The sequence below is a fragment of the Streptomyces jeddahensis genome (genome assembly GCF_001642995.1).
Taxonomy (GTDB): Bacteria; Actinomycetota; Actinomycetes; order Streptomycetales; family Streptomycetaceae; genus Streptomyces; species Streptomyces jeddahensis.
The window spans coordinates 113,842-171,512 of sequence record NZ_LOHS01000076.1; the positions used below are offsets into that span (position 1 = coordinate 113,842).

Below are 57,671 nucleotides of genomic sequence, written 5' to 3' on the forward strand. Positions count from 1 at the left end.
CCGTACCGAAGAGGTCCCGGTTGCCCGGGGCGTTCCGGACGTAGTCCATCTTGCAACCAGGGCTGAATAGCCGAGGCGCGGTCGCGCCCCGTACGCTGCTGCTCGGCGCGCAGATCATTCAAGCGTCAAGCGCAGTAATGGGATCACCCCACGGATTCCGGAAAGCACAGTCAGGGGCGGGGCGATGGAGCAGACGACACACACCTCCCACAACGGCACCGCGGCTGCCACGCCGGGCGCTCAGCGACGGGTGCTGGTGGTCGAGGACGACCCGACGATCGTCGACGCCATCTCCGCCCGGCTGCGAGCCGAGGGATTCCTCGTGCAAACAGCGGGCGACGGACCGGCCGCCGTCGACACGGCCGAGGCATGGCAACCCGATCTGCTGATCCTCGACGTCATGCTGCCCGGCTTCGACGGCCTCGAGGTGTGCCGCCGGGTACAGGCGCAGCGGCCCGTCCCGGTGCTGATGCTGACCGCGCGTGACGACGAGACCGACATGCTGGTCGGGCTCGGCGTCGGCGCGGACGACTACATGACCAAGCCGTTCTCGATGCGCGAGCTGGCCGCCCGGGTGCACGTCCTGCTGCGCCGCGTGGAGCGTGCCGCGCTCGCCGCGACGACCCCGCGCAGCGGCATACTCCGGCTCGGCGAGCTCGAGATCGACCACGCCCAGCGCCGGGTGCGGGTGCGCAGCGAGGACGTCCACCTGACGCCCACCGAATTCGACCTGCTGGTGTGCCTCGCGAACACACCGCGCGCCGTGCTCTCCCGCGAGCAGCTGCTGGCCGAGGTCTGGGACTGGGCGGACGCCTCCGGCACCCGGACCGTCGACAGCCACATCAAGGCGCTGCGGCGCAAGATCGGCGCCGAGCGGATCCGCACGGTGCACGGCGTCGGGTACGCGCTGGAGACGCCCACGCCATGAGCGCGTCGGCAGGGCCGGTGGAGACGGGCGGGGGCGGCGACGCGGGATCTCCGCGCCGGCAGCCCGCTGCGCCCGGCCGCCGGGGCGGGGCCCCCTGGGGTTCGCTGCGGCCGTTCTCCATCAAGACGAAGCTCGGCACCCTGGTCGTCGTGTCGGTGTTCATCACGACCGGCCTGCTGATGGTCGCGGTGCGCACGAAGACGGAGTTCCGCTTCATCACGGTCTTCTCGGTGATAGCGACCCTGCTGATCACCCAGTTCGTGGCGCACTCCCTCACGGCTCCGCTCGACGAGATGAACAGGGTGGCCCGCTCCATCTCGGACGGCGACTACACACGGCGGGTGCGCGGCGCCGACCGGCGCGACGAGCTCGGCGATCTGGCCTCGACGATCAACCGCATGGCCGACGACCTGGAGGCCCAGGACCAGCAACGCAAGGAGCTGGTCGCCAACGTCTCGCACGAGTTGCGCACTCCCATCGCGGCCCTGCGCGCGGTCCTGGAGAACGTCGTCGACGGCGTCTCGGCCGCCGACCCCGAGACGATGCGCACGGCCCTGAAGCAGACCGAGCGCCTGGGCCGCCTGGTCGAGACGCTTCTCGACCTGTCCCGCCTGGACAACGGCGTCGTACCGCTGAAGGCCCGCCGCTTCGAGGTGTGGCCGTACCTGTCGGGCGTGCTGAAGGAGGCCAACATGATCGCCTCGCAGCGCGCGGGCATCGCCTCCGGTTCCGGCAGCCACACGCGTACGGACGTCCATCTGCACCTGGACGTGTCGCCGCCGGAGCTGACGGCGCACGCGGACCCGGAGCGGATCCACCAGGTCGTGGCCAACCTGATCGACAACGCCGTCAAGCACAGCCCTCCGCACGGCCGGGTGACGCTGCGGGCCCGGCGCGGCCCGACACCCGAGTCGCTTGACCTGGAGGTCCTGGACGAGGGCCCGGGCATCCCGCGGTCGGAGTGGCACCGGGTCTTCGAGCGGTTCAACCGCGGCAGGTACTCCCACGCGGTCGCGCAGGGGCCGGGCAGCGACGGCGGCACGGGCCTCGGCCTGGCGATCGCGCGCTGGGCCGTGGACCTACACGGCGGCTCCATCGGCGTGGCCGAATCGCCTCGCGGCTGCCGGATCCAGGTCACACTTCCGGGCCTGCCGCATCCGCAAAGTTGACGTAAAGTTCGAGTAGGCGGGGTCCCAAGGGGTCGCGGCGCTGCGTCGGCGTACCCGCATACAGCGGAACCGCGCTTGTTTCCCGCCAATTCAAGCGCCGAAACGCGGTTTTCGATGTGACTTACACGACGGATCACCGGCCCGGCCTGCACCTCTCGGCGATGGAGGCGTAGCCTTTATTCCCGCTGTCCATCACCTTGTGAAGCGGAAGAGGGCGGTTGCCGCCGTGTCGCCACAGTCCCCCAGTAACTCGAGCATCTCCACCGAGACCGACCAAGCCGGGAAGAACCCGGCTGCCGCGTTCGGTGCCAACGAGTGGCTCGTCGACGAGATCTATCAGCAGTACCTCCAGGACCCGAACTCGGTAGACCGAGCCTGGTGGGACTTCTTCGCCGACTACAAGCCGGGCGGCGGCGCCGCCACCACGGCGAAGCCGGACGGTGCTGCTGTCGCGGGGGCCCCGGGCACCATCGCCGAGGCCTCTGCCGCGCCGAGCGCCCCGGCCACCGCGGCCCCGAGCGCCGCCGCGCCGGCCGCGCCAGCAGCGCCCGCGGCCCCGAAGCCCGCCGCAGCCCCGGCCCCCGCGGCGAAGCCCGCGGCCGCCGCTCCCGCCGCCGCAAAGCCGGCCGCGGCGAAGCCCGCCGCGAAGGCCGCGCCCGCCGAGGCGCCCGAGGGTCCCGAGTTCGTGACGCTGCGCGGCCCCTCCGCCGCCGTTGCGAAGAACATGAACGCGTCACTGGAGCTGCCGACGGCCACGTCCGTCCGCGCGGTCCCGGTCAAGCTGCTCTTCGACAACCGCATCGTCATCAACAACCACCTCAAGCGCGCCCGGGGCGGGAAGATCTCCTTCACGCACCTCATCGGGTACGCGATGGTGCAGGCCATCAAGGCCATGCCGTCGATGAACTGGTCGTTCGGCGAGAAGGACGGCAAGCCGACCCTGGTCAAGCCGCCGCACATCAACCTCGGCCTGGCCATCGACCTGGTGAAGCCCAACGGCGACCGCCAGCTGGTCGTCGCGGCGATCAAGAAGTCCGAGACGCTGAACTTCTTCGAGTTCTGGCAGGCCTACGAGGACATCGTCCGCCGCGCCCGCGACGGCAAGCTGACGATGGACGACTTCACCGGCGTCACGGTCTCCCTGACCAACCCCGGCGGCCTCGGCACCGTCCACTCGGTGCCGCGCCTGATGCCCGGCCAGTCGGTGATCATGGGCGTCGGCTCCATGGACTACCCGGCCGAGTTCCAGGGCACATCGCAGGACACCCTGAACAAGCTGGGCATCTCCAAGGTCATGACGCTGACCTCGACGTACGACCACCGCGTGATCCAGGGCGCGGCGTCCGGCGAGTTCCTGCGGATCGTCGCGAACCTCCTCCTCGGTGAGAACGGCTTCTACGACGAGATCTTCGAGGCCCTGCGCATCCCGTACGAGCCGGTCCGCTGGCTCAAGGACATCGACGCCTCGCACGACGACGACGTCACCAAGGCCGCCCGGGTCTTCGAGCTGATCCACTCCTACCGGGTCCGCGGCCACCTCATGGCCGACACCGACCCGCTGGAGTACCGCCAGCGCAAGCACCCCGACCTGGACATCACCGAGCACGGGCTCACGCTGTGGGACCTGGAGCGCGAGTTCGCCGTCGGCGGCTTCGCCGGCAAGTCGATGATGACGCTGCGCGACGTCCTCGGCGTCCTGCGCGACTCGTACTGCCGCACCACCGGCATCGAGTACATGCACATCCAGGACCCCAAGCAGCGCAAGTGGATCCAGGACCGCGTCGAGCGCCCGCACAGCAAGCCGGAGCGCGAGGAGCAGCTGCGCATCCTGCGCCGCCTGAACGCCGCCGAGGCGTTCGAGACGTTCCTGCAGACGAAGTACGTCGGCCAGAAGCGCTTCTCGCTCGAGGGCGGCGAGTCGGTCATCCCGCTGCTCGACGCGGTGATCGACAGCGCTGCGGAGTCCCGCCTGGACGAGGTCGTCATCGGCATGGCCCACCGCGGCCGCCTGAACGTCCTGGCGAACATCGTCGGCAAGTCGTACGCGCAGATCTTCCGCGAGTTCGAGGGCAACCTCGACCCGAAGTCGATGCACGGCTCCGGCGACGTGAAGTACCACCTGGGCGCCGAGGGCACCTTCACCGGCCTGGACGGCGAGCAGATCAAGGTCTCGCTGACCGCCAACCCCTCGCACCTCGAGGCGGTCGACCCGGTCCTCGAGGGTGTCGCGCGCGCCAAGCAGGACATCATCGGCAAGGGCGGCTCGGACTTCACGGTCCTGCCGGTCGCCCTGCACGGTGACGCGGCCTTCGCGGGCCAGGGCGTCGTGGCCGAGACCCTGAACATGTCGCAGCTGCGCGGCTACCGCACGGGCGGCACGGTCCACATCGTCATCAACAACCAGGTCGGCTTCACGGCCGCGCCGGAGTCCTCGCGCTCGTCGATGTACTCCACCGACGTGGCCCGCATGATCGAGGCGCCGATCTTCCACGTGAACGGCGACGATCCCGAGGCGGTCGTGCGTGTCGCGCGTCTGGCCTTCGAGTTCCGCCAGGCGTTCAACAAGGACGTCGTCATCGACCTCATCTGCTACCGCCGCCGCGGTCACAACGAGGCCGACAACCCGTCCTTCACGCAGCCGCTGATGTACGACCTGATCGACAAGAAGCGCTCGGTGCGCAAGCTGTACACCGAGTCCCTGATCGGTCGCGGCGACATCACGCTGGAAGAGGCCGAGCAGGCCCTGCAGGACTACCAGGGCCAGCTGGAGAAGGTCTTCACGGAGGTCCGCGAGGCCACCTCGCAGCCCGCCGAGGCCCAGGTCCCGGACGCGAAGGCCGAGTTCCCGGTGGCCGTCACCACCGCGATCTCCCAGGAGGTCGTGAAGCGGATCGCCGAGTCCCAGGTCAACATCCCCGAGCGGATCACCGTCCACCCGCGCCTGATGCCGCAGCTGCAGCGCCGCGCGACCATGGTCGAGGACGGCACGATCGACTGGGCGATGGGCGAGACCCTGGCGTTCGGCTCGCTGCTGCTCGAGGGCACCCCGGTCCGGCTGTCCGGCCAGGACTCCCGCCGCGGCACGTTCGGCCAGCGCCACGCGGTGCTGGTGGACCGCGAGACGGGCGAGGACTACACCCCGCTCCTGTACCTCGCGGACGACCAGGCCCGCTTCAACGTCTACGACTCGCTCCTCTCCGAGTACGCGGCGATGGGCTTCGAGTACGGCTACTCGCTGGCCCGCCCCGAGGCGCTGGTCCTCTGGGAGGCGCAGTTCGGCGACTTCGTCAACGGCGCGCAGACGGTCGTGGACGAGTTCATCTCGTCGGCGGAGCAGAAGTGGGGCCAGACGTCCGGCGTCACCCTCCTCCTGCCCCACGGCTACGAGGGCCAGGGCCCGGACCACTCCTCGGCCCGCCCGGAGCGCTTCCTGCAGCTCTGCGCCCAGAACAACATGACGGTCGCGATGCCGACTCTCCCGTCGAACTACTTCCACCTCCTGCGGTGGCAGGTGCACAACCCGCACCACAAGCCGCTGGTCGTCTTCACCCCGAAGTCGATGCTCCGCCTCAAGGCAGCCGCGTCGAAGACGGAGGAGTTCACCACGGGCGGCTTCCGTCCCGTCATCGGCGACACGACGGCCGACCCGGCCGCCGTCCGCAAGGTCGTCTTCACCTCCGGCAAGGTCTACTACGACCTGGAGGCGGAGCGCGTGAAGCGCGGCGTCACGGACACGGCGATCATCCGCCTCGAGCGCCTGTACCCGCTGCCGGGCACGGAACTCCAGCAGGAGATCGCCAAGTACCCGAACGCCGAGAAGTACCTGTGGGCCCAGGAGGAGCCGGCCAACCAGGGCGCCTGGCCGTTCATCGCCCTCAACCTGATCGACCACCTGGACCTGGCGGTCGGCGAGGACATCCCGGCCCGCGAACGCCTGCGCCGCATCTCGCGCCCGCACTCGTCGTCCCCGGCGGTGGGCTCGGCGAAGCGGCACCAGGCCGAGCAGGAGCAGTTGGTGCGGGAGGTCTTCGAGGCCTGAGCCTCGGAACCTTCTCCCAGGTGACTGACCGAAGGGCCCGGCCCCGAGTTCTTGGACTCGGGGGCGGGCCCTTCGGGGTTCCGGGCCCGTGGGAGACGATCTAGATGATCTGCGGCTCGAAGTCCCAGTAGGGACGGGTGCGGGAGCGGGCGGAGACGGTGTGGACGTGCCTCTCGCCCAGCGACTGGGCGAGTGCGTCCAGGGCTTCCCGCTCGATCTTGTCCGCCTGCCGGTTCTCGCCGGTGCCCCGCAGGTCGGCGGCGAGTGCGATGCGCGCGGTGAGGGTGAGGGGGTGCCGGTCCCCCAGCACCTCGGCCGCGGTCTCCGCAGTCCCCAGACTGAGCGTCGCGGCCGAAGCCGGATCTCCGGTCAGATTCCGGATGCCCGAGGCGTTGACCGCGCAGCCCAGTGTCCACGGATGCCGTTTGCCCACCGCCCTGCGCATCCCGCCGAGCGCGGCCTCGACAGTCTCCAGGGCCTGATCCCGCTCGCCGACACTGCGCAGGATCAGCGCGTTGTTGCAGCGCACTCCTTGCGCGAAGGGGTGGTCGGGTCCCAGCATCCGGGCGTAGTGGGCGGCAACGGACTCGCCCAGCCTGCGGGCCAGGTCCACGTCCCCGTGCTCCCGGGCGAAGAAGCTCTGGCTGGTGGCGAACATCAGGGTCAGCGGATGGTCGTCCCCCAGCACCCGCTCACTGCGCTCCAGTACCCCGGCCAGCATCTCACCGGCCTCCCGCCAGTCTCCGGAGCGGTAGTGGCACAGCGCCAGGTTGTGCTCCGCCTGGAGGGTCTGCGGGTTGTCGTCGCCCATGACCTGCCGGTGCACTCGGACGTTCTGGCCCTGGAGCGAGACGGCTTCCGCATAGCGGCCGAGCAGGCGCAGATCGGTGGCGTAGTGGACCTCGGCGTAGAGGGTCCAGTTGTGACGGGGGTTCAGGTACTGCCGGCGTTCCTCCATGGTCTGCCGGTGCAGGGCCAAGGCCTCCTCGTACCGGCCGAGCAGCCGCAGCGAGACGGCGAGGTTGTTGCGCGCGTTCTGGGTCCGCGAGTCGCCCTCGCCCAGCAGCCGTTCGTACGCATCGAGCACCCATGTGGAGATGGTGTACGCCTCGTCGTAGCGGCCGAGTCCGCGCAGGTCCGCCGCGAGACCGTCGGCGGCCTGGATGTGCTCCAGGTCGTCGGGGCCGCGCTGCTCCCGCAGGGTCTCCACGACCTTGCGTTCGATGGCCTCGGTGCGCGCGTAGTCGCCGACCGCGCGCAGAAGGTTCGCGTAGTGGTAGATCACGTCCCAGATGCGCGGGTGCTCCTCGCCGAGAAGGGAACGCCAGGTCTCCAGGGCCCGCTCGGCGAGCACGATGCCCGGCCGGTACTCGCCCGACAGGTACATGTACCGAAGACAGTTGAGAACCAGCCGCTGAACGTCCGGGTCGGTGCTGTGCAGGACATCGGCCGTCTTCAGGTGGGGCACGATCTCCGCGTACCGCGGCCACAGCCCCGGGTCCGTGGGGCGAAGCGGGTCGCTCGCGGCAAGAGCGCGGCGCGCTGCTTCCGTGAACTCGCGATGGTCCTGTTCAGGCATGTCTTGGTGCACGATCAAATGAACGAGCCGATGCATCGTCAGGTTTTCGACCAGTCCTGCCTGGTCACTCGGATCGCCGCCCGTGGGGTCGTCCAGGGCGGCGGCCCGGACGACCGCGTAGCGCTTGAGCTGCTCGACCGCCCGCGCCCAGCGAACCGGGCTCTCCACCAGTCCGACCAGCTTCTCCGGAAGCGCCTCGCGCGGCAACTCGCGCACCAGCCGGATGGGGATGGACGTAGGCCGGAAGAGTGTGCACATGCGCAGCAGGTCGACGGACTCGGGCAGGGTCTCGCGCAGATGGTTGAGGAGGATCGCCCAGGCGGTCCGGAAGGCCACCGGGAAGTCGGAGGAGACGGTCACCACGTCCTGCCCGGCTCCCTCTTCGAGGAGTTCGAGATACGCGTCGATGGTCATGTCCGACTCAGCGAGCCAGGCGGCGGTCTGGTCGAGCAGGAGCGGCAGATCCTCCAGCGCCTCCGCAAGCCGCTCCGCGTCCTGGTGGCTGAGACGGGGCGCCCGGCGCCGTACGAAGGCGATGGACTCGATGCGGTCGTACGGGCCGACCTCCACCAGTTGGCTGCTGTACCGGTTCCAGTCGCGGTTCCGACTGGTGATCAGCACATGGCCCCGTCCCTCGGGGACTAGATCCCACACCTGGTCGGGCTCGTCGGCGCCGTCCATGATGACCAGCCACCGGGAGTAGGGGTCGCCTCGGCGCAACGCGTGCCGGGCTGCGCGGAGCCGCTCGCCGTACTCCACACCGGTGGTGAGGCCGAGTTCGGGGGCCAGCTCGGCGAGGCGCTGGCGGCACGCGCCGCGCCGGTCCGCGGAGATCCACCACACCACGTCGTACTCGGAGCCGAACCGGTGGGCGTATTCGGCGGCGAGCTGGGTCTTGCCCACCCCGGGCGGACCGTGGAGGGCGGCCACGGCCGCTCCGCCGCTCGCTCCGTTGAGGGTGTCGTAGACACCGCCCAGAAGCGTCTCGCGGCCGGTGAAGCGGGGGTTGCGCCGCGGGACGTAGCCCCACACGTCAGGGGCCTCGGAGGGAAAACGGGGGCCACGCCGCCCGTCGACGGCCTGCGGCGGTCCGTCGGCGGGAATGCCGAGATGCCGCAGCAGGCGGGCTTCGGCCTCGTCGGCACCGATGTTGTTGAGCTGCGGGGCGCCGAACATCGCGGTCGCCGAGGGCACCCGGCTGTGGGTGACCGAGACGGCCGTGAAGTGGTCGCGGACGGGGAGCACGACCTCGCGCAGAGCGGAGTTCCACTCGGTGTCGGTACGCGGTCCGAGGCGGAAGTACCACTCGCTGAGCACCAGCAGGACGCGTCCCGGGGCGGTGGCGAGGTCCTGGAGGAGTTCGATCAGCGGCTGGTCCGCCGGCGATTCCCACAGCCGGTAGCTGACGGAGAAGCCGCGGCGTTCCAGCCGGTCACCGATCCAGGCGGCCCAGGCCCGGTTGAAGCCCGCGAAGCTGATTGTGATCTTCTCCACCGCGTCGCCCCGTCGCGCCTGCACCCTGCGTTCTGCCGGCATGGCCGCCGCCCCCCTGGCCTGTTTCGAGATCTCAAATACCCTACGGTTCAAGATAGTTGAGCTACAGCGGAGACGCCCCCGTCCCTGTGCTGTTCCGCTGCCGCCAGAGCAGGCGGGCGGTGGCGACATAGGCGCGGGCCCGCGCGAGATGCCCGGGGGGCGGCGGGCAGTCGGTGATCCGGCGGTACGTGGAGATCATCTCGTCGACCACCACCCGGCCTTCTGGTGTCAGCGCGTCAGAGCCGGCGAGGACCGGCAGTACCGCACCCACCTGCTCCCGACAGCGGGCGTGCTCGGCCCAGGCCGGGTCGCGGTGGGCCGCGCCGCGGGCGGCGAGCGCATAGCGCTGCCAGAAGTCGGCCAGCGCCAGATGTGAGTACGCGCCCTGGAGCAGTCCGTCGAAGGGCCGCGCGTCGGGGCGCCAGGGTGCCCAGTAGCGGCAGTCGTCGGTGGCGGTGTGCAAGGGGGTCAGTACACCAAGGGCGGAGAGTTTGGTGTGCTGGAGTTCGTGGACAAGGGTTGCGGCGAGAAAGGCAGCGGTGGGGGGTGTGCTGCTCAGGACCGCGCCGAACGCCTCGCGCCGGGTGCCGCTGCAGTGGGCGGGGCCGTCACCGGACCGGTCGGCGAGGGGCCGGGCCAGCGGTACCAGGCAGCGCAGCAGCAGGGCTGCCTCGTCCACCCGGTGCCGCCCGCCCAGGTGCAGCAGAGACTCGACCCCGTCCCACGTGGCGTGCCAGCGCTGCCGGTCCTCCTCGTCGAGTGACAGGGCCGCGGGACGGTCCGCACGTGGGCTGAGGTCGGCGCGGTAGGGGTCCACGTCGTCGAGCAGGACCGGCGATCGGCCTCCGGTGACGGCCGGCAGGGCCTGGACCGGTCGCCAGACCGGTCCGCCGGGTCCTGTCCCGTGCCCTGCGGCGCCGACCCGGCCGTCGGCGACCCGGACGGCGGTCATGGTTCCGGAGCCGGACGCCACGCGCAGTTCCCCCAGGGTGGGCAGCACGACACGTCCCCTTCGGGACTTCAGGCGGATGGAGAAGTCCAGGCCCGCGCGCACGCCGGCGGCCGTGGCCACCGCACCGAGATGGGTCAGGTCCGGACGGGGACGGGTGAGCGCCCCCGGGCCGGTGAGCGCACGGAGGCAGTCCAGCGCCCAGGGGCCGACCGTCGGATGGAGCAGCACCTCGCGGACGGCGTGCCGATCGGCCCGGTCGGCGGCCTCCAGGAGCGCCCAGTCGTCCCGCAGCCGGGCGCGGTCGGCCGGCCGGCAGCGGTCGTCGGGAGCGTCCAGCGCCGCGTCCAGCAGGGCCCGCAGCAGCACGAACCGCCGGGTGTCCTGGTCGCGGGCGAGAAGGCGGAGGGTCTCGGGTCCGCCCTCGGTGCGGCCCAGCTCGCGCAGCATCGGGGAGCTGATCCCGTTGCTCATGGGGTGCGGTCCTCCACAGCAGTGGCGGGTGGCCGCCGGCTCACCTCGGCCAGCCGCCGGTGGACGTGCCGGATGAAGCGCCGCAGGTCGGCGCAGTAGACGGACGGGTTGAGGAAGCCCCGGCCTGCGCGGTAGCGGTGGGCGTACTGGCCGCCTCCGCACACCGCGAGCACCGCACAGGACCGGCACTCGGCGGCCAGGGTGTCGGCACCGCGCTGCCGGTCGGCTATAGGCGGGTGGGCGAGGGCGTCCTCGAAGGAGTGGCGGAAGACGTCGAGGCCGGTGGCCGCCGCGCCGTGGTAGGCCGACTTGAGCGCGTCGGCCTGCTCGATCGCTCCGTCGGTCTCCACCACCACGGCGTCGAACGGGGCCAGGCCCAGGGCCTCGGTGGCGGCGGGCCGGCCGAGGAGCAGGGCGACGCACTCCTCGAAAAGCCGGATCCTCGTCTCCCGGCGGGGGGCGTGCCACCAGCGGTCGAAGACGGCTGCCAGCCAGTCCCCGTACGGGGTGGACTCCTCGCCCCCGGTGCGCATCCCGGGCGGCGGCGCGGACCAGTTGCCGTCAGGCAGCAGAAGGTCCAGGGCCGGCGGGTCCAGCGAGAGCAGTGACTCGTATGTCTCCACCGGGTCCTGACGGGTGTTCACCACGGCAAGGACACCCGCGTAGGCCTCCGGCCGGTGAGCGGCGAGGAGTCGTGCACCCCGTACGGCAGCCGGCCAGGCCGGGCGGCCGGCGTGGTCCACCCGGGCCGCGTTGTGCCTGGCGAGGCCGCCGTCCAGGCTGACACCGACGCGGATGCCCGCGTCCGCCAGGAGGTCGATCCGGCGGGCGGTGAGCAGGGTGCCGTTGGTCTGGACGACGGCGTGCACGGCGCAGTCCGGGGCCAGCCGCGCCCGCAGCCCGCGTGTGAGGTCCGCGAGCCGCTCGGCGCCGGCGAGCAGCGGTTCCCCGCCGTGCAGAACGAGGGAGACACGGGGCAGGCGGTGCGCCGCGGCGTGCTCGGCGATCCGGTCCACGGTGCGCGCGAGGACCGCTGGTGGCGTGGCTGCGGGCCTGTCCCGCCAGGTGTGGTCGGGGCCTGCGTAGACGTAGCAGTAGCTGCAGGCCAGGTTGCAGCGGCCGTGCACCTTCACGATGAACTGGCGGAACGGAACGGTCGGCCGGGAAGCCGCGTCTCGCTCCGGCGCGTGGCGCGACAAGGCTCGGGACATTCCGGCACCCCCCTGCGGTGCGCACTGCGACGGCGGTCCGGCTCGGTCCGGGTACCACCGCTGCTCAGCCGGTTCGGCCGGCGGTGTGCGGGCCGACGCGGTTCATCCCGTCACCGCGACCACGCCAAACACGAATCGATCTCTTTTGACTTGTTGCTTTTGCTTTAAGTCCTGATCGGTTCGCTCTGTGACGTCGATGTATGGCTTCGGAGGGCAGCGGCCGCCGGCCACCTGGTGCGGGACACCGGGCGCTCCGCCGTCGCGTGCCCGGGCGCCGCGGCGTCTCAGAACGCCCGGGTGAACCCCCAGAACATCTCGCCCGCCCCATCCCGCCCGTGGCGCAGGTCCGCCAGCAGGTCGACGAGGACCGGGTGGTCGAGCCTGCGGAGTTCCTCCAGATCGAGCGAGAGCAGGTCCGGCAGCTCCTCCCCCGTCGTCTGTCCGGGCGGCCCGGGCGTGGCCCCGACCGCGCCGTCCCCGCCGGGCGGCTCCTCGTACCGCTCCTCGTCCACCGGCTCCTCCGTCCGCTCCGCCATGATGCGCCTCCGTCTCCGTCCTCCCGTCGGCCCGTCCCGGTGCCGCGTCCGGCTCATGCCGCCGCCACCGCTTCCAGGCGCCGCGCGGTCCGGGCTGCGGCCTCCCGGTAGGTCTCCGGCAGCCGCGCCCACTCCTCAAGTGCTGCCCGGTATGCCTCGGCCGCAGCCCTCGGACGTCCGGCTCGTTCGTAGGCCAGCCCCATCCGGTCGTGCGCCCGCGCCGCCGTCACGGCCGCCTCCTCGCGGTTCCGGCCGTCCTCACCTGCCCGAGCTGCGGCCGCCGCGGCCGCCCGGAACGCCTCCGCCGCCTCGTCGAGCCCGGCCGACCGGTTCAGGCTGTCGGCCACTGAGAGGTGCGCCCGGCCCAGTTCGAACCAGCCCGCCGCCGCTGCCAGCGGGTCGGCCGCGCCCCGGGCGGACTTCCGGAAGAGGTGTTCGGCCTCGCGCAGGTCCACCGGATCGCCGTCGCGCTCATGCCGCCGCATCAGCGCCTGCCCCAGCAGCAGCCTCCGCTCGGCGAGTTCGGGCCCGTGCGACGGGGTCTCGGCCATGGCATCCCGCAGGACCCGTATGGCCTCGGCGAGGGCCCCGGCCGCAGCCGGCTGGCCGGCCGCGGCCAGCAGAGCCCGGGCCCGGCAGGTGAGGAGCTCGGCGTGCTCGGGCGTGTCGCGCCCGGTGGCCGCGATGGCCCGGGCGTACGCGTCGGCCGCGGCAAGAGGCCCTCCCCCGAGCTCTCGGCTTCGCTCGGGCAGGGGGGACCCCCCTGGCCCGCCGGGGGCATGCCGGGCCATCAGCACATGGCCGAGCCGGGTGTCGACCTCCGCGATCAGCCGGGCGTCCGTCAGGGCTTCCCGCACCCGCTCCAGTAGGGCCAGCGCCTCCGCGAGATCGTCCGGTTCACGGATCACCAGCAGCGCGTCCACCAGGTTCCTGACCGTCGGAAGATCGGCAGCGTCCAGAGGGGCGCCGTCCGGATCGTCCAGCACGGTGCGCAGCAGATCGGCGGCCTGTCGCGCGTACAGCACGGCGTGCTCGCGGTCCGCGCCGGCCTCGCAGAGCAGCAGCAGGAACCTGCCGTGGGTCCGCGAGACGGCGGGCGCCGCCCGGTCCTGGTCGGACCGGATCTCACTCAGCGCCTCGAGCATGCCCACCGCCCCCTGCAGCAGGGACAGGTCGCCACCCAGCCGCCACTGCGCCTCCAGCGCCGTGACCCGCTCCAGCGTGAACCGCTCCAGTTCCTCCGGGCTGAGGCCCGGCGCGTTGCAGGCCACCGTGTACGCCCGGTCGGCTCGCCGCAACAGGTCGCGCGCCGCCTGCCGGCGGCCGAGCCGGGTCTGTTCCCGGGCGGCGGCGCGCAACACCCGGGCCAGCACGGCCCGTTCGCGTGCCCCGCCCGGCAGCGATCCGGCCCGCTCCGCCGCATCCTCCGCCTCCCGCAGCAGGTCGGGACCGCCCAGCACTTCCCACAACCGCAGGGCACAGCGGGCGAGTTCCGACCAGAGCCGCGGATCCTCGCGGTCCGGTCCGGGCCCCCGGGTGGCTCCCCGGAGCAGCTGGAGGGCGTCGATGAGCGGCTGCACCATGCGGGTTTCCTCGTACTCGGTCACCAGACGCCGGGCCCGGGGCACCGCCTCGTGCACCGGGCGGTCGGCGGCCTGATCATCGGTGGAGCGGCCGGGAAGAATCCGTTCGGGGAGCGTCATGAAGCGCCGCAGTACGGCGGCGGCCACTTCCGCGAAGGGCTGCGGAACCGTCGAGCCCTCGCCGCCGTCGCCCGTGTCGTCGTCGAAGGTCCGCTCCGGAGAGGGGCCGACAGCGGTGCAGCCGTCGACGGTCACGGCGGGCGGGCGGGCCGCGACCCCGGGGACATGCTCGCCGAGCTGGGCGCGGGCCAGGGCGAGGAAGCTCGGGCCGCCGCGACCGAAGGTCCGCTCGACGTACTCCGAGCAGTGCTTGAAGACGAGCAGCGCCTCATCCCTCCCCAGCGGTCCGAGCAGCGCGTCGCGGACCCCCGGGGCGAACTCGTACCACCATCCCCGCTCCGGCCCGGGGTCCTCCTGCCGGTCGGCACGCGTCAGCAGCCCGCTCAGCAGCACCTCGGCCATCTCGGCCGGACCGGAGTCCGGCAGCATGGTGCGCTGCACCAGGCGCATGACCGGCAGATGGAGCGGGGCCGCCGCGAGGTAGACGGCGAGCTGCCCGGCCATCTGGGACGCCGAGGCCCGGAAGCGGCTGACCAGTTCGGCGGCGAGCATGTCCCGGTCGGGCTCGGCGGGCCTGACCGGCGCCTCGTCGCCGCGGACCCAGCCCACGGCTCCCCCGCCGCGTCCGCCGCCCTGCCCGGACATCAGCCTGGCCCAGGCCGCCAGGGCGCCTGGGACGGGGGGCAGCACCGGGACCGGCAGCGCCCCGCCGGCCCACAGCCGCCGGGCGGCGGGGCCGAGCAGCACCGGGGGGCCGTCGGACCGCATGAGTTCAGCGGAGGTGACAGGCAGTCGGGTACGCCCCCACATCCGCTGCGGAAGCGGCTGGAGGACGGCGGTGGGGCCCTGCCGGGTCAGGCGGTGGAGCAGCCGGTGCGCCCGGCCGCTGTACCAGAGAGGTCCGGCGCAGTCGCTCAGCAGCACGGTGAAACCGCGCCCGGCCGGGTCGCCCAGGCTCTCGGCCGGCCACAGCTTGTCGCCTTCCGGGTCCGGGCGGTGGCTTATGCCCGGCTCACCGTGCGGGCCTTCGTGCAGATAGTGCGTACGCACGTCCCGGAAGATGCCTAACTGGCCGAAGATGCTCCCCAGTTCGCCGAAGAGCCCCTCCCAGACGCGCATCGACGACGAGGCGTCCATCACCAGGTCGAGCCGGGTCTCGGCGCGCCGGTCCGCGCGCCACACCGGCACGAGCAGACCACCTGCGCTGGTCTCGGCGGTGGCCTGCTCGTCGAGGGTTCGCCGCAGCGGGCGCGTCGCGGGCCGGTAGCGCCTCAGCGGGCGCAGGGCACGCTGGACGCCCGGGGCGTCGGGCAGCGCGGGCGCTTCGGGCACGCCGACCTGCAGCGCGCCGCCCTCCCCGTCCGCGACGGTGCCGTCCGGTCTGCCCGCCGGCTCGGTGAACAGCGAGACCGGCCCGTCGGCCTCCGGTGGCCGGCTCCGGTCCTGTGCGCGGGCCTCCGCAGGGCCGGGGCCGTCTCCGGTGCCCGGCCGCCCCTCCACCTTGGGCGTGCTCGGCTCGGTGGCCACGGCCCCATGTCCCTCGCGGGACGCGGGGGTTCCCGGCGGGCTGCGGTCGGCGTGCGGCCGGCTCCAGCGGGCCAGCCACAGGGCGTCACGGACCTGGGCCGGGTCCGGATCGAGCCCGGCCTCGCGCAACAGCGCGACGAACCGGGCCAGTGGGTCTAAGGAGGCGCGTCCGGCGGCACCGGCGGCCGGGGGATGCGCTCCGCCGCGCTCTCCCCCCGGATCCCGCGGGTGCTGCCTGCCCTGGGCGGTCTCCTCGGCCACGTCGCCTCACCTCAGCCTGTCGAGCCGCTGAATGAGCAGGTCGGCCAGGCGGGCCCGGCTGACCGGGGCGGCCTCCGCGGTGAGGTAGACCGCGTTGAGGAGCTGGTCTGCGGCGAGCAGTTCGCCGCGCGACCGTTCGAGGAACCGGGTGATGAGGTCCTCACTGGCACGCACCGCCTCGTCGCCGAGGTGGGCCTGGACGAACGCGGCGAGCCGGTCGTGGTCGGGCCGTCCGAGCCGCAGATGGATGCAGCGCCGCATCAGGGGCGGAGGGAACTCACGCTCCCCGTTGCTGGTCAGGACGACGAACGGGAAGGCGGTGCAGCGGACCCGGCCGTCGACGACCCGGGCGCGCGCGCCGTCGTCGGTGAGCACCTCGGCCGCGCGGTCGGGCAGCCGGTCGGCCACCCGCTGCAGCTCGGGTATCGCGAACTCGCCTTCCTCCAGCACGTTGAGGAGGTCGTTGGGCAGGTCGATGTCGCTCTTGTCCAGCTCGTCGACGAGCAGCACCCGGGGCCGGTCGGCCGGGAGCAGTGCGGTGCCCAGCGGCCCGAGCCTGATGTAGCTGCCGATGTCCTCAGCCGTCCCCGCGGCGCCGTCCGGGTCGTCGTTGCGGCCGGACTGAGCCGCGATCTGCACGTCCTGGAGCCGGGCGATGGCGTCGTACAGATAGAGGCCGTCCTTCAGGGTGGACCGGCTGACGATCGGCCAGCGCAGGACGCTGCCGAGACCGAGTTCTCCGGCGACGGAGTGGGCGAGGGTGCTCTTGCCCGCTCCGGGCGGGCCGGTCACCAGCAGCGGCCGACGCAGGTACAGAGCCGCGTTGATCATCTCCAGCTCCTCGGCCCCCGGCCGGTAGAGCTCGGCCAGATGCCGGTGCGCGCCCAGCCGGCGGTCCGTCCCGTCGCTCCCGCCGTCCTCGTCACGGCTGCGGAAATCACGCCAGGGCGGCGGATCGGGCAGACGGCCGATGCCCTCGTGCGGTTCTCCCGCGCCTCGGTAGATGAGCCAGTCGCCGGATTCGCTCATGACACAGTCCTCGCCGTCTCTGGTCCGCTCAGGGCTGGAGCCGCCGATCGCGTCTCACGGTAGCCATCGGCGGAGGGGCTGATAAGGGCGCGGTCAGCCGATCGGATGCGCGGGCGGTCGCGGGGCGCACGGCCCCGGAGAGTGGCGCCGGCCGGTTCGCAGCGGGCAGGAATCACGGCGACCTCAGCATCCGGTGGTCGTGCCCGGGCAGGGGACGCCCCGGGTCGTCGTACAGCAGGGCGAGATCGGTGGACCAGAAGGTGTCCGTGCGCCCCTCATGCACCCGTGCCCGCAACCGCCGCACCAGCTCGGGCAGGCGGGCGGCTGTGCCCGAGCCGACGACGGTGTCGGCCGCGTACTGGTGGAAGTCGTCGCACGCTCCGCGCACCGGGCCGGTGCGCCGCCAGAGGATCACCCGGAAGCCGCCGCGCAGCAGCCGCGCCACGTCGTCGTCGCGCCGGCCGTCGTCTGCCGCGTTCCCAGGAGGCGGTGTACCGTCCCAGGCCGACCCCCAGCCTGCACCCCAGGGGTCCGGGTCGTACGGAACCCGGTCATGGGCGCCGTACAGATCCCTGGGCCCGTAGGCGGCGTCGTCCGCAGCGCCGGAGTGGCGGCCGGTGCCACGCGGCGGGGCCGCGGTCCCCGCATCCGCCGGGTACGGCCCCGCGCCCGGGCTCCGGGACCAGGCCCCCCAGCCGTCCGGCGCCATGGCCCGGGGTTGCCATCCGGTGCCCCCCGCCGTTCCCGCCCCGCACAGCAGCGGAACGATCGTCGGCGGCAGCTGCCGCTGCCCCTCCTCGTCGGGCACGGGCACGCCCAGCCCGTCCTCGCAGTCCAGGACTCGGGCCCGCACGGCCGCCGTGTGCGTCTCCCGCCAGCGGTCCGCGCAGCGGTGGCTGCTCTCCTCGTCCTGCGGAACCGGATCGGCCCAGCGGATCACCACGGGACGCACCACCCCGAGCGGTGGTCCGGACGGGCCGGTGCGGCGAGACTCGATGTCCACACCGAGGCGGCCCGGGCCGAGCGCCAGTTCAAGGACGGCCCTGCGGTCCGGACCGTCGCTCTGCTGGAAGGCCTCCTCCAGCGCGTCGGCCAGTTCGAGGGGCAGCGGGGTTCCCTGGGGGACATGGGGTTGCAAGAGGAGCCCATTGCCCTCGCGCACCGGCCGGACCAGCCCGTCGGGCTCAACGACGCGCACACGCCAGTCGTACACACCCGGCTGCCACGCGGCGTCGGACAGCTCCAGGAGCACGGTGGGCCAGCTCGGCTCGGGAGGGGGCTGGGGTGCCCGCGGTGCCGTCGTACGGGCCTGGCGCCGCGCAAGGTAGGCGGAGCGCCCCTGGGTGATCTCCGAGCGGTGGGCCTCGGGCAGGTGCTGATCGGCCATGGACTGGATCCAGCCTTCCAGGTCCCGTTCGGCCCGTTCGACGCTGGCACGGGCCTCTCGGGGCACCAGGAGCACCCGAAGGCAGTAGCGCAGCAGCAGGAACAGGCCGGGGCCGCTGGTCTCCCTGGCTCGCAACAGTCCCACCGTGTCGCGCCAGGCCCGGGGAGGCGGCAGCGGGAGGTCACGCACCGTCCCCAGCAGACCGGCCAGCAGGTCGCGCTGCACGACCGGGTCGGGCAGCGGCAGCCAGGCGAGATGCCCCAGCAGACGGACGTACTGGCGGCAGTTGAGGGCGCGCGGGGGCAGCCGTCCGCCGTCGACCAGCATCTGCTGCACGTCGGCCCACGCGGCATGAACCGGCGCCGTGAGCTCCCCGGCATGGAAGAGGTCGTGGGAGTGGAGCACAGTCTGGTAAAGATCCTGGGCCGGTTGATCGGGCATGGCCGGGCCGAAGGGCAGTCTGCGCAGCTGCTCGATCCGGATCGCCATGCCGCCGCCCTGTACGCCGTCGGCCTTGGCCTTGACGACCCCTACGACCTCTCCCCTACGGAAGTCGACGACCGGACCGCCGGACATCCCCGGCACGATCAGGTCACCGCCCAGCCGTACCTGGGTGCGCGGCCCGAACCCGCCGTCCACATTGCCCAGCACCCGGCAGGAGCCGGTGACCAGTCGCGGCTCCCCGCCCATCACCGCCCAGCCGGAGTGACGGACTTCCCCCTCACCGGAGAAGGCCGAACCGTGCGGGGAGAGGTACACACAGGGGTGGTCGACCTTCTCCAGGAGCTCTACCAGCGCGAGGTCCGGAGGCGGCCAGCCGCCGCCCCTCGCCCGGGGCGCCCGGCCATCCGGCGAGGGGCGAGGGCCGTCAGGGAGCAGCGCCGCCACCCGGGCGCGCACGGCCCGCTCGGCGCCGTCGTCCTCCGCCGCCGTACGGAACACCACCTGTATCTCGCCGTCCAGGGCCTCGGCGGCCACGTGTGCGCAGGTGAGAACCCAGCCGGGGGCGACGAAGAACCCGCTGCCCAGGAAGTCGGCCGCGGTCGGCGGTCCCGCGGTGGGGCGGTGCAGCCGCACGGTGGCCGCCTCCACCAGTCTGATCAGGGCGTCCCGTGCCTCGGACAGATCCGGCGCTATGTCTCCGGTCACGCCGGGTCTCCGGCCGGCGGGTCTCCGGCCGGCATCTGCCCGCTGGAGGAGGCTTCGGCGGCCGTAGCGGCGTGCGAGGCCCCCACGCTTCCCCACGTCAGGGTGATCTTGAGGGAGCTCTTGGCGCCACCGTCGGCGATCATCCCGACGATGCGGCCCGACTTCGCCGAAAGCTCGACTCCGAACTCCACGCTGACCTGGTCGGGCCGCACGGACCGCAGTCCGTCCCGTACCGACCGGGCCACGCTGGTCATCACGCCCTGGAGGCTCTCGACCCGGGCCTGGATGGCCTCGCCCGCCCCGGTGTCCGAGTAGACCATCTCGTCGGAGGACGCCGTCAGCCCCTCCGGGTCGGATATGCGCGCCCACACCGGTGTGCCGTCCGGCATCTCGACCAGCAGAACGCGGCTCTCCCCGTCACTCATCGAAGTCCCCCGCACCACGCACAACAATGCCCTGAAGATTAGCGGGAGTTGAGTGGTTCACCGAAGCCCCGGACGGAAGCGGGGGCGGCTTTTTTCCGGCCTGCGTCCGCACCCCGGGCCGATCCGCCGCCCCCCGACCCACGCCTTACCCTGGTCGCATGTACTTCACCGACCGCGGCATCGAGGAACTGGAGAAGCGGCGCGGCGAGGAGGAGATCACCTTCGAGTGGCTCGCCGAGCAGCTGCGTACGTTCGTCGATCTGAACCCCGACTTCGAGGTCCCGGTCGAGCGGCTGGCCACCTGGCTGGCGCGGCTGGACGACGAGGACGACGAGTAGCTTTCCGGGACACCGGGCGGAGCTCCGACGGGCGTTCCCGCGTTCCCGCGCAGACTTCGGGGCCGCAGGCAGGCGCTCCCGAGGCTGGGACGGGCCTGCCGGGCGCGCGGCGCGTCAGTCGTCTCGCGTGCGCATCCGGTCGTACGCGAGTCCGAGTACTCCGTGGATGAGGAGCAGCGATCCCGCGGCTACCCATCCCGCGCTCCGGTGGCGTACGCCCCAGAGGGCGAGCGGGAGGCCCGTGGCCAGCTGGGCCGCGGAGAGTGCCCGGGCTTTCGGGCCCTGCAGCCAGGGGGCCAGGCGGGTCTCGGCGACCGCGTCGAAATGGTCGCGGACGGCGACGCGCCGGCCGGGCCATTCGATCTGCCGGGCGTCCGGCCGGGTGCGGGCGGCCTCCCGCAGGCTGTGGGCGGTCCGGCCGGGGATCAGTCCGGGGGGAAGCGTCAGCCCCGCGCGCGTGAGGACCGCGATCAGGCCGAGCAAGCGGGCGCGCGCGTCGGCCTCCGTGTCCGTCCTGGTCAGTGCGTCCAGGGACTGCATGTCCAGCACCGGGTCGAGGCCGAGCCGGGCCGCGAAGGTGCGCATCGCCTCGTCCTGGCCGAGCGGTGTGCCGTTCGCCAGCCACTCGTAGCCGACCGTGCGGCGGAACCCCGAGGCGAGGGTGTAGCCGCTGCGGTCCTCGTCCCACCACAGGGCGAGTGCCGGCCAGGGCGCCCCTACGGCGAGGGCGGCGGCCCAGCCGCCGAGCACCCGGTCGACGGGCTCCCCGCCATGCAGCCACGGTGTGCCCTCCGGCACGAGCACGCTCCACTCGGGTCCCGCCTGGGCCAGCAGCATCCGCTCCCGCAGCAGCTGTGCGGCCGACGCCACGGCGGCGGGCTGGGCCCGGCACAGCAGGAGCGCCGCTGCGGCGCCGGCGTGCGCGGGATCGGCGTCGGGAACGGCGGAGGCGTCGGGCGACATACCCCCACGCTAGGGCACATACCGGCCAATCAGCGCACACGCACGGTTCGTGCACCGGCCTCCGGCGGCGGGTTCCCCGGAACGGGTGTCTTGACTTTCCTTAGCCGCGATATATCGTGTATTCGCAGAAGACGCGATATGGCGCGTCGTTCGTAGCTACACGCCTCAGCGCATGGGCGCGGGGGCGACGTCGCTCCGCCCGAGGAGGCCGGTCCCATGCCCGAGTGGTCCGTCGCAGAGCCGAAGAAGCTCACGTTCGACGCCCCGGTGACGGCACTGCACGTGCGCATCGTCAACGGCACGGTCAACGTGGTCGGCACCGACGAAGCCGTACTGAACCGCGAAGGCGGCGCCCGGCTCGAGGTGTCGGAGATAGAGGGCCCGCCGCTGGTCGTCACACAGGCGGACGGCACGCTCACCGTGGCGTACGAGGACCTGCCGTGGAAAGGCTTCCTCAAGTGGCTCGACCGCAAGGGCTGGCGGCGCAGCGCGGTGGTGTCGCTGGCCGTTCCGGCGGGGACGGCCGTCGAGGTGGGCGTCGTCGGCGCCGGAGCGGTCGTCTCCGGAATCGAGGGGCGCACGGAGGTCAAGGGCGTCACCGGCGACACGACGCTGCTCGGGCTCTCGGGGAGCACCCGGGCCGACACCGTCTCGGGGAACGTCGAGGCCCAGGCCGTCAGGGGCGACCTCCGCTTCAACTCCGTGTCCGGCGACCTGACGGTCGTCGAGGGCGCGGGTTCATGCGTACGAGCCGACTCGGTGAGCGGCTCCATGATCGTGGACCTCGACCCGAAGGGCGCTCCCACGGACGTCAGTCTCACGAGCGTGTCCGGCGAGATCGCGATCCGCCTGCCGCATCCGGCGGACGCGGAGGTGGAGGCGAACACGGCGAGCGGGACGGTGTCGAACGCCTTCGAGGACCTGCGGGTCAGCGGCCAGTGGGGCGCGAAGAGGATCACCGGGCGGCTGGGCGCGGGCAGCGGAAAGCTGAAGGCGACGACCGTGTCGGGCTCGATCGCGTTGCTGCGCAGGCCCCCTGTCGAGGACGAACCGGCGGACGGACCGATGAACGGATCGATGGACGTCCCGATGGACATCCCGATGGACGGCCCGCCCGCTGACGCCAAGGGCCCTGACGCACCGTCCGCTGATGTGCCGCTCAGGTCCGCTGATATGCCGCCCGCGTCCGCTGATGTGCCGTCCGCTAACGGCCCGACCGACGACGCGACCGGTGGCCCGACCGACAAGAAGGTGCTCTGACATGCCTCCCGTCTTCGCCCACGGCCGACTGCGCCTGTATCTGCTGAAGCTGCTGGACGAGGCGCCGCGGCACGGCTACGAGGTGATCCGCCTCCTGGAGGAGCGCTTCCAGGGCCTGTACGCGCCTTCGGCGGGCACGGTGTATCCGCGCCTGGCGAAGCTGGAAGCCGAGGGCCTGGTCACGCACACCACGGAAGGCGGCCGGAAGGTCTACGCGATCACCGACGCGGGACGGGCCGAACTGGCCGACCGCAGCGGCGAGCTGGCCGACCTGGAGCTGGAGATCCGCGAGTCGGTGGCGGAGCTCGCCGCCGAGATCCGCGCCGACGTGAGCGGAGCGGCCGGTGACCTGCGACGCGACATACGGGCGGCGGCGCAGGAGGCCCGCAGCACGTCGCGCACCGGCGCAGCGGGGAAGGGCTTCCCGGAGGCGTCGGACTACTTCGACGGGGCGTGGGGCGACAAGGAGGCGTGGCGCCAGGCCAAGGAGGACTTCAAGCGCGCCAAGCAGGAGTGGAAGGAGCAGGCGCGGCGCGCGAAGGACGAGAGCCGCCGGGCCCGCGAGGAGGCCCAGCGCGCACGCCGCCAGGCCAAGGAGGCCCAGGAGAAGGCGCGCGCCCAGGCGGCGGAGGAGTTCCAGCGCGTCGCACAACGCATACAGGACCAGGTGCAGGACCACTTCGCCCGGGGTGACTGGCCGACGGGGGTACGGGAAGGGCTCGCCGAACTGGCCAAGGAGTTCGGCGACTTCGGCAAGTACGTCGGGAAGGAGTCCGGCGAGGACTCCGGGAACGACTCCGGCAGGGACTTCGGTGCTGCGGACCGCACAGGCACCGCGAAGCCGCGTCCAGCCGCTCCGGAGCCGGAGTTCCTGGGCGAGCAGGAGGGCTTCCCCGCCGACCTCGAGCCGGGCTGGGCTCATGAGGCCTCGACCGGCGACCCGGCACGCGACCTGGACCGCCTCCTGGACCGTTTCCGCGACGACATCCGCGACGCGGCCCGCGACCACGGCGTGACGGAGGAACAACTCCTTGATGCCCGCCGCCACTTGTCGACGGCGGCGGCCCATATCGGAGCGGTACTGCGGACACCGAAGGCTTAGCACGGGTAGGGCTTGGCACGGCCGAGGGCCTGCGCATGACCGAAGGCCTGCGCATGACCGAAGGCCTGCGCACGACCGAAGGCCTGCGCACGACCGAAGGCCTGCGCACGACCGAAGGCCGGCACGGCCTACAGCTCGGCACAGCCAAGGACTTGGCACGGCCGAAGGCCCGTCACAGCCGAAGGCAGTGCACGACGGCCGGCGAGCCCCGCATCGGAGTCGCCGGCCGTCGCCACACCGCGGCCGCCGTGAGGGCGGGACGGAGCCTCAGGCAGCGCACCGCCCTCATGGGCACCGGGGTGGGCACCGTGGTGGGGCGTGCCCGCCAGCCGGCCGGACTCACCCCGCCTTGGCCTCGCCCCCGCCGCCCAACACCCGCTCCACCGCCGCGTACGTCGCGCCGTGGTCTGCGAGGACCTCGGCCGTGACACCTGGACGAGCGGTGAGGGCGAGCAGCAGGTGCTCGTCGCCGATGGAACGGTCACGGCGGCCGAGGGCGATGCGCAGGGACTGCTCCAGCGTGCCTTTGGCCCCCCGGCTGAAGGGACGGCGTCCCGTCCGCCGGCCCCAGCCCCTCGTGCCCTTCGGCCTCCGGTCACCGGCCAGCGCCCCCACGCCATGGGCGCACTCCACCCGGGACACGACTTCCGCGACATCGATGCCGATGCCCGCGAGTGCGTCCATGTCGGCCGCGGAAAGCCCGCCGCGCCGACGGGTCTCGGCCAGCGAGCGCTCCACAGACTCCCTGCGCCGGGTGACCCCCAGCGAGGCGAGAGCGAACGACGCCCGGCTTCCCTCCCGGTCGAGCAGAGCGAGCAGCAGGTGCTCCTCGCCGACGACGTCGGCGTCCAGCCGCTCGGCGTGCTCGACCGCACCCAGCACCACGGCCCGGGCATCCTTCGTAAATCGCTCGAACATCAGCGCCTCCCGTACTTCTTGTGCACGGCTTGCCTGCTCACGCCGAGCTCATCGGCGATCTCCTGCCACGACCAACCCTGATTGCGTGCACTGCGCACCTGAACCGCTTCGAGCTGCTCGAGGAGCCGCCGCAATGCGGCGACGGCCCGCAGCCCGACGCGCGGATCACGGTCACCTGCACGCTCTGCGAGATCCGTTGCTTCGGTCATGATGTCAATCTACGTTGACAGCCCCTCCCTGTCAACCACGGTTGACAGGGAGGGTGTGAGGGCAGGACGACCCCAAGAAACGAGAGAAACCAGCCGGTTTAAAACCAGCCGCTTGCTCACACGGTGAGGACGATCTTCCCGAACTGCCCCCCGGCCTCCATCCGCTCGAAGCCCTCCCGCGCCCGGTCCAGCGGCAGCACCTCGTCGATCACCGGCCGCACACCCGTCGCAGCGCAGAACGCGAGCAGATCCTCCAGCTCGTCCTTCGTCCCCATCGTCGAGCCGACGACCTTGAGTTCCAGGAAGAAGATGCGGGTCAGCTCCGCGTGCGAGGGGCGGTCGCCGCTCGTCGCGCCCGAGATGACCAGCGTGCCGCCCGGCCGCAGCGACTTGACGGAGTGCGACCAGGTGGCAGCCCCGACCGTTTCGATGACCGCGTCCACCCGCTGCGGCAGGCGCGCCCCCGTCTCGACCGCCTCCACGGCGCCGAGCTCCAGGGCCCGCTTGCGCTTGGCCTCGTCCCGGCTGGTGGCGAAGACGCGCAGCCCCGCGGCCTTGCCGAGCACGATCGCCGCCGTCGCGACCCCGCCTCCGGCTCCCTGGACCAGGACGGAGTCACCGGGGCGTACGCCGGCATTGGTGAAGAGCATGCGGTACGCGGTGAGCCACGCGGTCGGCAGACAGGCGGCCTCCTCGAAGGACAGCTCCTTCGGCTTCGGGAGTACGTTCCACGTGGGCACCGTGACCTGTTCGGCGAAGGTGCCCTGGTACTTCTCGGTGAGGATGGTGCGGGGCTCCTTCGGCCCGACCCCGTGGCCGGTCTGGCCGATGACGGAGTGCAGGACGACCTCGTTCCCGTCCTCGTCGATCCCGGCGGCGTCGCAGCCGAGGATCATCGGCAGCTTGTCCTCACTCAGACCCACCCCGCGCAGCGACCACAGGTCGTGATGGTTGAGAGAGGCGGCCTTGACGTTCACGGTGGTCCAGCCGGACCGGGCCTCGGGGGCCGGGCGCTCCCCCAACTCCAGGCCATCGAGAGGCTGGTCACGGTCAATGCGGGCGGCGTAGGCAGCGAACATGACCTTGACGATAGGGGGGACCGCGACGCGGCGAAACGGGATGCGGGTGTGACACACCGCGCACCACACGCAGCGGCGGCACCCGCCGAAAGGACGGAAAGCCGGACCGCGACCCGCACGGGTGGGCGGGTGGGCAAACAAACCGGCCCCGCCCCGGGGAAGGCCGAAGGCCAACCCGGGGCGGGGCCGGAATCACGCTCAGCGCAGAGCACTCGCCTAGCGGCGAGCGACACCCTCCGCCCGAGCGGCAGCGGCCACCGCCGCCGTAACCGCCGGTGCAACCCGCTCGTCGAACGGCGACGGAATCACGTAGTCCGCCGCAAGGTCGTCCCCGACGACCCCCGCCAGCGCCTCCGCGGCCGCGATCTTCATGCCCTCGGTGATCCGGGACGCCCGGACCTGCAGCGCACCCGCGAAGATGCCCGGGAACGCGAGCACGTTGTTGATCTGGTTCGGGAAGTCGGAGCGCCCGGTCGCGACGACGGCCGCGTACCGGTGGGCGATGTCCGGGTGGACCTCCGGGTTCGGGTTGGCCATGGCGAACACGAAAGCGCCCTCGGCCATCGACGCCACGGCCGGCTCCGGCACCGTACCGCCGGAGACGCCGATGAAGACGTCGGCGCCGGACAGCGCGGCCTCCAGCGAGCCGCTGATCCCGGCCCTGTTGGTGATCTCGGCGAGCTCCCGCTTCACCGGCGTCAGGTCGTCGCGGTCCGCGCTGACGATGCCCTTGCGGTCGGCGACCGCGACATCGCCGATGCCCGCCTCGAGCAGCATCTTCGCGATGGCAACGCCGGCCGCCCCCGCCCCCGAGATGACCGCACGCAGATCACCGAGCGTCCGCCCGGTCAGCTTCGCCGCGTTCCGCAGGGCTGCGAGCGTGACGACCGCCGTGCCGTGCTGGTCGTCGTGGAAGACCGGAATGTCGAGCCGCTCCTGGAGCTTGCGCTCGATGTCGAAGCAGCGCGGCGCCGAGATGTCCTCGAGGTTGACACCACCGAAGGAGGGCGCGAGCCGCACCACGGTGTCGACGATCTCGTCCGTGTCCGTGGTCGCGAGTGCAATGGGCACCGCGTCCACGCCACCGAACTGCTTGAAAAGGATGGCCTTCCCCTCCATCACGGGGAGGGAGGCCTCAGGGCCGATGTCTCCGAGCCCCAGCACGGCCGTCCCGTCCGTCACCACGGCGACGACGGACGACTTCCACGTGTAGTCGTGGACAAGCTCCGGCTGTTCCGCGATGGCGCTGCACACCTTGGCGACGCCAGGCGTGTACGCGAGGGACAGGTCGTCCTTGTCGCGGACCGGCACGGTGGCCTGCACGGCCATCTTGCCGCCGCGGTGCAGCGCGAACGCCGGGTCGAACGAATCGAGGGGCTCGCCCTCGCCTTCCTGACCCGCACTGCTGTCGCTGCGAGGATTGACGATCTCCGCTGCCACTTTGTTTTACCCCTTAAGGCTTCATGGGTTGAGGGTGACCACTCCTGGTGAGGGGTGGGCGGGCACCACGTATGCCCCGATTTGACCGATGCGTACGGGGTACATACGCGACGGGCGCGCCGCACACGCGCCCTGGGCCCCGGATGAGGGGTGTAAAGAACCTTCTTACCTGACGGACCCCGTCGTCGACGAGTCCATATCGTTGCGGTGACATGACTCATAGCCGGTCTTCTGGACAACTCGGCGACAGATACATGTAGGACTCAAGCTCGTCACCACGCTTCGCTCACATGGTGAGATGCGCCGAAGATCCTCCGGCCGAAAGGGATCGATCCCGCAGAAGGTCCGGCCAGGATGTGCCGGCCTGACGGGATTCGGGGGTCACCCGTTATCCGATTTTGACATGGCCGACGTCCTGAAGCGTCCGGTCCGAATGGCAAGATGCCGTAATCACACGTGGTCGCGACACTCGATGGTGTGTGCCCGTCCACCGATCGGCAACGCCTTCACCCGGAGGAACCAACCATGACCGCACGCTTCACCCGTCGTACGACCGTCGCCAGGTCCGCGAAGCCCCGGATCGCCGCGGTCGGCGCCATCGCGGTCGCCGGTGCGCTGCTGCTGACGGGCTGTGGCGACCAGACCAAGGACACCGGCAACGACAGCGGCACGGCGAGCGCCGCACCGCTGGCCGACAAGCTCCCCAAGGAGATCCGGGACAAGGGTGTCATCAAGGTCGGTTCGGACATCGCCTATGCGCCCGTCGAGTTCAAGGACGACTCCGGCAAGACGGTCGGTATCGACCCCGACATCGCCGCGGCGATGGGCAAGCAGCTCGGCGTGAAGTTCGAGTTCCAGAACGCCACCTTCGACACCCTCATCGGCGGTCTCGCGGCGAAGCGCTACGACATCGCCATGTCGGCCATGACCGACACGAAGGACCGCCAGGAGGGCATCGACGCCGACACGGGCAAGAAGGTCGGCGCCGGCGTCGACTTCGTCGACTACTTCACCGCGGGCGTCTCGCTCTACACCAACAAGGGCGACACCCAGGGGATCAAGACCTGGGACGACCTGTGCGGCAAGACGATGGCCGTGCAGCGCAACACCTTCTCGCACGACCTGGCCAAGGAGCAGGCGAAGAAGTGCGAGAAGGACGGCAAGAAGACCCTCAAGATCGAGGACTTCGCCACCAACCCGGAGGCCGAGACCCGGATGCGCTCCAAGGGCGCGGACGTCGTCTCCGCCGACTTCCCGATCGCCGCGTACTCCGTGAAGAACGCGGGCGGCGGCAAGTACTTCGAGATCGTCGGCGACCAGGTCGAGGCGGGCCCGTACGGCATCGCCGTCGCCAAGGACAACACGCAGCTGCGCGACGCGCTGCAGGCCGCCGTCAACGCGATCATCGAGAACGGCGAGTACAAGAAGATCATCGAGAAGTGGGGCGTCGCGGACGGCGCGGTCACCGAGGCCAAGATCAACGGCGGCTCCTGAACCCCGACCGCACCTCGGTTCTGAAAGGCTCCACCCGTGACTGTTGACGTCAACAAGACGGACGGTCCCGCCGACTCGACACCCCCTGCCGGACCGGAGGCCATCAAGGCCGTCCCGGTCCGGCACCCGGGGCGCTACGTGTCCGCGGCCATCGCGCTCGCACTCCTCGGCTCAATCGTCTACGCCTTCGCGCAAGGCAAGATCAACTGGGGCGCGATCCCCCAGTACTTCTTCGACGACCGCATCATCGACGGCGTCCTGAAGACCCTGCTGCTCACCGTGCTGTCCATGGTGATCGGCATCGTGGGCGGCATCATCCTCGCCGTGATGCGGCTGTCGAAGAACCCGGTGACCTCGTCGATCGCGTGGTTCTACATCTGGTTCTTCCGCGGCACGCCGGTCCTGGTCCAGCTCTTCGTCTGGTTCAACCTGGGCCTGGTCTTCGAGTACATCAACCTCGGCCCGATCTACAAGGACTACTGGTCCTCGTTCATGACGCCGCTACTGACGGCGCTGCTCGGCCTCGGCCTCAACGAGGCCGCGTACATGGCGGAGATCTGCCGCGCCGGCCTGCTCTCCGTCGACGAGGGCCAGACCGAGGCATCGCACGCGCTCGGTATGAGCCACACCAAGACGCTGCGCCGGATCGTGATCCCGCAGGCGATGCGTGTGATCGTGCCGCCCACGGGCAACGAGGTCATCAACATGCTCAAGACGACCTCGCTCGTCTCGGCGGTGCAGTTCGCCGACCTGTTCAAGCAGGCCCAGGACATCGGCCAGAACGCGGGCTCGACGGTGGAGATGTATTTCCTCGCCGCCGCCTGGTACCTGATCCTCACCTCGATCCTGAGCGTCGGCCAGTACTACATCGAGCGCTACTACGCACGCGGCTCCACCCGCCAGCTGCCGCCGACCCCGTGGCAGAAGGTCAAGGCCCACGTGTTCTCCCTGTCGAGCCGGAAGGGGGTCACCGCATGACCGCCATGGTGAAGGCCGAGGGCGTCCACAAGTCCTTCGGCCACGTCGAGGTCCTCAAGGGCATCGACCTCGAGGTGAAGACCGGCGAGGTGTTCTGCCTCATCGGCCCGTCCGGCTCCGGCAAGTCGACCTTCCTCCGGTGCATCAACCACCTGGAGAAGATCAACGCCGGCCGCCTCTACGTCGACGGCGAGCTGGTCGGCTACCGCCAGAAGGGCGACAAGCTGTACGAGCTCAAGGACAGCGAGGTCGCACAGAAGCGCCGGGACATCGGCATGGTCTTCCAGCGCTTCAACCTGTTCCCGCACATGACGGCCGTAGAGAACGTCATGGAGGCGCCCATCCAGGTCAAGGGCACGAGCAAGGCTCAGGCCAGGGAGCGGGCGCTGGAGCTCCTGGAGCGCGTGGGCCTCGCCGACAAGGCCGGGAACTACCCGTCCCAGCTCTCCGGCGGCCAGCAGCAGCGCGTCGCCATCGCCCGCGCGCTGGCGATGGACCCGAAGCTGATGCTCTTCGACGAGCCCACCTCGGCGCTCGACCCGGAGCTCGTCGGCGACGTCCTCGACGTCATGCGCGATCTCGCGGAGTCCGGCATGACGATGGTCGTCGTCACGCACGAGATGGGCTTCGCCCGCGAGGTCGGCGACAGCCTCGTCTTCATGGACGGCGGCGTGGTGGTCGAGTCCGGCAACCCGCGCGACGTCCTGACGAACCCGCAGCACGAGCGGACGCAGTCGTTCCTGTCCAAGGTGCTGTAACGGTACGGACGGAGAAAGGGCGGTACGGGACTCCGTACCGCCCCTTCTGCATGGCGCTACTTCCTGCGTAATACCCTCGTACCAAGCGCAGCTGTTACTCACGCTCTCCTGAAGACGGACCGCTCGCGTAAGGAATACACGTGGAACTCGCCTATTACTCGGACTACGCCGTGCGCCTGGTCAACAGCGAGGAGCCGGGCCGGGGCAAGGACGCGCTGACCTCTGTGGAGGCCGTCCGGGATCTCTTCGGCGTCAACGCGTCCGCGGCCCGGCGCGCCACGGACGCGGACGTGACACGATTCCGCTCTGTACGGGCGCGTCTGCGGGCGGTCTTCGAGGCGGCGGACAGCGGCGACGAGACGCTGGCGGTCGACCTGCTGAACTCGCTGCTCCTGGAGTTCCCGGTGAGCCCCCAGATCTCCGGGCACGACCACCGGGACGACGACGGCCGCCCCCTGTGGCACATGCACCTCGCGGACCACCCGTCCAACGCGACCGCCGGATATGCGGCGATCGCCGCGATGGGGCTCGCCTTCCACCTCACGTCGTACGGCGTCGACCGCCTCGGCCTGTGCCAGGCAGCGCCGTGCCGCAACGCCTATCTCGACACGTCCACGAACCGCTCCCGGCGGTACTGCTCGGACCGCTGCGCGACCCGGGCCAATGTGGCGGCCTACCGCGCCCGCAAGCGCCTGGAGGCAGACCGGTCGGCGAGCACCGGCCGCAGCGCGGAGAAGGCCCACGAGGCCAGCGCGGTGACGGACCGCTGACCGCCGCCCTGCTCCCGGCTGCGCGGCCGGAAGCGCGCCCGCACCGTCGCGAGGACGAGCTCGTCGGGCACGGCCCCGTAGACCGTGCTGTCCCCGCCCGGCGAGTACGGGTTGTCGCCGAGCACCCACCAGCCGTCGTCACGGCGCTCGACCGCCCGCTTGACGACCAGCAGGTCCTGCTGGAACGGATGCCGCAGGATCACCACGGCGCCCGGCCGTACCCGGGCGCCGTGCTGGACCAGCATCCAGTCCCCCGGGTTGAGCGTGGGCACCATCGACGGCCCGTCCACCTCGATCAGTTGGAACGGCACGCGTGCCTCCCGCCCCTCCGCTGCCGTCTCAGGCATCAGACAACCTCCCGGTTCCGCTCGGCGTACGTTCCGGTTCCGTTCCGTTCCGTTCTATCGTTCACCGGTCCCAGTCTGTCCCCGGACTTTTGTCCTAAGCCCATGGGGGCACTCGCGAAATCCCGTCTTCCACGGAGTAATGTCCCACCTGAGAAGACGATCACCTTAGGAAGGACAGCATCCATGCTCTCCCGCCTGTTTGCCCCCAAGGTCAAGGCCAGTGCGCACTGCGACCTGCCGTGCGGCGTGTACGACCCGGCCCAGGCCCGTATCGAGGCCGAGTCGGTCAAGGCCGTCCAGGAGAAGATGGCCGCCAACGACGACCCGCACTTCCAGGCGCGCGCCACCGTCATCAAGGAGCAGCGTGCCGAGCTGGCCAAGCACCACGTCTCGGTGCTGTGGAGCGACTACTTCAAGCCGCCGCACTTCGAGAAGTACCCGGAGCTGCACCAGCTGGTGAACGACGCCCTGAAGGCCCTCTCGGCCGCCAAGGCGTCGACGGACCCGGCCACCGGCCAGAAGGCGCTGGACTACATCGCCCAGATCGACAAGATCTTCTGGGAGACCAAGAAGGCCTGATCTTCGATCATGCTGCTTGACCTGCGATTCCTTTGGTCGCCTGGTCTTTCTGCCCGCACCCGGTCCGCAGGCCGCCGAGCACGGCGTCCATGACGGTCCGGGTGCGGTCTTCTTGGCCCGGCCAGAGCAACTCGCCTATGCACAGCCTGATCCGGCCGGCGTGACGATCGCCGAGCGGTTATACGGCGCCCGGGTACTGTCGGCGTTCACGCGCCGCGCCGGAACACGTTGAGGAACCATGCCGAACAGCCAAGTGATCCGCTGGACCTATGCCTTCATCGACCGGCCCGCTGAGCGGTTCGGCCAGGCCTGCACGTTCTGGACCGCCGTCACTGGCACGCGGCTGTCCGAATTCCGTGGTGAGCGCGGTGAGTTCGTGACGCTCCTGGCGGACGGCGCCGATGCGTGTCTGAAGGCGCAGGGGGTCGATGAGGGGCCCGGCGGTGCGCATCTCGATCTGGCCGTCGAGGACGTCGCGGGCCTGGTGAAGAACGCTGTGCGCCTTGGGGCCTCGGTGGTCGCCGAGCACGAGGGCTGGGCGGTGCTGCGGTCACCCGGCGGCCAGTTGTTCTGCGCGGTTCCGTTCCACGGCGAGCAGGTGCGGCCGCCGCTGGTCGCCGGTCCCGACGGGTCGTACAGCCGTCTCGACCAGGTGTGCATCGACCTGGCGCCGAGCGCGTACGACACCGAGGTGGCGTTCTGGACCGCTCTCACCGGATGGGAGTCGCGCCCAGGCTCCCTGCCGGAGTTCCATGTGGTCATGCCGGGCCCGGAACTGCCCGTCCGCATCCTGCTTCAGCGACTCGGTGCCGACCGGCAGGCCTCCGCGCACCTCGACCTCGCCTGTTCCGACATCGAGGCCACCCGCGCCTGGCACGAGCAGCACGGAGCCACGTTCGTGGCCGAGGGCACGCAGTGGACTGTGATGCGGGATCCGGCCGGCGGGATCTACTGCCTGACGGGGCGTGACCCGCGGACGGGCGGCCTGCCCGGATAGCCGCACGGCCTACGCGGGGTCCGCGGCCTCACGCGTCCTGCGCGTCGGCCGTCCACGGCTCGACCCTGACGACGGCGTCCACCGGGACAGGGCCGTAAATGTGCGGAAACTCCTCGGCACCGGGCTCTGGGGCCTCGTAGCGCACGGGTGCCGTGAGGCGGTCACTGTCGATGACCAGGAGGACGAGTTCGTCGGGGCCGGTGTACGTCCCGTACAGGAAGGACGCCACGCTCGGGAGCTGGTGGCGCAGCGAGCAGTGGATGAAGCCCTCTTCGCTCAGCGTGCGGCCGCGCGTGGAGATCTCGTACGCGCCGGTCCGCCGGGCCGCGTCCCACAGGGCACGTTCGGTGAGGTGTACGAGTTCGGGCATGGCGGCACGCTAGAACAGCCGGGCTGCCCGGGGCCAGCAGATATCGCCTCATGGCCGTCTCCAGGATGGCCTGGCCGGTGGCCCCCGGGCTGGTCAGCGCCCTGCGTGCCGCCGTCCCGTCCGCCGCAGGTGCGCGGGGCCGGGGCTATCCCTGTCGGCCGTCCGGGGGACTGTCCTTCCGGGCGTCCTGGTCGCCGCGCGGGCCGACACGGCCAGCTCGCATGCCGCCGCCGGCGGCTCCGGCCTGGTCGTCCAGGCCCTCCATGTCGGGCCGGCCCCGGTCCTCTGTACGGCCTGCCGCGTCCGCACTACGGCCTTCCGCTGCCGCCCTGCCCGCTGCCGGGCGCGCGCCCACGGCCGTAATACTCCCTGTGGCCGGGGGCCAGGGCGTTCGCGGGTGCTCCCGGTACGACCGCCGGGCCCCTGCGCCGTGGGCCGCCTCCACCGGCTCCTCGTAGGCCGAGCAGTCGGGATTGCGGCACGGTCCCGGACCCCACACGGGGACGAACGCGCCCAGAATCTTGCGCCTGTGAATGACCGTGCCGACGGGCTGTCCGCAGACGGGGCAGACGTACTCCTCGTTCCGCGGGCGGCGGCCGGACCGGCGCCCTTCGATGCCCATGGCTCCACCATAGGGCGGTCCGCGCGGCCCGGCGCCCGGGAAGCAGTCACGGCTTTATGCTGTACGTCCGTACGAGTACGCCGTTGCCGAAGGCCCGCACCGAGTCGAGAGCGAACTCGTCCACGGCGAACTCCGACCCGAACCTCGGCATGCCGGAACTGCCCGGGCGGCGGGCCAGGCGGGCAGGCGGCAGGCGGGCCCGTCGAGCCCGTCGGACCCGATGGGCGCGTGCGTCAGTTCACCGCAGGCGTCGTCCCCGGCTCGCGCCACATCGGCCACATGCGCGGGCCGTCCGGCAGATCGACCGGGCGGCCGGTGAAGGCGAAGCCCAGCCGCTCGTACAGGCGGCGGCTGCGCGCGCTGCTGGCCTCCAGATACGCGGGGAGCCCCTCGCGGTCGCAGCGGTCGAGCACGGACTCGATGAGCGCCGTGCCGAGCCCTTCACCCTGGCGCTCGGGCGTCACGGCTATCAGCAGCAGGTACTCGTGGGCCCGTCCGGTCGGGTGGACGGCTCCGGTCAGCCTGCCGACCAGCTCGACCCGTTCGTTGTCCGGGTCGACGGCCTCCCGCATCTGCGCGGGACCGTCGCCCTCGGCTTCGTGATCCCCGGATTCGCCACCCCCGTGATCCCCGGGTTCGTCGGCGGGCACGGAGAGCCACAGCGCGGCGGCCCTGCCGTCCTCCGTGAGGTCCACGCGCCCCTCGCTCAGCACCAGGTCGAGAAAGGCGCCCATCAGCTTGTGGTGGGTGCGGCGGCGATGGTCCGCGTCGGGGAAGACCCAGCAGCTGACCGGGTCGTCCTGGAACGCCTCGTCCAGCAGCCGGGTGACGGCCTCCCGGTCGCTCTCGACGGCCCTCCGAATCGCCACGCCCATGCCCCTGCCCCGCCCTTCGTCTCAGCCTCTCTGGAGTCACTCCGGCCCATCGGAGCCACTCTCAACCATCCTGTGCACAACGGCGGTTGCAGCCTAGGCGATGACGTTCGTACGCACGGCCGGGCCCCGCACACCGGCCGGATCTTGCCGTACGCAGGGCCCGCCCGCTCGGGACGTCACCGCCAGCGGCCGATCTCCACGTTCTCCGGGACGCCCAGGGCGTCGGGCACCAGCACGGCCGCCGAGTAGTACGCCGTGACCAGGTAAAAGATCGGCACGCCGCGCCAGGTGGGGATCCGGTTGCCTCCGATGTCGATGCTCTCGGGCACGAGGCCGCGCTTGTTGCACTCGCGGCCGAACGCCGCGATCGCGCGCGGGTGGGCGAGGAACAGCTTGGATCCACGCCCGCGGCTGAGCAGTTCGTCCGTGTTGTCGGGGCTGGGCACGCCGTCGTGCGGCTGCAGCCGCTGGTCGTACTCGCAGTTGTGGAGAAGCCCGAACTCCCGGTTGCTGACGAGTTCGTGCTCCTGGCGCTCGTACTTGTCGTGCGCTGCCGCGGAGGGAGCGGAGCCGCCGGAGGTGCTCCCGCAGCGACTCGGTGCGCTCCGCGGCGGTGCCTACGCACACCGGCTTTCATCACGCAACGCATCTATACCATTACCCAAAAGAGCGGGAATGGATCACCGCGGGACCGGGCACATCGACCGCAGACGCAAGGCGCACGCGCGGCCGGGTCGGCAACCACAGGATCTGCACGGATGGGCAGGCGAGGCGGGGTAGTCCGTCCCACCGGACTTCCGGTAGAAGCAAGCGGTACGAGCGGTCCGCGCCCGGCGGCCGTCGCTCTCCCAGCGCCTGGACGGCCTGGGAGGTATCCGTATCGCAGAAGGAGGCGGCATGGCCCCACCCATGTCCGCGAGCACGTTCCTGGACGCTCTCAGAGAGGAAGGCCTCACCGTCGTCGAGGTCGACGACTGGCGCGACCACAACCGCAACCACAAGGGCCCCTGGGGCCCCGTGCACGGCGTCATGATCCATCACACCGTGACGTCGGGCAGCGAACGCACCGTCCGCATCTGCCGCGACGGCTACGGCGGCCTGCCCGGTCCGCTGTGCCACGGCGTCATCACCAAGGACGGCCGGGTCCACCTCGTCGGCTACGGACGCGCCAACCACGCGGGACTGGGCGACGACGACGTGCTGCGCGCGGTCATCGCCGAGAAGACCCTCCCGTCGGACAACGAGGCGAACACCGACGGCAACCGGCACTTCTACGGCTTCGAGTGCGAGAACCTCGGCGACGGCGAGGACCCGTGGCCCGAGGCGCAGCTGGCAGCCATCGAGAAGGCCGCGGCCGCGATCTGCCGCCACCACGGCTGGACGGAACGCTCGGTCATCGGCCACCTCGAATGGCAGCCGGGCAAGTCCGATCCCCGCGGCTTCACCATGCGGTCGATGCGGGAGCGCATCCGCGACCGGCTGAAGTGACATCTGCCGGGACCCGGCACCCTCCGGGAAGCGACATCCGCCGAAGGGGCCCCGTCCTGTGCCGACCGCTGAGCCATGCCCTCATGGGCCTGCGGGCCGGTGCCCCGGCACATGCCCGCTCGGTCGGCGCAAGAGTCGGCGAGTCGGCCGCGGTGTGCTCCTCGCACGGGACGGCCGACAATGGTGCGGTGACCAGCCCTGACAGCGCTGCGGTGCGTGGCCCCGCAGGATCCGCTGCGGCCGCAGCGGATCCTGCAGCCCTGCGGCCGCGGCTGCCGTCGCCGTTGCAGCCGGTCGAGGACGAACGCTTCGCGCGTCGCGGGCTGCGGCTGCTCCTCAAGCGCGACGACCTGATCCACCCGGACCTGATCGGCAACAAGTGGCGCAAGCTGGAGCCGAGCCTCCGCGCGGCCGCGGGCCGCACGATCGTGACCTTCGGCGGCGCCTACTCCAACCACCTCCGTGCCACCGCCGCGGCGGGCCGGCTGCTGGGTGTGCCCACGATCGGCGTGGTCCGGGGGCACGAACTGGCCGGCCGGCCCCTCAATCCGTCCCTGTCCCGGTGCGCGGCCGACGGCATGCGCCTCCATTTCGTCGACAGATCGACGTACCGGCGCAAGCACGAACCCGGCGTCCTCGCCGAGATCCTGGACGCCATCGGCGTCCACGCCGAACAGGACACCGCCGACGGCGGCGCCGAGGTCGCGTACATCGTCCCCGAGGGAGGAAGCAACTCCCCCGCCGTGCGGAGCTGCACGGCCCTCGGCCGGGAACTGCGCGGCCACGCCGACGTCGTCGCCGTCGCCTGCGGCACCGGTGGCACCCTCGCCGGACTGGCCGCAGGCCTCGGCCCCGGACAGCGCGCGCTGGGCATACCCGTACTCAAGGGCGGCTTCCTGACCGAGGAGATACGGGCGCTGCAGGACCAGGCCTTCGGCGGCCGGCGCGGCGACTGGTCCCTCGACGACCGTTTCCACTTCGGCGGTTACGCCCGCACCGCCCCCGAACTCGAAGCGTTCGCCCGCGACTTCGAGGACCGGCACGGTCTGCCCGTGGAACGCCTCTACGTCGCCAAGATGCTGTACGGACTCGTCGCCCTGGCCGACGAGGGAGCCTTCGCCCCCGGCACCACGCTGACCGCCGTCATCACCGGACGGCCCTTCCCCGATCAGATCCACAACCCGGCCACGGCAAGGGCCGCGAACAGCACGTAACCGAGCGACGACAGTGCAGCGGGCCGCAGCGGCACCCGCGATCCCCACCCGGCCCGGCACGGCGCTCCGCCTGGTTGCGGCACGGCCCCGCGGGTTTCCGCGCGGGCGTCGTAACCTTGCCACCATGAACGAGTGCCCGCACGTCGCACAGCCGCCGCGCCCAGCGTCGGCAGCGCTGCCGACGCGTACCCTCGAGCCCGGCGAAAGCCGACGTCGGCGCGTTGCGGACGGGGTGCTCGTCTGAAGTGGATCAGGACGGTTCGACCGTCCAGGGCCTGGGTACGTCAACCCGACGCGCGCTCTTCCCAATTGGGCCCGCAGACCCCTAGCCACTGTCCGTACTCATGGGCTTACTATGAGTGACAGCAGGGGAGGAGGTCCTCGGGACAGGGAACTTGGGGGCGCGGTAGCGTCACCGCTGAACCATGTACCGCGTTACTCCGGGGGGCCGCCCTCGGCCCCCGGAAAGCTTGGAATCACCTTGGAGGTGAGGGTGTCCCAGATCGCAGGCGAGCCCGCGACCCAGGACTTCGTGGAAGTCCGGCTGCCCGCTGCGGGTGCCTACCTGTCGGTGCTGCGGACGGCCACGGCCGGCCTCGCGGCGCGCTTGGACTTCACCCTGGACGAGATCGAGGACCTCCGCATCGCGGTCGACGAGGCCTGCGCGATCCTGCTGCAGCAGGCCGTTCCCGGCTCCGTGCTCAGCTGCGTCTTCCGGCTCGTGGACGACTCGCTCGAGGTGACGGTCTCGGCTCCGACCACCGACGGACGGGCCCCCGAGCGCGACACCTTCGCCTGGACGGTGCTGTCGGCCCTGGCCGGGAAGGTCGACTCCTCGGTCGCCGACGACAAGACCGTTGCGATCAGCCTCTACAAACAGCGCGGCGCGGGACCCGGGCCGGCGTGAGGAACGGGGACGGACCGGTGCGGGACGAAGAGCGCGGGATCCGGGGACTTCCGGGCGAGAACACCGGCAGCCGAGGCAGGAAGCCGGCCGAGGGGCGTGCGGTTCCGGCGGAGCCGGCGCGCGCTCCGGGGGCCGGCATCCCCGAGCAGCAGGCCCGGCCGCATCCCGAGGACGACTCCTTCGCCGGCGGCACACCGGCCGACGGCTCCTCGGCGGTGGCGGATGCCGCGGTCGACGCGTCGGAGCAGGCGGAGCAGGTGGAGCCCATCGGCGAGGACGAGCGCGAGGCGCTCGCCGGCCGTGACGGCGGGACGGGGGTACCTCCTGGCGGCAGCCGGGGGAGGGCAGGTCACATGAGCGAGCACGGGCACGAGGCCGAGCAGGGCACGCAGGGCGCACCGCACATCCAGCACGCACCGCACATCCAGCACGATCCGCAGGACCGCAGCGGAGCGCGGGTGATGTTCGTCGAGCTGCGCAAGCTCCCCGAGGGCTCGCCCGAGTACGCGGAACTGCGCAACCAGCTGGTCCGCATGCACCTGCCGCTCGTCGAGCACCTCGCCCGCCGCTTCCGCAACCGCGGCGAACCGCTGGACGACCTCACCCAGGTCGCCACGATCGGCCTGATCAAGTCCGTCGACCGCTTCGACCCGGAGCGCGGCGTGGAGTTCTCCACGTACGCCACTCCCACGGTCGTCGGCGAGATCAAGCGGCACTTCCGCGACAAGGGCTGGGCGGTACGGGTCCCGAGGCGCCTGCAGGAGCTGCGGCTGTCGCTGACGACGGCCACCGCCGAGCTCTCCCAGCTGCACGGCCGCTCCCCCACGGTGCACGAGCTCGCCGAGAAGCTGGCGATCTCCGAGGAGGAGGTCCTGGAGGGCCTGGAGTCGGCCAATGCGTACTCCACCTTGTCGCTGGACGTCCCCGACACCGACGACGAGTCCCCCGCGGTCGCCGACACACTGGGCGCGGAGGACGAGGCGCTGGAGGGCGTCGAGTACCGCGAGTCGCTCAAGCCGCTCCTGGAGGACCTGCCGCCCCGCGAGAAGCGGATCCTGCTGCTGCGCTTCTTCGGCAACATGACCCAGTCGCAGATCGCGCAGGAGGTCGGCATCTCCCAGATGCACGTGTCGCGGCTGCTGGCCCGCACGCTGGCTCAGCTGCGGGAGAAGCTGCTGGTTGAGGAGTAGCCACTCCCGAGGAGTGGACGCCGGTCGGAGCGGGGCGCACGGGACCGTTCCCCGAGCCCCGCGCACGGGACGGTTCCCCGAGCCCCGGCCGAACGATCGCCTACTTCTCCGGCTGCTTGGGCTGCTCGCCGCCGCCGGGCCCTCGGATGCCGAGCGCCCGGGTCGTCGCCGGGTTCACCAGCAGCACCAGGGCTGTCACCGCCACGGCACCCAGGACGATCCCGGCAGGAATCGCCAGGCTGTCGGCCTGCAGCAGCGTCCATGCCACGGGAAGCGCCATGATCTGCGTGATGATCGCGGGCCCCCGGCTCCAGCTGCGCTGCTGCAGCAGCCCGCGCGCCGCCAGCAGCGGCAGCAACGCCAGGACGATGAGCGTGACCCCGCCGGTCGCAGCCTGATCGACGCTGTCCGCGCCACCCGCGAACCCTCTGACGAGCAGATAGGCACCGGCGAAGACGAGCGCCACACCCTCCAGTGCGGCGAGGACCGCCGCGGCGGTCAGCCGTCCGGGACGGGGCCCTGCCTCGGTGACGTCGGGAGTGGGAGTCTGTCCTGAGCTCACCCCAGCAGGTTAGCTCCGCGTGCCGATGGCCCGGACCTCGGTACCGGGCACCGGGCACCGGGCACCGGGCACCGGTATGGGTTTAGTACCGCCCGGTAGGTACTCTCTTTCGCATGCGTGCACTCCTCGTGGTCAATCCGGCGGCAACCACCACCAGTGCACGGACACGTGACGTGCTGATCCACGCACTCGCGAGCGAGATGAAGCTCGAGGCCGTCACCACGGAGTACCGCGGGCACGCCCGGGACGTCGGCCGGCAGGCCGCGGACAGCACGGACGTCGACCTGGTCGTGGCGCTCGGCGGGGACGGCACGGTCAACGAGGTCGTCAACGGCCTGCTGCACCACGGCCCCGACCCGGACCGCCTCCCCCGCCTCGCCGTCGTCCCCGGCGGATCCACCAACGTCTTCGCGCGCGCCCTGGGCCTGCCGAACGACGCCGTGGAGGCCACGGGCGCGCTGCTCGACGCGTTGCGCGAGGGCAGCGAGCGCACGGTCGGCCTGGGTCTCGCGGCGGGCACCCCCGGCACCGCGGACGAGGCCCTCCCCGGGCGCTGGTTCACGTTCTGCGCAGGCCTCGGCTTCGACGCGAGCGTGATCGGCAGGGTGGAGCAGCAGCGGGAACGCGGCAGGCGCTCGACACACGCCCTGTACCTGCGCCAGGTGGTACGCCAGTTCCTCGACGAGCCGCACCGCCGACACGGCGCGATCACGCTGGAGCGGCCCGGCGAGGACCCGGTGACGGATCTTGTGCTGTCGATAGTCTGCAACACCTCACCGTGGACGTATCTGGGCAACCGCCCGGTGTACGCCTCCCCGAAGGCGTCGTTCGACAAGGGCCTGGACGTCCTGGGACTGAGCCGGCTGTCCACGGGCGCGGTAGCCCGGTATGCCACACAATTGCTTACTTCGTCCCCCGAGCGCGGCCCCCAGGGCAGGCACGCGGTCTCGCTGCACGACCTGACTGACTTCACCTTGCATTCGAAGGTCCCACTGCCCCTTCAGATGGACGGTGACCATCTGGGACTACGGACGAGCGTGACGTTCACAGGCGTACGCCGTGCACTGCGTGTGATTGTGTGAGCGGAAGGGGCTAAAGTCCTTTCACTCGAACGTTTAGGCAGCGAACCACCCCATGGAAGTACGGCTGTGACCTAGTCGACACCAAGGAATCAAAAAAAACTTCCCGTAGGGGGTTGTATCCGCCGCCGAGGTTTGCGAATCTCTACATGGCGCTCGCGACGGTCGCACCACCGGCCCCACAGAGAGCCCGAATCCCTCCTCAAACATCAGGACCACGCCGGGAACCTGGCGGTAGGCCCTTCACTTGTTGAGGGTTTCGTGAAAGCGTTCACATTCACAAGCAACCTGCACGTAATACCAAGAGAGGTAGCAGCCATGGACTGGCGTCACAACGCCGTTTGCCGCGAGGAAGACCCCGAGCTGTTCTTCCCCATCGGCAACACCGGTCCTGCGCTGCTGCAGATCGAGGAAGCCAAGGCCGTCTGCCGTCGCTGCCCCGTTGTTGAGCAGTGCCTGCAGTGGGCGCTCGAGTCCGGCCAGGACTCCGGTGTCTGGGGTGGCCTCAGCGAGGACGAGCGTCGCGCTATGAAGCGCCGCGCCGCCCGCAACCGGGCGCGCCAGGCCAGCGCCTGACGCCCACGCCCCGTACGAGCCTGGGCCCGGCGGCGCGTACAGCGAGTACGCATCTCCCGCCCCCGAGCCGCAGCGCGCAGTATCTCCGCTCCACTCCAGGCCCGCCCGGGTGGTGCCCCGAAGCAGCGTGAAGTGAGCCCCGGACCGAATCGGTCCGGGGCTCACTGCTGTGCCGGCCTGGTCTGCCGCCGCTGGAACGGACCGCCGGAACGAGCTGCGGCCCGCCTGCTTCTCGGTGCGGCCCCCGGCTACTTCTCGGTGCGGCCCGCTCTGTTCGGCGCGGAGCGGCTGCTTCTCGCGTGGACCGGGATGTCCAGGATCACCTGGGTGCCGCGCTCGGGAGCCGGAACCATGTCGAAGGTCCCGCCCAGCTCGCCCTCGACCAGGGTGCGGACGATCTGCAGCCCCAGGTTTCCGGACCGCTGCGGATCGAAGCCCTCGGGCAGGCCGACACCGTTGTCCTGGACGGTGATCAGCAGCCGGGACTCGCGTGTGGTGCCGCCGCGTACCGCCGACACCTCGACCGTGCCGTGGTCGCCCGGGCGGAAGCCGTGTTCCAGGGCGTTCTGCAGGACCTCGGTGAGGACCATGGACAGCGGGGTCGCGACCTCGGCGTCCAGGATCCCGAAGCGGCCGGTACGACGGCCGGTGACCTTGCCGGGTGAGATCTCCGCGACCATCGCCAGCACACGGTCGGCGATCTCGTCGAACTCCACACGCTCGTCGAGGTTCTGGGAGAGCGTCTCGTGGACGATGGCGATGGAGCCGACGCGGCGCACGGCCTCCTCCAGCGCCTCGCGGCCCCGCTCGGACTCGATACGGCGGGCCTGCAGCCGCAGCAGGGCGGCGACGGTCTGCAGATTGTTCTTCACCCGGTGGTGGATCTCCCGGATGGTCGCGTCCTTGGTCATCAACTCGCGCTCGCGGCGGCGCAGTTCGGTGACGTCGCGCAGCAGGACCAGCGAACCGATGCGGGTGCCCTTGGGCTTGAGCGGGATCGCCCGGACCTGGATGACGCCGTCGTTGCCCTCGATCTCGAACTCGCGCGGCGCCCAGCCGCTGGCGACCTTGGACAGGGCCTCGTCCACGGGACGGCGGGACGGGGCGAGTTCGGCGGTCGTCGTGCCGAGGTGGTGGCCGACGAGGTCGACGGCGAGACCGAGGCGGTGGTACGCGGACAGGGCGTTCGGTGAGGCGTACTGGACGATGCCGTCCGCGTCGAGCCTGATGAGGCCGTCGCCGACGCGCGGCGAGGCGTCCATGTCGACCTGCTGGTCGGGGAACGGGAAAGCCCCGGCGGCGATCATCTGGGCCAGGTCGGATGCGCTCTGGAGATACGTGAGTTCGAGGCGGGAGGGCGTGCGGACGGTGAGCAGGTTGGTGTTGCGGGCGATGACACCGAGGACGCGGCCCTCCCGGCGTACGGGGATCGACTCGACCCGTACCGGCACCTCCTCGCGCCACTCCGGGTCGCCCTCGCGCACGATGCGGCCCTCGTCGAGCGCGACGTCCAGGAGGGGGCGGCGGCCGCGCGGGACGAGGTGGCCGACCATGTCGTCCTGGTACGAGGTGGGGCCGGTGTTGGGCCGCATCTGGGCCACCGACACATAGCGCGTGCCGTCCCGGGTGGGCACCCACAGGACGAGGTCGGCGAAGGACAGGTCGGAGAGCAGCTGCCACTCCGAGACCAGCAGATGCAGCCACTCGAGATCCGTGTCGGAGAGGGCTGTGTGCTGGCGTACGAGCTCGTTCATGGAGGGCACGTCTGCGAGCGTACCTGGCCCGATCGGGTGCCGATGACCTGCGCCCGGCGCAGCTCAGCGGGCCCGGAGACACCCGCGGGCCGCGGCGCTGGAAGGGACCCTCAACCCTCCCGGCACCGCAGCCCGGAGCAATACCGGCCGGCGGGTGTGCGGTCCCGGACGGCCGAGGATGAGGAGCCGGAGCAGTCAGGGCAGAGAGCCCGGTTCCTCGGTCCGCCTTCCTGTGCGGGGAGGGCGGAGGTTCAATCCGAATTCTGGACTAGACCACAATCGGATGTCCATGCGTTGGGGAATGTCAGTTGGTGTCGATTTCTCGAACATGCCACATGAACGGCTCCGACACTCCCACACATTGCACGGATGCCGGGGCCATCCGGTTCAGGAGACCTGGCTCAGCGGGTCTCCGTCACCTTCGCCAGGGCGCGCGGGGCGTCCGGGTCCTGGCCGCGGGCGATCGTCACCTCGTACGCGAGGAGCTGCAGGGGGATGATCTCCAGGATCGGCTGGACCTCCTCGGCCACGCTCTCGGTCGGCAGGACGAAACCCGCTGACGCCTGCTCGACCTGGGCCTGCGGGCCGATCACCACGAGGTCGGCGCCGCGTCCGCGCAGCCGGTCGAGGACGGGCTGGAGGGCCTCGCCGCCCTTGCCGTCGGTCACCACCGCGATGACCGGGGAGATGTTGTCGACCATGGCGAGCGGGCCGTGCAGGAGGTCGGCTCCGGAGTACGACAGGGCCGGGATGTAGCTCGTCTCCATCAGCTTGAGCGCGGCTTCCTTCGCCGTCGGATAGCCGTAGCCGCGGGAGGTGATCACCATGCGTTCGGCGAAGCGGTAGCGGGAGGCGAGCGCCCTGACCTCGTCGTGGCGGGCCAGCAGCTTCTCGGCGAGGTCGGGCAGGGGGTTGGCCGCCGAGCCGTCGCCGCCGCGCAGGCCCTCGACGAAGAGATAGAGGGCGAGGAGCGATGCCGTGTACGTCTTGGTCGCGGGGAGCGCCTTCTCCGGGCCCGCCATGATGTCGATGTGGTACTCCGAGACCGCCGCCAGCGCCGAGTCGGGGTTGTTGGTGACGGCGACCGTGATGGCCCCGGCCTCGCGGGCGGCCTTCGTGGAGGCCACGAGGTCCGGCGAGCCACCGGACTGGCTGACGGTGACGACGAGGACGTCGGTCAGGTCCTGGCGCGCGCCGTACGCGGTGGTCGTGGACATGGAGGTCAGGCCGCAGGGGATGCCGAGCCGGATTTCCAGCAGGTACTTGGCGTACAGCGCGGCGTTGTCCGAGGTGCCGCGGGCGGTGAGCAGGACGAAGCGGGGCTTCTTGGCCGCGATCTGCTCGGCGACCTCGCGGATCCTGGGGGCGCCGGACTCGAGGATGCGGCGCAGCACCTCGGGCTGCTCGGCCATCTCACGGGACATGATCCGGCCTGGCTGCTCGCTCTGCGGGCCGGCGGCGGTCTTGGCGGTCATGCGGGCCTCCAGGGGCGGTTTCACTTGCCTTGTCCATGAAGTGGTCTATACCACTTCATGGTACCAGGGATGGGCTGGGCTGCCGCCCGTGGTTTGCGCACGGCGCAGGTGCGCACAGGTACGGCGAGGGGCGCCCGCCGTCGTTGTGTTGTGCCCACCCGTTCCGCCCTGCGGAACGATTGCCCACAACGGTGGCGGCGCGGTTGCCCACGACGGTCAGCGGCTCGCGCCGCACAACGGTGAGACCCGCAGGCGCCGTACGGCCGAAGGGGACGTGGCGGGGTGTGCGCCCGCAGCGGCTGGCGCAAAGTGTGGTCTTACCCGGCGACGTAGGGTTCGGCGCCAGACCGAGGACGTACACCCCGGCGCGGCCCCGACCCACCCACCGGCAGTGGCGAACCACCCAACGGCCGCAGGTGCGGGACGTCAGGCCCCCGACGCGATGACCTCCGCCGCTGCCCGTCCGCACACCCGGGCCGCGCCATGTGTGGCGATGTGGAGGGCACCCCGCGGTGGGGCCTGCGGGACGCCCATCTCGACCACGATGGTGTCGGGCCGGGCGGCCAGCAGCGTGTCGAGGGCGGCCGACATCCACGGATGCCGGTGCTCGTCGCGGACGACGGCGACGATGCGGCGCGAGCCCGCGGCCCGCAGCACCCCCTCCCCCGCGCCCGGAGCGGACCAGCTCCCCGTCTCCGTACCGGGCAGGAGCCGCGCCAGTTCCGCCGCCAGTCCCCACGGCGTCTCGTCCCCGACCGCGATGTTCGCGACGGGGGTGAGCGCGGCGACATACGGAGCCGAGGTGACCGGCGTGTACGCCTCGGACCGCGTCAGAGTGAGCGCGCGGCGGGCCGCGACCAGGCCGATCTCCCGGTCGGCGCGGGAGCCCGCCTCCGTCCACCGCGCCAGCTCCCGCACACGCGCGGCCGCGTCCGCGAGGCGTTCCTCGGGCAGCTCCCCGGCGCGTACCGCCTCGACGAGCGCGTCGCGCAGCCGCAGCACCGTGTCGTCGTCCGCGAGCCCGCCGCCCACGCAGATGGCGTCGGCGCCCGCGGCGATGGCGAGGACGCTGCCGTGCTCGATGCCGTACGTCGAGGCGATGGCCTGCATCTCGATGCCGTCGGTGACGATGAGCCCGTCGTAACCCAGCTCCTCGCGCAGCAGGCCGGTCAGGATGCGGCGGGAGAGCGTCGCGGGGCGCTCCGGATCCAGAGCCGGTACGAGGATGTGGGCGCTCATCACCGCCCGCGTGCCCGCCGCGATCGCGGCCCGGAACGGGACGAGTTCGCGGGCGTGCAGCGTGTCGAGGTCGGCGTCGATGCGCGGCAGCGCGTGGTGTGAGTCGACCGCGGTGTCGCCGTGCCCCGGGAAGTGCTTGGTGCAGGCGGCGACCCCGGCGGACTGCAGCCCCTCGACGTACGCGGCGGTGTGCCGGGCCGTGAGGGCGGTGTCGGCGCCGAAGGAGCGTACGCCGATGACGGGGTTGGCCGGGTCGGAGTTGATGTCGGCGGACGGCGCCCAGTTGAGGTTGACGCCGCAGGCGGCGAGGCGGCGGCCGAGCTCGGCGGCCACATCGCGGGTCAGGTGGACGTCGTCCACCGCGCCGAGTGCGTGGTTGCCGGGGAACGAGGAGCCGGTGCGCACCTCGAGCCGGGTGACGTCGCCGCCCTCCTCGTCGATGGCGACGAGGATGTCGTCGCGCTCGGCGCGCAACTGGGCGGTGAGCGCGGCGAGCTGCTCGGGCGAGGCGATGTTGCGGCCGAACAGGCCGACCGACGCCAGGCCTTCGCCGAGCCTGCGCAGCAGCCAGTCGGGGGCGCTGGTGCCGGTGAAGCCGGGCTGGAGGACGGTGAGCGCGTCGCGCGTCAGGCCATCGGTCTTCGCATGGGACGCAGCCGTGCCGCGGGCGAGAGTCGTCATGTGCGGAGTCATCCCTTTACTGCGCCGGAGGTCAGGCCCGCGGCCATCTTCTTCTGGACGAGCATGAAGAAGACGACGACCGGGATGGCGATGAGCGTGGAGGCGGCCATCAGCGCGCCGTAGTCGGTGCCGCGCGAGGTGCTGAAGTTCATCAGCCACACGTTCAGCGTGTACTTGTCGTTGTCCTGGAGCACGACGTACGCCAGCAGGTACTCGTTCCACGCGTTGATGAGCGCGAAGATCGAGGCGGCCGCGAGACCGGGGGCGAGCAGCGGGAAGATCACTCGCCAGAAGGCGCCCATCCGGCTGCAGCCGTCCACCATCGCGGACTCCTCCAGCTCCTTGGGGATGTTGACCACGAAGCCGCGGATCATCCAGGTGGCGAAGGGCAGAGTGGAGACCAGGTAGACGACGATGACGCCCCAGTACTCGTTGAGCCCGCCGAGCTCGTTGAGCTGGAGGTACAGGGGGATGAGGAGCGCGGTGGGCGGCAGCAGCTGCACCACGAGGAGCACGATCATGAAGGCCTTGCGGCCCGCGAACTGGAAGCGGCCGATCGCGAAGGCGGCGATCGTCGCCATGAGCATCGCGCCGGCCACCGCGGTGACGCAGATGATCAGGCTCGACTGGATCGCCGTGCCGAAGTTCGGCGCGGCGATGGCGCGCTGGAAGTTGTCGAGCGTGACCGAGTCGGGCCACAGCTTCTGGTCGTAGCTGCGGATCTCCTGGTTGGGCCGCAGGGCGCTGACCACCAGCCAGTAGACCGGGAAGGCCATCGCCACGAAGGCGACCAGGCCGACGACGTTGTAGACGTGCCTGCTCTTCTTCTTGCGGTCGGGGCGGTACGCAGGGGTCGGGCCCGGGCGCGTGGGGGCGGTGACGCTCACTCGACCTCTCCGATCTTGAGGAGCTGGCGCAGGTAGTACACGGCCACGCCGGACAGCAGCAGGACCGTGATGAGCGAGATGGCGGCGCCCTGGCTGAAGGAGTTGGACTCGAAGGCCTTCTCGTACGAGTAGAGGCCGAGCAGGTTGTACTCCGGCTCCGGCTTGTTGCCGCGCATCAGGAAGACCTGGCCGAAGACGTTGAAGTCCCAGATCACCGAGAGCGTGGCGACCATCTGGAAGACGGGCTTGATCACCGGCCAGGTGACATAGCGGAAGACGCCGGCGGCACCGGCCCCGTCGAGGGCTGCCGCTTCCTCCAGTTCCTTGGGAACCTGGGTGAGCGCGGCGTACAGCGTGATGGCGACGAACGGGATCGCTCCCCAGACGACGACCGCGCCGATCATCAGGAAGCCCTGCTTCGGGTCGAGCCACCAGTTGTGGCCGCGGAAGTCGAGGCCCAGGTACTTGGTCAGCACCATGTTGACCACGCCGTAGTCGGAGTCCGCGAACCAGCGGAAGATCGAGGTGGCCACGAGCAGCGGCAGGGACCAGGCCGCGACGAGGGCGCCGGTGAGGGCGAGTCGTACCCAGTTCGTCATGCGCTGCATGGCCTGGGCGAGGAAGAGCCCGATCCCCATGGTGGCCACGACGCAGGCGACCATGAACAGCAGGGTGCGCCAGACGACGTCCCAGAACTCGCCGTCGCCGAGGATGTTGGTGAACTGCTCGAAGCCCACCCAGGGTGCGGGATCCCCGGTCCACAGTTCGCGGCGGCCGACGTCCTGGAAGGACATGATCACGGTCTTGATCAGGGGCCAGACGAACACGGCGGCGATCGCGACGAACGCGGGGGCTATCAGGAGGTAGGGCAGGAGAGCCCCGGCGTTTCTCTTCCCGCGTATCCCGGCGCCTGCGGGGCTCGGCGTCGAGCCCGTGCTGCTCGGGGTCGCGACGCCGGGGACGGATACTCCGTCTGCGGGGCCGGGCGCGGGCCGTTCCCCGGGCTGACGAAGGCCGGGAACCGGGGGCTCGGCTGCTTTCATGTCGGCGGCACTCACTGTGCTGGCCTTCCGTTCGAACCGGTAACCGGGAGGCGGGGGGCGGCGGTCTCCGTGGCGGGTCCGCCGCCCCCGACAGGGCGATCAGGGGTCTCACGAGGCCGGGAGGCGGCCTCGCCGAGGTCCGAGGGTCAGGAGGCCTCGTTGATCAGCTCGTCGATCTCCGCGTCCGCGGCCTTGGTGGCGTCCTCGACCGACGTGCCCTTGAGGATGTCGAGCAGCATCAGCTCGATCGTTTCCTTCTTCTCGACCGCGGCCCAGCCCGGCGCGATGGGCGTGAACCAGGCGTCGGGCACCGCGTTGGCGATCGGCGCCGTCGACGCCTTGCTCTTCAGCGGCTCCAGCTGCTTGGTGTTGTTCGGCAGGATGTCCTTGGCCGCGAGGGCCGCCTCCGACTTCTCGTTGGTGAAGAGGGAGATCCAGTACTCCGCCAGGTCCTGGTTCTCGGACTTGGAGATGGTGGCCAGGTCGGAGCCGCCGATGAAGGACGGCAGCGCCTTGCCGTTCGGGCCGGGCATGCCCGCGGTGCCGATCTTGTCCTTCAGCTTCGGGTTGCCGTTCGCGTTGCCGTCGACGACGCTGCCGGCCTCCCAGCCGTTGCCGTAGAGCATGGCCGCCTTCTCGTTGGCCATGACGTTGGCGTGGTCCTGCTCGTCCTTCGTCTGGTCACCGTGGTTGTACTTCTTGACCAGGTCGATGAAGTGCTGGATGCCTTCCTGTGCCTCGGGCGAGGAGAGGGTGGCCTTCCACTTCTTCGAGGACTCGTCGTACTCGGCGATCTGGCCGCCGTACGCGGCGACGTACGACATGGCGGCGTACCAGTAGCGGCCGGGGAGGTAGAGGGCGGAGAACGCCTTGTCCTTCTTGCCGTACTTCGACTGGACCTTGTCCAGGGCCTTCGTCAGCGCGTCCTCGGTCGTCGGGAGCGTGTCGCTGCCGGTCGCGCCCTTGAACATGTCCTTGTTGTAGATGGCCACGCGCGCACCGGCGTAGTACGGCACGCAGTAGAGCTTGCCCTCGTAGCTGCAGGTGTCCTTGAGGCCCTTGATCCAGGTGTCGGAGTTGTCGTACTTCTTCGGGTCGATCTCGCCGAGAGCGCCGTTGAGGATGTACGTCATGGTCTCGGTGTTGCCGAGCTCGACCACGTCCGGGAACTTGTCGCCGGCCAGGGCCGCGTCGAGCTTCTTGGTCTTGTCCGCCCACTGCTGGTACTGGACGTTGACCTTGACCCCCGGGTACTTCTTGCTGAACGCGGTGTTGGCCTGCTTCACGAGTTCGGGCCAGGTGCTCTGGGCGTCCACCATGAGCCAGACGGTCAGGGTGCCCTTGCGGTCCTTCGGGTCCTTCGCGGCCTCACCGCCGGACCCCCCGCACGCCGCGACCGAGGCCATCATCGTCGCTGCGCCGACCGCAGCTATCAGCTTGCGCTTCACGCCACCCTCCTCAGGGCTGCAAGAGTCTCCCCCCATCACCGCCCGGGAGCTGCGCCGTAAAGGAGCCGTACGAGAAAGGCCATACGAGAAAGGTGCGCAGGAACGACTGCCCGTGGGGCTGGGACTGGTCTTTAATGGTGTAGACCAGTACGGGGAGCTTGGCCTAGACCTTTAGAGGTGTCAAGGGTGTATAAGGAAGGCGCTCGCGTTCCGTTATCGGACCGACATCTGAGGGAGCGCGGCCCCCTCAGGCCGGGCCGTGCCACGATGTGAGCCGCGACAGACGGAGGAGCCGGTGACGGCGACAGCAGCAGCACAGGAGCCGGAAAGGCGGACGATGGGCAGCCAGGCGGGCAGCGCGGGGACCGAGGTGGGCACGTCCGCGACGGCGGAGACGGCGAACGCGGGCCGCACCGCGCGCGTGCCGAAGTACTACCGCCTCAAGAAGCACTTGCTCGACATGACCGAGACGATGCCGCCCGGCACTCCGGTACCGCCCGAGCGCACCCTGGCCACCGAGTTCGACACCTCGCGCACGACCGTCCGGCAGGCCCTCCAGGAACTGGTCGTCGAGGGGCGGCTGGAACGCATCCAGGGCAAGGGCACGTTCGTCGCCAAGCCGAAGGTCTCGCAGGCCCTCCAACTCACCTCGTACACCGAGGACATGCGCGCCCAGGGTCTCGAACCCACGTCGCAGCTCCTCGACATCGGCTACGTCACCGCCGACGACAGGCTCGCGGAGCTGCTCGACATCAGCGCGGGCGGGCGGGTGCTGCGCATCGAGCGGCTGCGGCTGGCGAGCGGGGAGCCGATGGCGATCGAGACGACCCATCTGTCCGCCAAGCGCTTTCCGGCGCTGCGGCGTTCGCTCGTGAAGTACACGTCGCTGTACACGGCCCTGGCCGAGGTGTACGACGTGCATCTCGCGGAGGCCGAGGAGACGATCGAGACCTCGCTGGCCACTCCGCGCGAGGCCGGGCTGCTGGGCACCGACGTGGGCCTGCCGATGCTGATGCTGTCGCGCCATTCGCTGGACGGCGAGGGCAAGCCGGTGGAGTGGGTGCGGTCGGTGTACCGGGGGGACCGGTACAAGTTCGTGGCCAGGCTGAAGCGGCCGGTGGAGTAGCCCACGGCGTAAAGGCATACGTCCCGCGGTGTAGCGCAGCTCACCATCCTGCTCTACGGTCCTGCCGTTGTCGCATGTGACGGGAGGACGACCCGGTGCGTACCGCAGCCCCTCGAAACCGCACAAGCCCGCGAACCATCATCATCTGGACGCTCGCGGCGCTGGTGGGCGCCGCGGGCTGGACCGTGCTCGCGCTCTCGCGGGGCGAGGAGGTGTCGGCCGCCTGGATGGTGGCCGCGGCCCTCGGCTCGTACGCCATCGCCTATCGCTTCTACGCGAAGTTCATCGCGTACCGCGTGCTGAAGGTCGACAAGGCCCGGGCCACTCCGGCCGAGCGGCTGGACAACGGCATCGACTTCCATCCGACGGACCGCCGTGTGCTGCTGGGCCACCACTTCGCGGCGATCGCCGGCGCCGGGCCGCTCGTCGGACCTGTGCTGGCCGCGCAGATGGGCTACCTGCCCGGCACCATCTGGATCATCGTCGGGGTGATCTTCGCGGGTGCCGTGCAGGACATGGTGGTGCTGTTCTTCTCGACGCGGCGCGACGGGCGTTCGCTCGGGCAGATGGCGCGCGAGGAGATAGGGCCGTTCGGTGGGGCGGCCGCGCTGCTTGCGGCCTTCGCCATCATGATCATCCTGCTCGGGGTGCTGGCGCTGGTCGTCGTCAACGCCCTGGCCCAGTCCCCGTGGGGCACATTCTCCATCGCGATGACGATTCCGATCGCGTTGCTGATGGGCTTCTATCTGCGGGTGATCCGGCCGGGGCGGGTCGTCGAGGTCTCGCTGATCGGTGTGGCGCTGCTGCTGTTCGCGATCGTGGCGGGCCGCTGGGTCGCGGAGTCGTCGCTCGCGGACACCTTCACGCTCGAGCCGTCGACGCTGGTGATGTGGATGGTGGCGTACGGCTTCGTCGCGTCGGTCCTGCCCGTATGGATGCTGCTCGCGCCCCGCGACTACCTCTCCACCTTCATGAAGATCGGCACGATCGGGCTGCTGGCGCTCGGTGTCGTCATCGCGCTGCCGACGCTGAAGATGGACGCGGTCACGGACTTCGCGTCGCGCGGCGACGGGCCGGTATTCGCGGGCTCCCTCTTCCCGTTCGTCTTCATCACCATCGCGTGCGGGGCGCTGTCCGGCTTCCACGCCCTCATCTCGTCCGGTACGACGCCGAAGATGATCCAGAAGGAGACGCAGGTCCGGATGATCGGCTACGGCTCCATGCTGATGGAGTCGTCGGTGGCGGTCATGGCGCTGATCGCGGCCAGCATCATCGACCCCGGCCTGTACTTCGCGATGAACGCGCCCGCGGGCGTCATCGGGGACAGCGTGCAGTCCGCGTCGCAGGCGGTGGCGAACTTCGGCTACTCGATCTCCCCGGAGGAACTGGCGGCCGCCGCGAAGAACGTCGAGGAGGCGACGCTGCTGTCGCGGACCGGCGGCGCGCCGACGCTCGCCGTCGGCGTCTCCGAGATCTTCTCGCAGGTGACCGGCGGGGGCCTGCGGGCGTTCTGGTATCACTTCGCGATCATGTTCGAGGCGCTGTTCATCCTGACCGCGCTGGACGCGGGCACGCGCGTGGGCCGCTTCATGCTGCAGGACATGCTGGGCAACATCTACAAGCCGTTCCGGGACGTCAGCTGGAAGCCCGGACTCGTCCTGACCAGCGCCGCCGTGGTCGGGTTGTGGGGCTACTTCCTCTGGGTCGGCGTGCACGAGCCGCTCGGCGGGATCAACCAGCTGTTCCCGATCTTCGGCATCGCCAACCAGCTGCTCGCGGCCGTGGCGCTCGCCGTCTGCACGACCCTGCTGATCAAGTCCGGGCGCGTCAAGTGGGCCTGGATCACGGGGATTCCGCTGGCGTGGGACGCGACGGTCACGCTGACCGCGAGCTGGCAGAAGGTGTTCTCCAGCGACCCGCGCGTGGGCTTCTTCCAGCAGCGCGCGAACTACCAGGAGGGCATCGAGGCGGGCAAGGTCCTGCCGCCGGCCAAGAACATGGACGACATGCACACCATCGTCACCAACTCCACGGTGGACGGCGTGCTGTCGGCGGTTCTCGCCGTCCTGATCGTCGTCGTGATCGTGGACGCGGCCCGGATCTGCATCAGGCATCTGCGCAACCCGGAGGCGAGCCGGCTGAGCGAGGCGCCGTACGTCGAGTCGAAGCTGATCGCCCCGGCCGGGCTGATCCCGACGCAGGAGGAGAAGGCCGAGCTGGCCGCCGCCGGCCGCGACCGGGAGGTGACACAGGCATCGTGACCCTGCTGCTGAGAGGGCTGCGCTGGATGCGGTGGTACATGCGCGAGCTGACCGGTGAGTCGGCGTACGAGCGGTATGTCGCCCACGTCAGAAAGGACCATCCCACCGCATCCGTGCCGTCCCGGCGCGATTTCGAGCGGATGCGAACGGAGCGGCAGGAGGCGGATCCCCGGCAGGGGTTCCGCTGCTGCTGACCTGCACCGGATGCCTGCTGACCTGCACCGGAGCTCTTCGAGCCTTCCCGAACATCGTGTCCGGTATCCGGACAGGGGTTCCATAACCCGGACCCGTCCCTTAGATTTCCCCCGCACTGCCAACAGATCAGTGATCAATGGGGTCAGCGAGGGGACGGGAGCCGCCGTATGCCACAAGAACCTGAAGCGAGAGGGCCGGTCGTGACACCGGTGCGGGTGGTGATAGCCCTCTGCCTGTTCGCGCCGTTCGTCGCGATGCTCTGGGTGGGCTCCTACGCGAAGATCGAGCCGACGTTCATCGGCATCCCGTTCTTCTACTGGTACCAGATGGCGTGGGTGGTCTTCTCGACCCTGCTGACCATGGTCGCGTACCGGCTGTGGCAGCGGGACCAGGCCGCCCGCAAGGCCGCCCGTGAGGGGGGTGCGTCGCAGTGAACGACGGCGTGAACGGCGTGGCACTCGCCGTCTTCATCCTCTTCTTCGTGGCCGTCACGGTCATGGGCTTCCTGGCCTCGCGCTGGCGCAGGGCCGAGAACGAGAACAGCCTCGACGAATGGGGCCTGGGCGGCCGGTCGTTCGGCACCTGGATCACCTGGTTCCTGCTCGGCGGCGACCTCTACACGGCGTACACCTTCGTGGCGGTCCCGGCGGCGATCTACGCGGCGGGCGCGGCGGGCTTCTTCGCGGTGCCGTACACGATCCTGATCTACCCGCTGATGTTCGTCTTCCTGCCGCGCCTGTGGTCGGTGTCGCACAAGCACGGGTACGTCACCACGTCGGACTTCGTCCGGGGGCGCTTCGGCTCCAAGGGCCTGTCGCTGGCCGTCGCGGTCACGGGCATCCTCGCCACGATGCCGTACATCGCGCTGCAGCTGGTCGGCATCCAGGCGGTGCTCGACGTGATGGGCGTGGGCGGCGGCGAGAACACGCACTGGTTCATCAAGGACCTGCCGCTGCTGATCGCCTTCGGTGTGCTGGCCGCGTACACGTACTCGTCCGGTCTGCGGGCCCCGGCCCTGATCGCGTTCGTGAAGGACGCGCTGATCTACATCGTCATCGCGGTCGCGATCATCTACATCCCGATCAAGCTGGGCGGTTTTGACGACATCTTCGCCAAGGCGGGCGACGCCTTCGCGCAGATCAACCCGGCGACCGAGAAGCCGCGCGGCGCGCTGACCCCGGCCGATCCCTCGCAGTGGACCTACGCCACGCTGGCGCTCGGCTCGGCCCTCGCCCTGTTCATGTACCCGCACTCGGTGACGGCCGTGCTGTCCAGCCGCAGCCGTGACGTCATCCGCCGTAACTCCACGATCCTGCCGCTGTACTCGCTGATGCTGGGCTTCCTCGGCCTGCTCGGCTTCATGGCGATCGCGGCCGGCATCAAGGTGCAGAACGGGCAGCTGGCGATCCCGCAGCTCTTCGAGGACATGTTCCCCGACTGGTTCACGGGCGTGGCCTTCGCCGCCATCGGCATCGGCGCCCTCGTCCCGGCCGCGATCATGTCGATCGCCGCGGCCAACCTCTTCACGCGGAACATCTACAAGGACTTCCTGAAGCCCGACGCGACGCCCGAGCAGGAGACCAAGGTCTCCAAGCTGGTGTCGCTGCTGGTGAAGGTGGGCGCGCTGGTCTTCGTCCTCGGCATGGACAAGACGGTCGCGATCAACTTCCAGCTCCTTGGCGGCATCTGGATCCTGCAGACCTTCCCTGCGCTGGTGTTCGGCCTGTTCACGCGCTGGTTCCACCGCTGGGCGCTGATAGCGGGCTGGGCGGTCGGCATGGTGTACGGCACGGTCGCCGCGTACGGCGTGGCGTCCCCGACCCAGAAGCACTTCGGCGGCTCCTCGGCGGAGATCCCCGGCATCGGCGAGATCGGCTACATCGGTCTGACGGCGTTCGTGCTGAACCTGGTGGTGACGGTGGTCCTCACCTTCGTCCTGCGCGCGGTGAAGGCGCCGGACGGTGTCGACGAGACGTCGCCGGAGGACTACACGGGCGAGGCGGGCGACCCGGGCGTCAAGACGGAGCTGCCGCCGGCGACGGCGGGGGCCGCGCACTGAGTCCTTTTCGCACGTGACACGGGCCGCCGGGAAATCCGGCGGCCCGTTGTCGTACCCGTGGGGCACACTGCACCGCATGGACATCGTGATCAGGCGGGCGGAGCCCGGGGAGTACGCGGAGCTGGGCGAGATCACCGCGCGGGCGTATCTCGGGGACGGGCTGCTCGACTTCGGGGAGAGTGACGAGTACCTCGGCGAGCTGCGGGACGTGGCGAAGCGGGCCGCGGCAGCCGAGGTGCTGGTCGCCGTGGCGAACGACCGGGTGATCGGGGGCGTGACGTTCGTGCCGGCGGGCGGTCCGATGGCGGACATCGCGCGCGAGGGCGAGGCCGAGATCCGGATGCTCGCGGTCTCGCCCGAGGCGCGGGGCAGAGGTACCGGAGAGGCCCTTGTCCGCGCCTGCATCGACCGCGCACGGGCGGTCGACGGCTGCGTCCGCGTCGTTCTGTCCACGCAGCGCACGATGCACACCGCGCACCGGATATACGAGCGCCTCGGCTTCGCCCGTACCCCCGAGCGCGACTGGAACCCGATTCCGCATCTCGCCGACGTCATGCTGCTCACCTACGAGTTGACGCTCTGACACCCCGCTCAACACATCGAGACACAACATGTAGGGGTGCCACCGCAGCCCGGCACAAGATGTATGCTCATCTCGCTGTCGCCGCAGGGGAATCCGGTGCAAGTCCGGAACTGTCCCGCAACGGTGTACTGGTGCGCGTTCGTGTACCCGTAAGTCCGAGGACCTGCCGACGGCGCGCCCGGTCCGTCCGTTCCGGGTGCCGATGACGTCCGGGTCTCGCGGAGTGGGCCGGTGGACGCGGCCTGCGCTGCCCTGCGTGTGTGCCCGTGCGCCCGCTTCCCTCCCCGAGGCCCCGAGCCAGCGAGGGAGAGCTCCACGTGACCATCGCGCCAGCCGATCCGGCTTCAGTCCGCCAGGCAGAGGCCGAGCCCGAGTCGGGAGGTCCCGGTGCCGCGCTGCTGCGCACCCTGACCGACCTCACCGCCGACCTCCCCGACGCCGACCCCGGCCGGGTCGCCGCTGCCGCGCTGCGCGGCCGGTCCGCCGCCGCGGACGAGACCGAGCTGCGCGAACTGGCCACCGAGGCCGCTGCCGGGCTGATCTCGGAGGACCCGGCGTACTCGAAACTGGCGGCGCGGCTGCTGACGATCAGCATCGCCGAGGAGGCCGCATCCCAGGGCGTCCGGACCTTCTCCGAGTCGGTCGCGGCCGGGCACCGGGAAGGGCTGATCGCCGACCGTACACACGAGTTCGTACGGCTGCACGCGGCCCGCCTCGACGCGCTGGTGGACGCCTCGATCGCCGAGGGTGCCGACGACCGGTTCGGCTACTTCGGGCTGCGCACGCTGCACAGCCGCTACCTGCTGCGGCACCCGCTCACCCGGCGCGTCATCGAGACCCCGCAGCACTTCATGCTGCGGGTCGCCGCCGGACTCGCCGAGGACACTGTGCTTGATTCACAAG

At 70.8% G+C, this 57,671-nt stretch carries 49 protein-coding genes, 1 pseudogene and 1 riboswitch (2 of these 51 only partly in view); of the genes and pseudogenes, 26 read left to right on the forward strand and 24 right to left on the reverse strand.

All coding sequences use genetic code 11. The features are described 5' to 3' along the window. From STSP_RS15610 to STSP_RS15625, 4 genes are all read left to right on the forward strand, one after another. A protein-coding gene (locus STSP_RS15610) for a spermine/spermidine synthase domain-containing protein (protein ID WP_067277653.1) crosses the window boundary here: on the forward strand, positions 1-70 show its final stretch. Its footprint begins 623 nt before the window's first position; the window shows 70 of its 693 coding nt (coding positions 624-693); its start codon lies beyond the left edge, outside the window; its stop codon occupies positions 68-70. 114 nt (positions 71-184) lie between these two features. Then, positions 185-928, forward strand: coding sequence for a response regulator transcription factor (locus STSP_RS15615; protein ID WP_067277655.1), 744 nt, complete (start codon positions 185-187; stop codon positions 926-928). Further along, positions 925-2,097: a HAMP domain-containing sensor histidine kinase gene (locus STSP_RS15620; protein ID WP_232789656.1), complete on the forward strand. Its 1,173-nt coding sequence runs from the start codon at positions 925-927 to the stop codon at positions 2,095-2,097. Before STSP_RS15615 ends, STSP_RS15620 begins: the two co-directional genes overlap by 4 nt. A gap of 226 nt (positions 2,098-2,323) precedes the next feature. Further along, positions 2,324-6,136, forward strand: a complete 3,813-nt coding sequence (locus tag STSP_RS15625; protein ID WP_067277844.1) for a multifunctional oxoglutarate decarboxylase/oxoglutarate dehydrogenase thiamine pyrophosphate-binding subunit/dihydrolipoyllysine-residue succinyltransferase subunit — start codon at positions 2,324-2,326, stop codon at positions 6,134-6,136. A 100-nt stretch (positions 6,137-6,236) separates the two neighbouring features. On the opposite strand, the gene fxsT is transcribed toward STSP_RS15625, so the two are convergent. From fxsT to STSP_RS15665, 8 genes are all read right to left on the reverse strand, one after another. Next, positions 6,237-9,251, reverse strand: a complete 3,015-nt coding sequence (gene fxsT, locus STSP_RS15630; RefSeq protein WP_067277659.1) for an FxSxx-COOH system tetratricopeptide repeat protein — start codon at positions 9,249-9,251, stop codon at positions 6,237-6,239. A 61-nt stretch (positions 9,252-9,312) separates the two neighbouring features. Further along, complete coding sequence (locus STSP_RS15635) at positions 9,313-10,674, reverse strand: HEXXH motif domain-containing protein (RefSeq protein WP_067277660.1); 1,362 nt, start codon at positions 10,672-10,674, stop codon at positions 9,313-9,315. Then, positions 10,671-11,885: an FxsB family cyclophane-forming radical SAM/SPASM peptide maturase gene (locus STSP_RS15640; protein WP_067277661.1), complete on the reverse strand. Its 1,215-nt coding sequence runs from the start codon at positions 11,883-11,885 to the stop codon at positions 10,671-10,673. Before STSP_RS15640 ends, STSP_RS15635 begins: the two co-directional genes overlap by 4 nt. Before the next feature lie 284 nt (positions 11,886-12,169). Next, positions 12,170-12,421, reverse strand: a complete 252-nt coding sequence (locus STSP_RS41210) for a hypothetical protein (protein WP_067277668.1) — start codon at positions 12,419-12,421, stop codon at positions 12,170-12,172. 53 nt (positions 12,422-12,474) lie between these two features. Beyond that, entirely contained in the window at positions 12,475-15,912 is a 3,438-nt protein-coding gene (locus STSP_RS15650) for an SAV_2336 N-terminal domain-related protein (RefSeq protein WP_078067203.1), read from the reverse strand. A gap of 6 nt (positions 15,913-15,918) precedes the next feature. Beyond that, the gene (locus STSP_RS15655; RefSeq protein ID WP_067277671.1) at positions 15,919-16,941 is read right to left on the reverse strand and encodes an AAA family ATPase; all 1,023 of its coding nucleotides are present in this window, start codon (positions 16,939-16,941) and stop codon (positions 15,919-15,921) included. A 172-nt stretch (positions 16,942-17,113) separates the two neighbouring features. Further along, a complete protein-coding gene (locus tag STSP_RS15660) occupies positions 17,114-19,477 on the reverse strand; it encodes a VMAP-C domain-containing protein (protein ID WP_067277673.1) in 2,364 nt (787 codons plus the stop codon). Continuing rightward, entirely contained in the window at positions 19,474-19,902 is a 429-nt protein-coding gene (locus STSP_RS15665; protein ID WP_067277675.1) for a CU044_2847 family protein, read from the reverse strand. The genes STSP_RS15660 and STSP_RS15665 overlap by 4 nt, the downstream gene beginning before the upstream one ends. A gap of 158 nt (positions 19,903-20,060) precedes the next feature. Here STSP_RS15665 and STSP_RS15670 point away from each other — a divergent pair, with 158 nt between their 5' ends. Next, positions 20,061-20,240 (forward strand): DUF6104 family protein, encoded by a 180-nt coding sequence (locus tag STSP_RS15670; protein WP_028420339.1) that lies wholly within the window; start codon positions 20,061-20,063, stop codon positions 20,238-20,240. Positions 20,241-20,354: 114 nt separating this feature from the next. Here STSP_RS15670 and STSP_RS15675 read toward each other — a convergent pair whose 3' ends face one another. Then, positions 20,355-21,203 carry a hypothetical protein gene (locus tag STSP_RS15675; RefSeq protein WP_067277678.1) on the reverse strand — a complete coding sequence of 283 codons (849 nt, stop codon included), beginning with the start codon at positions 21,201-21,203 and terminating at the stop codon, positions 20,355-20,357. Positions 21,204-21,419: 216 nt separating this feature from the next. Here STSP_RS15675 and STSP_RS15680 point away from each other — a divergent pair, with 216 nt between their 5' ends. Then, on the forward strand, positions 21,420-22,463 hold the full coding sequence (locus STSP_RS15680; RefSeq protein WP_067277681.1) for a DUF4097 family beta strand repeat-containing protein: 1,044 nt from the start codon (positions 21,420-21,422) through the stop codon (positions 22,461-22,463). A gap of 1 nt (position 22,464) precedes the next feature. Further along, on the forward strand, positions 22,465-23,565 hold the full coding sequence (locus STSP_RS15685) for a PadR family transcriptional regulator (RefSeq protein WP_067277683.1): 1,101 nt from the start codon (positions 22,465-22,467) through the stop codon (positions 23,563-23,565). Positions 23,566-23,904: 339 nt separating this feature from the next. On the opposite strand, the gene STSP_RS15690 is transcribed toward STSP_RS15685, so the two are convergent. The 4 genes from STSP_RS15690 to STSP_RS15705 form a co-directional block, all read right to left on the reverse strand. Then, a complete protein-coding gene (locus STSP_RS15690; RefSeq protein ID WP_067277685.1) occupies positions 23,905-24,483 on the reverse strand; it encodes a Clp protease N-terminal domain-containing protein in 579 nt (192 codons plus the stop codon). Continuing rightward, positions 24,483-24,692, reverse strand: coding sequence for an HTH domain-containing protein (locus STSP_RS15695; RefSeq protein WP_067277687.1), 210 nt, complete (start codon positions 24,690-24,692; stop codon positions 24,483-24,485). Before STSP_RS15695 ends, STSP_RS15690 begins: the two co-directional genes overlap by 1 nt. Before the next feature lie 116 nt (positions 24,693-24,808). Next, positions 24,809-25,771, reverse strand: coding sequence for a zinc-binding dehydrogenase (locus STSP_RS15700; protein WP_067277689.1), 963 nt, complete (start codon positions 25,769-25,771; stop codon positions 24,809-24,811). 216 nt (positions 25,772-25,987) lie between these two features. Further along, the gene (locus STSP_RS15705) at positions 25,988-27,211 is read right to left on the reverse strand and encodes an NAD(P)-dependent malic enzyme (protein WP_067277691.1); all 1,224 of its coding nucleotides are present in this window, start codon (positions 27,209-27,211) and stop codon (positions 25,988-25,990) included. Between the two features lie 525 nt (positions 27,212-27,736). On the opposite strand from STSP_RS15705, the gene STSP_RS15710 reads away from it, so the two are divergent. From STSP_RS15710 to STSP_RS15725, 4 genes are all read left to right on the forward strand, one after another. Then, complete coding sequence (locus STSP_RS15710) at positions 27,737-28,705, forward strand: ABC transporter substrate-binding protein (RefSeq protein ID WP_067277694.1); 969 nt, start codon at positions 27,737-27,739, stop codon at positions 28,703-28,705. A gap of 36 nt (positions 28,706-28,741) precedes the next feature. After that, entirely contained in the window at positions 28,742-29,683 is a 942-nt protein-coding gene (locus tag STSP_RS15715; RefSeq protein ID WP_067277697.1) for an amino acid ABC transporter permease, read from the forward strand. Further along, complete coding sequence (locus STSP_RS15720; protein ID WP_067277700.1) at positions 29,680-30,441, forward strand: amino acid ABC transporter ATP-binding protein; 762 nt, start codon at positions 29,680-29,682, stop codon at positions 30,439-30,441. Before STSP_RS15715 ends, STSP_RS15720 begins: the two co-directional genes overlap by 4 nt. A 140-nt stretch (positions 30,442-30,581) precedes the next feature. Further along, positions 30,582-31,211 carry a CGNR zinc finger domain-containing protein gene (locus tag STSP_RS15725; RefSeq protein ID WP_067277702.1) on the forward strand — a complete coding sequence of 210 codons (630 nt, stop codon included), beginning with the start codon at positions 30,582-30,584 and terminating at the stop codon, positions 31,209-31,211. On the opposite strand, the gene sodX is transcribed toward STSP_RS15725, so the two are convergent. Next, entirely contained in the window at positions 31,115-31,558 is a 444-nt protein-coding gene (gene sodX / locus STSP_RS15730) for a nickel-type superoxide dismutase maturation protease (RefSeq protein WP_067277704.1), read from the reverse strand. The genes STSP_RS15725 and sodX overlap by 97 nt on opposite strands. A 183-nt stretch (positions 31,559-31,741) precedes the next feature. On the opposite strand from sodX, the gene sodN reads away from it, so the two are divergent. Together sodN and STSP_RS15740 are read left to right on the forward strand one after the other, a co-directional pair. Continuing rightward, complete coding sequence (gene sodN / locus STSP_RS15735) at positions 31,742-32,137, forward strand: superoxide dismutase, Ni (protein WP_067277706.1); 396 nt, start codon at positions 31,742-31,744, stop codon at positions 32,135-32,137. 238 nt (positions 32,138-32,375) lie between these two features. Further along, a complete protein-coding gene (locus tag STSP_RS15740) occupies positions 32,376-33,134 on the forward strand; it encodes a VOC family protein (protein ID WP_067277708.1) in 759 nt (252 codons plus the stop codon). A gap of 28 nt (positions 33,135-33,162) precedes the next feature. Here the strand turns inward: STSP_RS15740 and STSP_RS15745 are convergent, their stop codons facing one another. From STSP_RS15745 to STSP_RS15755, 3 genes and pseudogenes are all read right to left on the reverse strand, one after another. After that, positions 33,163-33,504 carry a DUF952 domain-containing protein gene (locus tag STSP_RS15745; protein WP_067277711.1) on the reverse strand — a complete coding sequence of 114 codons (342 nt, stop codon included), beginning with the start codon at positions 33,502-33,504 and terminating at the stop codon, positions 33,163-33,165. 855 nt (positions 33,505-34,359) lie between these two features. Next, entirely contained in the window at positions 34,360-35,001 is a 642-nt protein-coding gene (locus STSP_RS15750; protein WP_067277714.1) for a GNAT family N-acetyltransferase, read from the reverse strand. Between the two features lie 176 nt (positions 35,002-35,177). Next, positions 35,178-35,537: pseudogene (locus tag STSP_RS15755) on the reverse strand (Crp/Fnr family transcriptional regulator); the annotation flags it as partial. A 361-nt stretch (positions 35,538-35,898) separates the two neighbouring features. Between STSP_RS15755 and STSP_RS15760 the strand changes: the two are divergent. From STSP_RS15760 to STSP_RS15775, 4 genes are all read left to right on the forward strand, one after another. After that, positions 35,899-36,489, forward strand: coding sequence for an N-acetylmuramoyl-L-alanine amidase (locus STSP_RS15760; protein ID WP_198547353.1), 591 nt, complete (start codon positions 35,899-35,901; stop codon positions 36,487-36,489). Between the two features lie 212 nt (positions 36,490-36,701). Further along, positions 36,702-37,703 (forward strand): 1-aminocyclopropane-1-carboxylate deaminase/D-cysteine desulfhydrase, encoded by a 1,002-nt coding sequence (locus STSP_RS15765; RefSeq protein WP_067277849.1) that lies wholly within the window; start codon positions 36,702-36,704, stop codon positions 37,701-37,703. Between the two features lie 493 nt (positions 37,704-38,196). Then, positions 38,197-38,610: an ATP-binding protein gene (locus STSP_RS15770; RefSeq protein ID WP_067277722.1), complete on the forward strand. Its 414-nt coding sequence runs from the start codon at positions 38,197-38,199 to the stop codon at positions 38,608-38,610. Further along, positions 38,607-39,800, forward strand: a complete 1,194-nt coding sequence (locus tag STSP_RS15775) for an RNA polymerase sigma factor SigF (protein WP_067277725.1) — start codon at positions 38,607-38,609, stop codon at positions 39,798-39,800. The genes STSP_RS15770 and STSP_RS15775 overlap by 4 nt, the downstream gene beginning before the upstream one ends. 100 nt (positions 39,801-39,900) lie before the next feature. Here STSP_RS15775 and STSP_RS15780 read toward each other — a convergent pair whose 3' ends face one another. Further along, complete coding sequence (locus STSP_RS15780) at positions 39,901-40,362, reverse strand: hypothetical protein (protein ID WP_067277727.1); 462 nt, start codon at positions 40,360-40,362, stop codon at positions 39,901-39,903. Between the two features lie 113 nt (positions 40,363-40,475). Here STSP_RS15780 and STSP_RS15785 point away from each other — a divergent pair, with 113 nt between their 5' ends. Then, positions 40,476-41,444, forward strand: a complete 969-nt coding sequence (locus tag STSP_RS15785; protein WP_067277730.1) for a diacylglycerol/lipid kinase family protein — start codon at positions 40,476-40,478, stop codon at positions 41,442-41,444. A 315-nt stretch (positions 41,445-41,759) separates the two neighbouring features. Next, positions 41,760-42,017, forward strand: a complete 258-nt coding sequence (locus STSP_RS15790) for a WhiB family transcriptional regulator (protein ID WP_040248489.1) — start codon at positions 41,760-41,762, stop codon at positions 42,015-42,017. Positions 42,018-42,265: 248 nt separating this feature from the next. Here STSP_RS15790 and STSP_RS15795 read toward each other — a convergent pair whose 3' ends face one another. The 6 genes from STSP_RS15795 to STSP_RS15820 form a co-directional block, all read right to left on the reverse strand. Beyond that, positions 42,266-43,771, reverse strand: coding sequence for a sensor histidine kinase (locus STSP_RS15795; protein ID WP_067277732.1), 1,506 nt, complete (start codon positions 43,769-43,771; stop codon positions 42,266-42,268). Between the two features lie 401 nt (positions 43,772-44,172). Beyond that, positions 44,173-45,246 (reverse strand): SIS domain-containing protein, encoded by a 1,074-nt coding sequence (locus STSP_RS15800; protein WP_067277735.1) that lies wholly within the window; start codon positions 45,244-45,246, stop codon positions 44,173-44,175. 426 nt (positions 45,247-45,672) lie between these two features. Next, positions 45,673-47,166: a glycoside hydrolase family 3 protein gene (locus tag STSP_RS15805; RefSeq protein ID WP_067277738.1), complete on the reverse strand. Its 1,494-nt coding sequence runs from the start codon at positions 47,164-47,166 to the stop codon at positions 45,673-45,675. Positions 47,167-47,174: 8 nt separating this feature from the next. Then, complete coding sequence (locus STSP_RS15810) at positions 47,175-48,053, reverse strand: carbohydrate ABC transporter permease (RefSeq protein ID WP_067277740.1); 879 nt, start codon at positions 48,051-48,053, stop codon at positions 47,175-47,177. Next, the gene (locus tag STSP_RS15815) at positions 48,050-49,111 is read right to left on the reverse strand and encodes a carbohydrate ABC transporter permease (RefSeq protein ID WP_067277742.1); all 1,062 of its coding nucleotides are present in this window, start codon (positions 49,109-49,111) and stop codon (positions 48,050-48,052) included. The genes STSP_RS15810 and STSP_RS15815 overlap by 4 nt, the downstream gene beginning before the upstream one ends. Before the next feature lie 131 nt (positions 49,112-49,242). Continuing rightward, complete coding sequence (locus STSP_RS15820; protein ID WP_067277745.1) at positions 49,243-50,544, reverse strand: sugar ABC transporter substrate-binding protein; 1,302 nt, start codon at positions 50,542-50,544, stop codon at positions 49,243-49,245. Between the two features lie 337 nt (positions 50,545-50,881). Here STSP_RS15820 and STSP_RS15825 point away from each other — a divergent pair, with 337 nt between their 5' ends. The 7 genes from STSP_RS15825 to STSP_RS15855 all read left to right on the forward strand — a co-directional run. After that, positions 50,882-51,670, forward strand: coding sequence for a GntR family transcriptional regulator (locus STSP_RS15825; protein ID WP_067277748.1), 789 nt, complete (start codon positions 50,882-50,884; stop codon positions 51,668-51,670). A 95-nt stretch (positions 51,671-51,765) separates the two neighbouring features. After that, positions 51,766-53,931 carry a carbon starvation CstA family protein gene (locus STSP_RS15830; protein ID WP_067277749.1) on the forward strand — a complete coding sequence of 722 codons (2,166 nt, stop codon included), beginning with the start codon at positions 51,766-51,768 and terminating at the stop codon, positions 53,929-53,931. Positions 53,932-53,957: 26 nt separating this feature from the next. After that, the gene (locus STSP_RS15835) at positions 53,958-54,125 is read left to right on the forward strand and encodes a YbdD/YjiX family protein (RefSeq protein WP_078067219.1); all 168 of its coding nucleotides are present in this window, start codon (positions 53,958-53,960) and stop codon (positions 54,123-54,125) included. Positions 54,126-54,293: 168 nt separating this feature from the next. Then, positions 54,294-54,560 carry a DUF3311 domain-containing protein gene (locus tag STSP_RS15840; RefSeq protein WP_067277755.1) on the forward strand — a complete coding sequence of 89 codons (267 nt, stop codon included), beginning with the start codon at positions 54,294-54,296 and terminating at the stop codon, positions 54,558-54,560. Continuing rightward, positions 54,557-56,185 (forward strand): monocarboxylate uptake permease MctP, encoded by a 1,629-nt coding sequence (gene mctP / locus STSP_RS15845; protein WP_198547354.1) that lies wholly within the window; start codon positions 54,557-54,559, stop codon positions 56,183-56,185. The genes STSP_RS15840 and mctP overlap by 4 nt, the downstream gene beginning before the upstream one ends. Before the next feature lie 76 nt (positions 56,186-56,261). Continuing rightward, entirely contained in the window at positions 56,262-56,768 is a 507-nt protein-coding gene (locus tag STSP_RS15850) for a GNAT family N-acetyltransferase (RefSeq protein WP_067277855.1), read from the forward strand. 62 nt (positions 56,769-56,830) lie between these two features. After that, a riboswitch (cobalamin riboswitch) is annotated at positions 56,831-56,953 on the forward strand. A 132-nt stretch (positions 56,954-57,085) separates the two neighbouring features. Beyond that, positions 57,086-57,671: the beginning of a ribonucleoside-diphosphate reductase subunit alpha gene (locus STSP_RS15855; RefSeq protein ID WP_067277758.1), read on the forward strand. The gene runs 1,832 nt beyond the window's last position; 586 of the gene's 2,418 nt are visible here — the first part of the coding sequence; it begins with the start codon at positions 57,086-57,088; the stop codon falls past the right edge of the window.

Bases quoted from the DNA above. Each gene is read 5' to 3' on its own strand.
- STSP_RS15615 (WP_067277655.1), top strand. From the start codon at position 185: ATGGAGCAGACGACACACACCTCCCACAACGGCACCGCGGCTGCCACG.
- STSP_RS15665 (WP_067277675.1), bottom strand. From the start codon at position 19,902: ATGAGTGACGGGGAGAGCCGCGTTCTGCTGGTCGAGATGCCGGACGGC.
- STSP_RS15825 (WP_067277748.1), top strand. From the start codon at position 50,882: ATGGGCAGCCAGGCGGGCAGCGCGGGGACCGAGGTGGGCACGTCCGCG.
- STSP_RS15805 (WP_067277738.1), bottom strand. From the start codon at position 47,166: ATGACGACTCTCGCCCGCGGCACGGCTGCGTCCCATGCGAAGACCGAT.
- STSP_RS15620 (WP_232789656.1), top strand. From the start codon at position 925: ATGAGCGCGTCGGCAGGGCCGGTGGAGACGGGCGGGGGCGGCGACGCG.
- STSP_RS15675 (WP_067277678.1), bottom strand. From the start codon at position 21,203: ATGTCGCCCGACGCCTCCGCCGTTCCCGACGCCGATCCCGCGCACGCC.
- STSP_RS15690 (WP_067277685.1), bottom strand. From the start codon at position 24,483: ATGTTCGAGCGATTTACGAAGGATGCCCGGGCCGTGGTGCTGGGTGCG.
- STSP_RS41210 (WP_067277668.1), bottom strand. From the start codon at position 12,421: ATGGCGGAGCGGACGGAGGAGCCGGTGGACGAGGAGCGGTACGAGGAG.
- STSP_RS15835 (WP_078067219.1), top strand. From the start codon at position 53,958: ATGCGGTGGTACATGCGCGAGCTGACCGGTGAGTCGGCGTACGAGCGG.
- STSP_RS15800 (WP_067277735.1), bottom strand. From the start codon at position 45,246: ATGACCGCCAAGACCGCCGCCGGCCCGCAGAGCGAGCAGCCAGGCCGG.
- STSP_RS15740 (WP_067277708.1), top strand. From the start codon at position 32,376: ATGCCGAACAGCCAAGTGATCCGCTGGACCTATGCCTTCATCGACCGG.
- STSP_RS15680 (WP_067277681.1), top strand. From the start codon at position 21,420: ATGCCCGAGTGGTCCGTCGCAGAGCCGAAGAAGCTCACGTTCGACGCC.
- STSP_RS15695 (WP_067277687.1), bottom strand. From the start codon at position 24,692: ATGACCGAAGCAACGGATCTCGCAGAGCGTGCAGGTGACCGTGATCCG.
- STSP_RS15710 (WP_067277694.1), top strand. From the start codon at position 27,737: ATGACCGCACGCTTCACCCGTCGTACGACCGTCGCCAGGTCCGCGAAG.
- STSP_RS15760 (WP_198547353.1), top strand. From the start codon at position 35,899: ATGGCCCCACCCATGTCCGCGAGCACGTTCCTGGACGCTCTCAGAGAG.
- sodX (WP_067277704.1), bottom strand. From the start codon at position 31,558: ATGCCTGAGACGGCAGCGGAGGGGCGGGAGGCACGCGTGCCGTTCCAA.
- STSP_RS15640 (WP_067277661.1), bottom strand. From the start codon at position 11,885: ATGTCCCGAGCCTTGTCGCGCCACGCGCCGGAGCGAGACGCGGCTTCC.
- STSP_RS15795 (WP_067277732.1), bottom strand. From the start codon at position 43,771: ATGAACGAGCTCGTACGCCAGCACACAGCCCTCTCCGACACGGATCTC.
- STSP_RS15850 (WP_067277855.1), top strand. From the start codon at position 56,262: ATGGACATCGTGATCAGGCGGGCGGAGCCCGGGGAGTACGCGGAGCTG.
- STSP_RS15655 (WP_067277671.1), bottom strand. From the start codon at position 16,941: ATGAGCGAATCCGGCGACTGGCTCATCTACCGAGGCGCGGGAGAACCG.
- STSP_RS15670 (WP_028420339.1), top strand. From the start codon at position 20,061: ATGTACTTCACCGACCGCGGCATCGAGGAACTGGAGAAGCGGCGCGGC.
- STSP_RS15785 (WP_067277730.1), top strand. From the start codon at position 40,476: ATGCGTGCACTCCTCGTGGTCAATCCGGCGGCAACCACCACCAGTGCA.
- STSP_RS15685 (WP_067277683.1), top strand. From the start codon at position 22,465: ATGCCTCCCGTCTTCGCCCACGGCCGACTGCGCCTGTATCTGCTGAAG.
- STSP_RS15635 (WP_067277660.1), bottom strand. From the start codon at position 10,674: ATGAGCAACGGGATCAGCTCCCCGATGCTGCGCGAGCTGGGCCGCACC.
- sodN (WP_067277706.1), top strand. From the start codon at position 31,742: ATGCTCTCCCGCCTGTTTGCCCCCAAGGTCAAGGCCAGTGCGCACTGC.
- STSP_RS15840 (WP_067277755.1), top strand. From the start codon at position 54,294: ATGCCACAAGAACCTGAAGCGAGAGGGCCGGTCGTGACACCGGTGCGG.
- STSP_RS15720 (WP_067277700.1), top strand. From the start codon at position 29,680: ATGACCGCCATGGTGAAGGCCGAGGGCGTCCACAAGTCCTTCGGCCAC.
- STSP_RS15745 (WP_067277711.1), bottom strand. From the start codon at position 33,504: ATGCCCGAACTCGTACACCTCACCGAACGTGCCCTGTGGGACGCGGCC.
- STSP_RS15750 (WP_067277714.1), bottom strand. From the start codon at position 35,001: ATGGGCGTGGCGATTCGGAGGGCCGTCGAGAGCGACCGGGAGGCCGTC.
- STSP_RS15790 (WP_040248489.1), top strand. From the start codon at position 41,760: ATGGACTGGCGTCACAACGCCGTTTGCCGCGAGGAAGACCCCGAGCTG.
- STSP_RS15700 (WP_067277689.1), bottom strand. From the start codon at position 25,771: ATGTTCGCTGCCTACGCCGCCCGCATTGACCGTGACCAGCCTCTCGAT.
- fxsT (WP_067277659.1), bottom strand. From the start codon at position 9,251: ATGCCGGCAGAACGCAGGGTGCAGGCGCGACGGGGCGACGCGGTGGAG.